Raw genomic sequence first — 56,838 nt, 5'->3', positions numbered from 1 at the left:
GTCTGGGGATGCTCGCCATTGAGGTATTTGGCGAGCATGTTGTTGTCGACCATCCCGATCTTTTCCCAGGTCGTCGAACCTGCGGGACCGCGGATGTAATTCATGATGTCGACAACGCGGTCTGCCGGGAGGAAGCTCCTCAGCATACGTTCGGTCGAATCGGCCGAGCCAATGACGGAGCCGCCTTGACTGAACTGCGACGTAAACCGCGTGATCAGCTCTTCGAGGACCTCGCCGGTGATCGAGCCGAGGGTCGCCATCGAACGGGTGATGATACGAACTTCTGAATCGTCCATCCGCTCGAGGAGCGGGCCTGCCTGCTCTTCACCCAAGGTGAGCAGCATGACCGCGACCTTTTCAGGACCCGTCAGGGCGTCGCATTCGTTACGGATCTTGACGGTGGGCATGGCTGAAAACCCCTAGAAGAACGACATGACGAGGCTCTCCGAAAGGAGGCGCCAGCCGTCGATAAGGACGAAGAAGATAATCTTCATGGAGAGCGATACGGTCTGCGGCGGCAGCATCATCATGCCCATGGACATAAGGATCGCGGCGACGGCGAGGTCGATCACCAGGAAGGGCATCATGAGCAGGAACCCGATCTCGAAAGCGCGGGTCAGCTCGGAAATCATGAAGGCCGGGATGAGTGTCGTCATCGGCGGCAGGTCCGGATCGGCGACGCGGTCCGGGTAGAGAAGCTGTTCGATCTCCGCTTCCGACATCATGGTCGCGGGGAGATCATCTTCCGGAATATCGGCCTGCTGACGTTCAGCGAGGCTGAGGAAGAATTCGAGATCATCGGGCTCGGTCTGGGCGGCCATGAAGCGCTGGAGCGGCAGGGTCGCCTGGCGGATGCCGCTGCCGGTGTCGATCTGGTCCTCGATCATCGGTGCGATGCCATTGTTCCAGCTTTCCTGGAACGTCGGTGCCATGATGAATCCGGTGAGGAACAGCGCCAGCGAGATCAGCACCACGTTCGGCGGTGCCTGCTGGAGACCCATAGCGGAGCGAAGGAGCGAGAAGACGACGACGATCCTGATGAAGGAGGTCGTCATGACGAGGATGCCCGGCGCGAGCGTGAGCACCGTCACCGCCAGGAAGAGCTGAATCAGCCTTCCGGTGTAGGATGCCCCGTCATCGCCGATATCGAGGGTGACCGCCTGGGCGTTCGCCTCGGGCGCGATCATCAGCGCCAGGAATAGACCGACAATGATGGCCGCGTTTATCGCCAGCCTCGTCATGCTCTCTCTTTATAATGACCGAGCCTGCCCTGGCCCGGCGCGCCCTTAGTGAAGGTTGGACGCGTTGGTGATGATTTCCGTCAGGGTGACGCCAAGACGGTCATCGTCGACAATGACGATCTCGCCGCGGGCGACCGGACGGTGGTTGATGTGAATCTCCACCTGCTCACCCACGCGGCGGTCGATTTCGACCACGGCGCCGCGGCCAAGCTTGAGGATGTTGCCGATCGGAAGCTTCGCACGGCCGAGAACGACCTGCACTTCGACCGGGACCTGTCCGAGGGCGGACATGTTCGTATAGGCGCCAATGCCTGCCGATGGGGATGGGCCGCCTTCATCTGCGCCCGCGCCGCCGATCATGGCGTCGAGGGTTGCGGCGATTTCCGCTTCGCTTGCCCCTTGCGCGCCGGCTTCAAAGCCGTCGTCACCGGGCAGGTCGTCAGCCTGCGGCATGCCATCGTCTGCGGGCAGGCCGAATTCTTCGGGATTGTCCTCTGGCGTGTCGCTCATTGTGCTTCTCCTTCGCGCGGCAGCTCTGCGGTGCCGCCCATCAAATGCTCAAGGGTTTCAGTGAACACTTCGTCGATCGCGCCCGTAAAAGCGTAAGGATCGAAGGTTACTTTTCCGGTTAGCCATGCAACTTCGAGTGGAGTTTCCGCGCCTTCCTCAGCCGTCTCGAAGACGACCCGGTGGGCAGCGGCCTCTTCATCCGTTGGCAGACGAAGAACAGCCCTCAAAGGCTCTAGGAATGCCTCATCCGCACGGATCGTGACCCGGTGCTTGCCTCTGACAGCCTCGACAGCGCGCACGGTGACGTTCTCGGCGAGCCGTTTTGCCTCAGCTTCTGACAACCTGCGCGCGAGCTGGTGGACAAGGGCGAGCATCAGCCGCGCGGTGCGGGTTTCGAGATCGGCGAAGAGCTCGTCCTCGCGCCCGTGGATCGCGGAAAGCTCCGCCCTCAGCGCATCGACCTTCTCTTCGAGCTGGGCAGCGACGGAGGTGCGTTCCTGTTCCTGGCCCTCAGCGATACCTTCTTCATAGCCCTGGCGCTTGCCGTCCGCGCGCGCACTTTTAATCAGCGCAGCGACTTCGTCGGGGCTCAGGCGGTCGTCTTCCTCGATCTCTTCTTCGAAGGGATCGGGAAGTTCGGGTTCGGAGAAGTCCCGGAAGGGAGCAAAGGCCCTGACCGTCATGCTGCGTTACTCGTGCTCGACGGCGCCTTGCCTTCCTGCTCGTAGATCCAGGTACGGAGGATCGCGACGACTTCTTCAGGATACTGCTCAGCGATACGGCCAAGCTTGCGGATCGAGGACGCGCGGACCTTGCCATCGACATCGCGCAGCTCGAGCATCTGGTCGAGGTTCTCGGCCATGGATTGCTTGGGCGCGGAGATGGCAGCCGTGCCGCCTGCGCCGATGAGGCCGCCAGGGATCGGGTTGCCGTCCTCGTCTTCGCCAGCAAAGCCAAGATCGTCGAGGCTGAGCTCGCCCATTGCGATGGGCTCTGCATCCTTGCCGAAGCCGCCGGTCGGGATGACCCGGCTCATCACCGGACGGATGATGCCGAAGATGATGGCGACGCCAATAAGGAGAAGCGCGACAGCCTGGGTTATCGCATCGAAGTTGCGGTAGACGACTTCGGTGATGGTCGACGGCGCAAAGCGCGGCATCGTGTCCTCGAGGTCGACGAAGGGCATGTTCTCGACGGTGATCGAGTCGCCGCGGCCCTCATTGAAGCCGACAGCCGAACGGACGAGGCTCGCTAGCTTGGCAAGCTCTTCTTCCGTGCGCGGTTCGTAGGTAATCTGACCTTCAGGACCCGTCACGCGCTTATTGTCGACGATGACCGAGACCGAGAGGCGCTCAATATCGCCGGGCTCGATGACCATTTCGGAGCGCTCGGAACTGATCTCGTAGTTCACGACGCTTTCAGAGCGTTCGATTTCGGAGAGGTTCTGGCCATCACCGACATTGCCAACCTGGGACTCAGGCAGGTTTTGCTCAACGGTGACAGGCTGCTCGGTGGCGTTTTCACGGGCAGCTTCGGTTTCGTCGATAATCTGGCGCGAGCGGAGGGCCGTGTCCTTGGGATCAAACTTCTCCGTGCGGCGCACTTCTCTCTCTGTGCGGAGGTCGGCATTCACCTGAACGGCGACGCGGCCTGCGCCCAGGGTCGGGACGAGGACGCTTTCAGCTGCGCGCGCAAGGCGGGTCTCGATCTCCGTCTGCAGACCATTGACCGACGCCGCACCGGCCATCGGGCCGTTCTCTTCTGCGAAGACGGCGCCCATGCGGGCATCAAGGACGGACACGCGGGACGGGCTGAGCTGCGGGACGGCCGAAGCGACGAGGTGACGGATGGCGGCTGCCTGGTCACCGTCGAGGCTGCGCGCACCGCGCATACGGACGACCACGGAAGCGGTAGGCTCTGCTTTTTCGCGAGAGAAGGGATCACGGCGGGCCATAACAAGGTGGACGCGGCTCGATTCGACCGAATCAAGGGTCTGGATCGTGCGGCTCAGCTCGCCTTCGAGGGCGCGCAGACGGGTCATGTCCTGCATAAAGGACGTGAGGCCCAGCGACGATTTGTCATCGAACAATTCGTACCCGACAGCACCGCCCGCAGGGATCCCCTGCTCTGCAAGAAGCATCCGAAGCCGGGGCACACGACCGGAAGGGGCGTAAATCGTGCGTCCGTCGCCGGAGACTTTCACAGGGACGTCCATGCTTTCGAGCTCGGTCACCACCGCGCCGGCGTCGGCATCGGTGAGGCCCGAGAAAAGGACCGTCATCTGAGGTTTCGAGAAGGCAAAGATGATCGCGACAAGGGCTGCGATCACCAATGCACCAAGGGCGCCGGCGATCATTAGCCGGTTCGCACCCAGATCTTTGAATCTTTGAAGTATGCTTTCCACGCTCACTGACATTCTGCCTAGCCGCAGGGATTTGCGTAGGTTCAGCGTTTTAAACTGACGTCAAAGAGGTCCCTGTACCTCAGATGACGTGGCCCGAAGGCCGACCCTTCCGAGGAGAAGGATTCGTGGAAGAAACTGAAGAGAACCTGAACAAGACGCCGGGATTGCCCGCAAAAAGTAAGAAACGAGTCACTTCGTTGGGGCCCGTGGCATTCGGGTTACTCGCATTTCTATGCGCGATCGGCGGCTTTGTCGGCGGCGGGTATCTCTCGCTCGGACAAGAGGGAATCGTTGAACTCCTTGAAAGTCAGGAGAAAAACGACCTCGACGCATCGATCAAACCGACCCATGAATGGATCGAGATCGAAAAAGCCATCTACCAGCTCGACCGCCAGGAAGGCGCGAAATACGTGATGGCAAAATTTACCGTCAAAACGCCGATCAACCGTGCCTCCGAGGTCAGGAAGCGCCTCCCGGAGCTCGAATTCGCACTCCAGACGTACATTCGTGAACTTTCTTCACGAGAATTGCAGGGAGCGATGGGGCTTTATAATTTACGTAACGCTTGCCTATTTAGAGCTAGACGTATTCTCGGCCGGGATGCCGTTGACGACATCCTCATCGGCGAACTTCTGGTCGAGTGATGACAAAGCTTTTCGCATCCGGATGGACCGATGACGAGGGTCGAATGACAAAAGGCTCAGGGAGCCCCAGGCTGGTGATGGAGCGCCTCGCGAATAGCGGGGTGACTCACGAACGCCTACCAATGCTGGACATCGTCTTTGACCGGACTGTCCAGATGCTGACGGAGAGTTTCCTCCATCTGACGTCGCAGGAAGTGGCGGTTCAGCTGGAAGACATCTCCTACAACCGCTTTCAGGACTTCATGAAGGAGCCCCCCGAAGCCCCGGTGATCGCCATCGTGCGCGCCGTGGCCTGGGACCAGAGCTTCCTCCTGATGATCGACGGAAGCCTCGTGTTCACTCTGGTGGAGATCCTGCTCGGCGGTCAGCCGAACCCGGAGACCCGTCAGCGTGCAGCGCAAAGACGGCCGACCTCGATCGAGCTGCAGCTGACGACACGGATCTTCAAGCTGATCGCGGAACGCCTTGCCGAGGCTTTCGAGCAGATCGCTGAGGTCGAATTCCGTGTCGAGCGCCTCGAGATGAACCCGCAATTCGCGGCCATCACACGCACCACGTCGGCTTGTGTTCGCTCGACCTTCCGCCTCGACATCGCCCGCGCCCGCGGCGAGCTTCAGGTTCTCTTCCCCTACTCCTCGCTGGAGCCGGTGAAGGAGCATCTGAGCCAGATGTTCGTGGGCGACCAGTTCGGCGGCGACCGCAGCTGGAACCGCCACTTCGAGGACGCGCTCAACAAGACCGAGCTTTCCTTCGACGCAGTGCTGCACAGCCAGCTGGCGACGCTTCAGGAAATTCTCGCCTGGAAACCGGGCCAGACCCTGACCTTCGAGACGCCTGCCGAAACAGAAGTCCGCTTCATGATGGAGGACCTTGAGTTCTTCCGTGGGCCGATGGGACGTAAGGGCGGGAAGATCGCTGCGCAGATTGAAGAGATCAATCTCGACACCGAGGAAGAAGAGGACCGCTTCGGTCTGGGGGGTCTATGATCCGTATTCTTCTCATGGCCGGCGTTTCGACAGCGTCGCTCGCGGTCCCAGCACTTATTATTGCAGCGCCGATGGCGGATGATGACGAAATCTCCGCCCGCGAAGCGAACAAGTCCGAAGAGGTTCGCGAATTCGGCAGCCACGACCGCCCTTGGGCGGACAATGTTCTCTCCCCCGAATACCGTTCGGGTCAGGACGAAACCCCTGTCATCCGCCGTGGCCTCGCCCAGTCCCAGGAAAAGATCCAGGACATGCTGGCCCAGGACGAGCTTCCGTTGCCCGCAGCGCGTGTCTCTTCCATGGCAGCGGTGACGGAAGTTCTCGCCACCATCAGCGCTGAGCGCGAAAAGCTCTCCGTCGAATGGGACAGGCTTGAGAATCAGAAGGCCGAGATCGCCCTCGCCAACCGCCGGGCCCTTGAAGAAATCGAACGCCTCGAAGATTTGCGCGCGGAAGTCGCAGCGCTGATCGACGAGTTGGAAGTCGAGCAGGACGAAAACCTCGAGCAGGTCGTCGCCGTCGTCGGCAACATGACAGCGAAGAACGCAGCCCGCCTCCTCCAGCAGAACGAGCCGAAGTTCGTGGTCGAAGTCCTAGACCAGGTCGGCGAGCGCAACGCTGCCGATATTCTGAGCCGCATGCAGACCAACAAGGCCAATGAGATCATGGAGCTGATGGCCGAGCGCGGCAGGCCGGACGAGCAGCTGGCCTTCTGATCAGCGAAAGCCTCACCTGAAGCTTTCGCCTCTTTGACATTGCGCGTGCGCAATTTTTTCCAAGATCAAGAGCAAAAAGCAGATGAACTGCGCCGCGACGCTCCTTATCTTCGCGTCATGCATGCGGCACGGGATGGTCTCGTGTCTCGGCATTTCGGGCAGACACTGATCAGGAGACACCCCTATGGCGATGAAAACTGTTGCCGCCCTTTCCGCTGTTGCGATGGTCGCGACGGCTTCGGCTCAAGCTCAAACTTCGACCCGCGCCGAACCGAACCCTTGGCTCGACTGCGGCATTGGCGCCATGATCTTCCCCGACGCCAACCTGGAAGTCGCAGCAGCCATCTCGAACATCATCTGGGACCTCGGCACCACCGCCGTGACCTCGGCCGCTTCGTCGCCTGAGACCTGCAACGGCCTCGACAACGTCACGGGCGCTGCTTTCATCAAGCGCACCTACCCGACGCTCGAGACCGAGCTTGCCAAGGGCCAGGGTGAAAACCTCACCGCTCTTGCTGCGATCTTCGAAGCTGAAGACGAAGCCGTCTTCGTCGCCACGCTGCGTGCGCGTATGGCTGAAGAAGTCGCCAAGCCGGAATTTGCCGCGCTGAGCGCCGACGAAAAAGCCCAGAAGCTGTACTTCGCAGCTGAGGCGATTTCCGCCTAAGGCTCTCCATCTTCGAATGGATCGAAGGGGCGCTCCGGCGCCCCTTTTTTCTTGATCGCCAGCGGGCAGCCCGTCAGTTTCGATGGCATGGGTAGGGTTCTTCTTGTCATCGCGATGCTCTTCGCATCGTCCCCGGCCGCCTGGGCGAGCACGGAGCTGTGGCAGCATCAGCAATGGCTGAAGCTCGGACGCTGGGAGAAGAAGCGCCTCCCCGCGCGCTACGTCAGCAACATCATCACCGAGGACTTCTTCCTCGCCGAGGATGGCCGCCGCGCCCCCGAGGCCGAGCTCGATGCAACGCTCGCCGGGCTTGTCGGGCCGTTGGGGCCTGAACCAGATGGGCACGCTCTCTGCCGCTATCCGGGCCGCGCGCTCTTTCTCGACCGAGAGATGCAGCTCGGCCTGCCCGATCCCTTTGCTGTCTGTCCGGAGCTTCGCGCATGGTCCGGGAACGGATCGCTTGATGGGGTCAGCGTCCTCTTCGTGGCTGGCTATTTCGCGAACCCAGGGTCAGCCTTCGGCCATCTCCTCCTCCGGCTTCATACCGGCGAGGGGAATGTCGACGTGCAGGACGTCCTCGACAACGCCATCAATTACGGCGCCCGTCAGTCCGAAGAAGACGGGATGATCCCCTACATCTATCGGGGGCTCACGGGGCGATACCAGTCGACCTACTCGACCCTCGATTTCTATCACCACAATGAGCGTTTCCGGGAAGAGCAGCTCAGGGATATCTGGCAGTACCGGCTCGACCTCTCTGACGGCGAAGTCCGGCTCCTCTCCGCCCATATTTGGGAGCTTCTGCGGACCGAGAACCGCTACTATTTCCTGCTTCAGAACTGCGGCTACCGGATTGCTGAGCTCCTTGAGCTGGTCATCGACCGCGACTTGGTCCCCCACAACAAGTTCTGGGCTGCGCCGGTTGATGTATTCCACGCTCTGGGCGCGGAGGATCCTGATGCTGGCCCGGCGATCAGCGCAGCGGGGCGGCTTCCGTCTCGTGAGACAGCCTACCGCGACGGCTACAGGCTCCTTGGCCGGCGAGACCGAAGGCTGGTGGACGCCGCGACCAGCGCGCCTGATAAACCGCTGCGCGATGTCGCGGAAGAACAGGGTGCGGAGCTTTCCGCAGCACCTCTCAATGTCCTCGTGGACTATTACGCCTTTCAGGAGGCCGCCCCTACCGTGGAGGCGCGCAAGGCCGAAGTTCTCGCGGCGCGTTTCCAATTGCCGCCCGATGCTGGCGATGACATCCCACAGCCCGTGCCGCCCCATGAGGGCCAGCCCCCCTCGATGCTGTCAGTGACTGTGCTCTCCAACGACGAACTCGGAGAGGGGATCGAGCTACGGGCAAGGCCTGCCTATTTCGACTTCCTCTCGGCGACCGAAGGGACCGCGGCCTATGCGGAGCTCAGCATGGCTGACCTCCGCCTCGTCCTGCGCGAAGATAATCTGCACCTCCGCCAGCTTGAGATCGTACGTGTCGCCTCACTGGGTCTCGCAGGTGATGGCGCACCGAACAGGCCGGGGCTTGCGTTCCGTACCCAGATTGGCGTCGAGACGCTGGATCTGACGTGCGACAGCTGCCTTCTTGGCTATGCTGAAGCGAGCTTCGGGGAAGCGGTCGAGCTGATGCCGGGGCTCGCGGTCTATGGGCTTGCCGGTGGGAGGCTCGAAGGGGGCGATCAGATCACCGATAGCTTCAGCGCGACGGCCGCCCTAGGGACCGTGTTCCGCGGCAAGCATGGCGGGATCTGGCTGGAAGCAGGCTTCCAACAGGGCATCATCGATACCGATGCCAACGAGCCCTATGTTGAGGGAGAGATCCGTCTGCGGAAAGGTGTGCAATCGGACTTCGGCCTGACGGTGCGCCACGAAGGCGCGACGGAGATCGGCCTCGCCTTCAGGCGCTACTGGTAGGGATCAACCCGTCTGGCGGCGGCCACCGGTTTCCTGAATCAGCAGGCGGTTCACGAGGACATCCGAGACGCCCTCAAGATCGAAGGTCGCTTCGAGGTCTTCCTTGATCGCCTTCTTGATGACCTCAGGCTTCACGGTGCCAGGCTTGATATCACCCCGGCGTTCCAGCTCGAAGAGGGTCTCAAGAACCGTCGCGCGGACGTGGGGGCGGTTGTTCGAGAGGAGGGAGACCTCGTCATAGGTTTCCACTCCGATATTGATCTCTGCAAGGAGGAAGAACGGCACCTTGCCGCCTTCGAAAAGAGGCACCACGAACTGGCCTGCCGCGAAGACGACGTTCTGCGCTTCCTCCGTGGTCCCCTTGTCACGCTGTGATGCAGACATCTTGCTGATTTCGCCAAGGGCGAAACCGCCGCCTGCGCAGACGAAGAGGGTGATCAGGAGAAGGAGAGGCTTGGGCATGATGCGCTCTTCAGGTTCTTAGAACGGGACGACGAATTCGTAGAGGCGCTGGCCGTAGGGAGGCTGCTGCACCGTGGAGATCGTGCCGCGGCCGCCATAGGCGATGCGCGCTTCTGCGATCTTGAAGTAGGGAATGGCGTTGTCCGCGGTGATATCCTCGGGACGGATGACACCTGCGATCCTCAGCTCACGAAGTTCCTTGTTGACCTGGACTTCCTGACGGCCCGCGATCACGAAGTTGCCGTTGGGAAGCCGGTCGGTGACCACGGCTGCGATCCTGAGCGAGATCTCCTCGTTCCGGTTGATCTCGCCAGTGCCGCGGGTGTCCGTCGAGCCTTCGAGGTTCGCGTTCGGCTCCCAGCGGTCAGGCAGATTGTCCTGGAGATAGTCGACGATGCCGAAGAGCTGGCCGACCTGAAGCTCGTTCGCGGTGTCGCGGCCACGGCTTGTCGTATTGCGGAGGCGGGCCTCGTCACGGATGTCGATCAGTACCGTGAGTATATCGCCGACATTATTGGCGCGCTGGTCACGGAAGAAGCTGCGCTTGTTGGCTTCCCAAAGTGAATTGGGCGAGCTCATCGGGGTGTGGTCGATGGGCATCGGCATCCTGACGACGCGGGCTTCCTGCTGCTGGGCAGGGTTAGCGACATCGGACAGGTGCGGGCCGGTCAGCGGGTTGTTCACGCTGGCACAGGCGGAAAGCACAAGGGCGCCGAGAAGGCTGAGAGTGATGGGATTCTTCCGCATGGGTCTCTCCTAGGTTTAACGCACGACAACGCGCCCGGGGGCGACGATCTCGGCACTGACGGTACGGCCCTGACCTTCGGTCACGACCCTGATGAAATCACCGCGCGCGCCCTCGTCGAGGGAGCGGCCGCGGGCAGAAAGAACCATGCCTGCAGTCTCGTAGGTGATTTCGATGACTTCGTTCTTCCGAATGATGAGCGGCTGGCCGAGGTCCTCCTGGCGGACCGGACGGCCCGCGGCGAGGGACCTGCGAACGGCCATGCCGAAAGCTTCCTGCGGCTCGTTGTAGGCGGTCGATGGGACCTGCTGGATCGGCACGTGCCGGACCTCGAGGTCACCTGCGGCGAGCGTATGATCGCGGCCAAGGTTTCTCGCGGCCACAACCACCGGAAGGGTGACAGCGGCGCGGCCTGAAATCTGTGCCTTGCGCGGACCATTGGCGATGACGGCTTCGAAGCGGCCAGAGCGGCGGTCGAAATTGGTGATCTCCACCTGCTCCACGGCGCCGCGGACGGGGGTCATGGAGAGAAGCCGGACGTCGGCTGCGTCGGGGAGAAGCGCGGCCGAGCGGATGGCATCGCCCACACGCTCCGTCAGCGGAGCTTGTGCGAAGGCCGACCCGAAGGCGGCGAAGATGACAAGGAAGAGCCTGATCATCAGTCTACCGCATGTTCGCGACGCGCTGCGACATCTGGTCGGCGGTCTCGATCACCTTGGCGTTCATCTCATAGGCGCGCTGGGCGCTGATGAGGTCGGTCACTTCCTCGACGACGTTGACGTTCGAGTTCTCGACATAGCCCTGACGGAGGGAGCCGACGCCCTCTTCATCAGGCAGGCCGATGAACGGCTGGCCCGATGCCAGCGTCTCGGTGAACATGTTGTCGCCGCGTGCCTCGAGGCCCGCTTCGTTGATGAAGGTCGCGAGGTTGAGGCGGCCGGAGAGGACAGGTTCCTCATTGTCCGGAGTAAAGGCAAAGACTTCGCCCGAGCGGTTGATCTCGATGTCCGAGACGTTCTCAGGAAGCGTCACGCCCGGATCAAGCTCAAAGCCTTCCGGCGTCACGATGGCGCCGTCCGGTGACAGCTGGAACGTGCCCGTGCGGGTGTAGCCATTGGTACCGTCGGGCATGCGGACGACGAAGAAGCCGCGGCCTTGGATGGCGACGTCGAGCTTGTTGCCGGTCTGCTGGAGCGAACCCTGCTCGGTGATCCGCGCAACGGCTGCCGGCTTCACGCCGAGGCCAACCTGCACGCCGACCGGGACAATCGTTCCGGCGTCGGAGGAGAAAGTGCCCTGACGCTGCTGGCTTTGATAGATGAGGTCCGAGAACTCGGCGCGGCCACGTTTGAAGGCGGTCGTGTTGATGTTCGCGATGTTGTTCGAGATGACTTCGACATTCGTCTGCTGGGCCATCATGCCGGTGGCGGCGATTTCGAGAATGCGCATGGGTTACTCCTCAGTGTGCAGTCGTTACTGGTTCTTCGACAGACGAGCGATGGAATCTTTTTTGGTCTTGTGGATGTCGTTGGACGACTCCGCGACCGATGAATAAGCCCGCGACAATTCCATCAGTTTAATGATTTCCTTGATCGGGTTGATGTTCGAGCCTTCAAGGGAGAACTGCTGCAGGCCAGCCTCTTCGGAGACGAAGACATTGGCATCTTCACCTGTGAAGCGGCCTGATTCCTCGCGGATCAGCTGTTCGGGGTTCTCGAAGTCGAAGATGCCAATGCGCGCGATCTCGATAGGGAGCGGCTCACCGGCAAGGCTGACCGAGACGGTGCCGGACTTGGAGATGGTCACATCGCGCGCCTGCTCCGGAACGCGGATCTGCCCGCCGCCGCTGTCCAGGACGGGCGCGCCGTCGACATTGGTCAGGATCTGGTCGGCATTGATGACCATCCGGCCGTCGCGGGTATACTTCGTGCCCTGATCGGTTTCGACCGAGAGCCAGCCCTCGCCGACTACAGCCACGTCGAGCTGGTTGCCCGTTCGGTTGATCGAGCCTGACTGAAAGTCCGTATAAGAAGCACGGTCGATGACGAAGGAGATGTTCTCCTTGCCCCGGCCGCCGGTGTTCACGTCATCGAACATGACGCGTTCTGCCTTGAAGGCTGTCGTGTTTACGTTCGCAATGTTGTTCGCGATAAGCTCAAGCCGACGGGTCAGCGAGCTCTGATACGACAGATTCACGTAGAGTGAGGTATCCAAGGGTCTTTATCCTCTTGATTGCCTCGCCCCCTCACGCCCCTCGCAAGCGAAGGAAAACGGCGGGTTCGGCCTGAAACGCAGGTTTAAACTAGCCGGGCCAGTTTAAATCAGGATTTCGAGGAACCCTGATGCTCAAGCTGACGAGAATTCCGGCTTTCGCCATCGCGATGCTGATCGGCATGATGCCGCTTGGCGCGCACGCCCAAAGAAGTGCCTACGGCGTCAACTGGCAGTGCGGCTATGAAGAGGGCGATCTCTTCATCAAACGGATCAAGCGCGCCGGCCAGGATGACCTGTCCTGTCTCGCAGGCGCCGGGTTCTTTGAAGAGGCCCTCCCCCGGATCGGTGGGCGCATGGACGAAGATCGCCAGCGCCTCCGCATGCTCCTTGAGCTGATGGTCGAGAACTCGCCTGAAGCCAACGCGTTCTTCGAAGACGAGATCGCGAAGGGCATGGATGAAGCCGTCATGTGGATGCTGATCTCTCGCGGCGAGACGGGCCTTGAGGCTTCCGACAGGCGTTCCCGCGCCGCTGCGGTGACCATTTTCGTGGCTCTGCCCAACTGGGCCCGCTCAGCCTATGGCGCGAAGCTCGCCGATGCCTTGCTTGCCGAAGGCGACAGCCGCGCTGCCCTGACCCTCGCGACGGCACTCCGCACGATCGCCGAAGGCGACCATGAAATCGCAGAAGCCGCCATGATCCAGGCCCGGGTCATTGAACGCTTCGGCTCCACCGACGAAGCCGTCGCTCTTTATGAAGAAGCCAGCGAGCTTGGCGCTGACCGGCTCTCCGCTGAAGCCGAGCTGCGCAAGATCGCGCTGATGTGGCGGACGGGCTATATTCAGACCGATGAAGCCGTGGCCGTGCTCCGCGAGCTCGTGACCATCTGGCGCGGAGAAAATCTTGGCGCAGGCATCACCCTGGCCCTCGCCCGCGCTTACTATTTTGACCAGCAGCTTCCCCAATCGCTTCGGCTTCTGGCCAGCGTTGCCGGCTCGAACGCCCCCGAAGAGATTCGTCTTGAGGCGGAGCGTCGCATCCGCGCGATCTCCGAAGACCTCTTTGTCCGCAGGCTGGACCCCGCGACGATCGGCGACCTGATGGACGTCTACGAGCTGGTGCGCCCCATGGTCGCCAAGCCGACGGAGTTCTGGATGGGCGATCTCAAGCTCTCCGAGATCCTCGTACAGGCCGGCCTCATGGCCCGCGCCGCAACGCTGATGGAGGGCGCTAGCCCTACGGAGATCCGCGAAGCTGGCGGCACCGAAGCCCTTCTTCTTGGCGCGCAGCTGATGATCGATTTCGAGGAGCGGCCAGCAGCGCGCAGCTTCCTCGCTGAAATTCCAAGGCAATCCCTGATCGGCAATGATGTCGAGACTTTCGCGAAGCTCGAAGCCAAGGCGGCCGAGGTCGAGGACCTCAAGAGCCTCCTCGGCCCCGGCATCCGCCGCGAAGTGCTGGCTATTATCCTTGATAGGTCGTGGAAGGCTGAAGCCTATGGTCTTTATGAGGCTGCCCGCGCTTACTCCGATACCGCGCCGACATGGAAAGATCCGACTGCGTCCTACCTTGCCCGGGGCGAGCGTCTGGACCGCGATATCAATGATGGCGTGACCGATCCTCGATTGAAGGCATTGTCGTCAGCACCGAAACCTTCCGTTTACTACGCAAATGATCTGCGTCCTCTTCTCGACCCTAGCGCAGAAGTTGCAGGCTTACGAGCCACTTTAACCCAAATAGGGCAAGACCTGTCTGAAGAGGCTCCGGAGACATCCGTTGAAGGCGCCGAAACGAACGATGAGAGCTCACGATGAAGTTTGGCGTTGGACTGATTATCATCACCATCTCGGTGATCGGCGGGTACCTTGGCGTGGGCGGCAAGCTCGGCGTCCTGTGGCAGCCCTATGAAATCGTTATCATTGTGGGCTCGGCTATCGGTGCCTTCGTGATCTCGAACCCCAAGCACATCATTTTCTCGACCGGTTCGACGCTTGCCAGCTCGATCAAGGGCGAAGGTCTGAAGGACGAGGACTATATCGAGCTTCTCTCCCTCCTCTTCACGATCTTCCGTGAGGGGAAGGCCAAAGGCGTGATGAGCCTCGAGAACGATATTGAGCACCCCTATGAGAGTGCGCTCTTCCAGAAGTACCCACGCGCCCTTCAGCGCAAGCGTTCGGTGGCCTTCATCTGCGACTATCTTCGCCTCATCTCTCTTGGTGCTGAGGACCCGAAGGAACTCGAAGGCCTGATGGACGAAGAGATCCATACGATCACCAAGGACCTCTCGCGCCCGGTGCAGGCCCTCAACGCAGTGGGTGAAGCGCTTCCTGCCTTCGGTATCGTCGCGGCCGTTCTCGGTATCATCAAGGCGATGGCTTACGTGAACCAGGCAACCGAGATCCTCGGGAAGATGATCGGCGGCGCGCTTTGCGGCACGTTCCTTGGCGTTCTTCTCTCCTACTCCCTCGTTATGCCGCTGGCTTCGCTGATGGCGACCCGCCGCGACGAAATGGTCAACTATTACAGCTGCATCAAGTCGGGTCTCGTGGCCTTCCTGCATGGCTATCCGCCGCAGATCGCCATCGAATACTCGCGCAAGGTGCTGTTCGACGAGGTCCAGCCTTCCTTCGACGCTGTCGAGAAAGCGACCTCCGAGGCCATCCGTTCGGCTGCCGCTGACGCGGTCTAAGACAAGAGACCAGGAGGCGAGCCATGGCAAAAGCTGCGAACGACGACGGCGCCAATTCCGGCATTTGGAAAATGGTCTACGCGGACTTTACGACCGCGATGATGGCCTTCTTCCTGATCCTCTGGCTTGCCAACACCGCTTCGGATGCGGAGCGCGATCTCCTGGCTGACTATTTCAACCCGATCTCGATCAGCCGTGACAAGTCGGGGACCGACGGCGTCCTCTCTGGCAAGGCCAATGACGAGAGCGGTGTACAGACGAACGATAAGGCTGAGAGCCAGGAGCAGCTCCCCATGGGCGCCGCTCTCGAGACGATGACCGAAACGGGTCCCTCGACCCTCGAGGATACCTCGGTCGGCTCTGGCGATTCTGGTGCCGAGGACGGCCTTGCTGCCCTCGAGCAGAAGCTGAAAGTCGCGCTCGAACAACGGGTTGACCCCCTGGGCCTCAACGACGTCGTCTATATCGAGCGGCGCGATGATGCGATCTACATCCAGATCCATGACGACCGTGCCTTCGCCATGTTCAATGTCGGCCAGTCGAACCTGACGCCTCAGGCTGAGCAGCTCTTCAAGGCCCTTGGGGAAACCCTGCGCGCCGTGCCGAACGTGGTTCGCATTGCTGGGCATACGGATGCTTCGGGCTTCAACCAGTCCCAACGCGGCAACTGGGAGCTCTCTTCCGAGCGCGCCAATGCTGCCCGCCGGACGATGGAAGGCGCAGGCCTCCAGGGTGACCGCATCGAGGCTGTCGAAGGCCGCGGCTCGCGCGAACTCTTCGTCCCTGCTCGTCCTGAAGACCCGCGCAACCGCCGGATCACCGTCAGTGTGCACGCTAACGTTGCGCAGTCGGGCGACCTCCTCTTCGGTCAGTAAAAAGCTGCTGTCCCAGATCGGCACAATTCTCGATTTTATCCCGGTTTAAACGGGCTGTCCTAGGTCAGAACTGATGGGAGCATAAAGCTCCGGCAAGTTTACCGAGGACGGATCAATGTCGATTGGCAGTGCGCTTCAAACCGGCGTCAATGGCCTGAGGGCCCAAGCAACGAAACTCGCGACGATTTCAGATAACATCGCGAACTCGTCGACGGTCGGCTACAAGCGCTCGACGGCTCAGTTTTCGACCCTCGTCATCAATACGGGCTCTGACAGTTCGTACACGGCGGGCGGTGTGACCACCCAGATCCGTACGGAAGTGTCGAAAGCCGGCACCATCCTCGCTTCGGACTCCGTCACCGACCTCGCCATCGCAGGCCGCGGCTTCTTCGCTGTCGCCAACCAGGTCGACGGCTCCGGCGCCGCCCTCACCCGGGCGGGCAGCTTCCGTCCTGACCAGTTCGGCAACCTCCAGAACTCAGGCGGCTTCTTCCTTCAGGGCTTCCCTCTGAACCCCGATGGCACTTACACCAACGGCGCACCGAGCCTGACCACCTTCGACTCGATGGAAACCGTCAACATCAACGCGATCCAGGGTGCAGCTCGTCCGACGACGCAGGTCCTCTACAATGGCAACGTGCCGGCTGGCAGCGCAGGCCCCTTCCAGGCCGGTGTTCAGTACTTTGACGAATTTGGCGCAACCCAGACCCTGACCTTCAACTGGGTCCCGAATGGCGGCGCAGGCTCGAACGTCTGGGACGTCGAGATCTATGACGGCCCAGTCGGCGGCACCCTCGTCACGACCCTCGCAGGCATCGACTTCACCGGCGGTGGCGCCGGCGCAGTTGCGGGAACCCCGGACTATCCGGCAGCCGCTCCTGTTGCAGCAGCAGCTGGCTACACGGTCCAGAACTATAGCGAAGCTGACGGCACCTTCGAGATCGTCCTCCCCGGCGCAGCTGGCCAGACCATCGAGCTTGGCTTCGGTGCGGAGAACCAGCTCAACGGCGTCACCCAGTTCGGCGGCGACTTCACCCCGCAGACCAACGTTGACGGCTCGGCTCTTGGTGAGCTGCAGCAGATCGACATTCAGGAAGACGGCACGCTCGTTGCGATCTTCGACAATGGCGAGATCCGCCCTGTCTACCAGATCCCGCTGGTTGACGTGATCAACCCTGAAGGCCTCGACCCGGTCGACGGCAACGCCTTCACCCTCTCGGCTGACTCAGGCGACCTTCGCGTGGCCACCGCCGGGACCAACAACACCGGCACCATCTCCTCGGGCGCGCTTGAAGGCGCCAACGTTGATGTGGCCGAAGAACTCACCACGCTGATCGAAACCCAGCGGGCCTACTCTTCGAACGCAACCATCGTTCAGACTGCTGACGAGATGCTCGAAGAAGTCACCCGTCTCGGCCGATAAACGCACCTTGGGGCTTGGATAAACCATGTCACTGACCACAGCACTCTTCAACGCCAAGTCCGGCCTCGCCTCGACCCAGAGGCAGGTCGCGGGCGCTTCGGACAACATCGCCAATGCGCGGACGCCTGGCTATGTTGCGAAGGAAGCACGCATCTCGGCCAACAACACCGCCGGTATCGGTACCGGCGTGTCGGCCGATGTGGTCAGGAGCCCTGTCGACTCGATCCTCCTCCGGGATGTTCGTCTCGAAGCTGCAAAGCTCGGCACCTTCGATGTCCGCGCAGCTGCCCTCAGCCCGCTGGCAACCGCCTCGGGCAACCCAGAAGACGAGCGCTCTGTCGCTTTCGCAGTGACGAAGCTGGAGACGGCGTTCCAGGAGCTTTACGATGCTCCGGAGCGTACGGATCTTCAGCGTCAGGTCTTTTTCGCAGCGCGCGAGCTGACCGAACGTCTTGGTACGGCGCAAGGCGCTGTTCAAACCGGCCGTGAGGCTGCTGACCGCCGCATCGAAGAAGGCGTCAACTCCGTCAACACGGCCCTTGAAGGCATAGCTGACCTCAACCGCAAGGTTGCCGAGGGCATGGCTGATCCTTCGATCGACATTTCCGGTATTCTCGACGAGCGCGATCGCCTCATCGACGTTGTCGCGGAACAGATCGGTATCCGGACCTTCACCCGCGACCAGGGCGAAGTTGTCATCACCACGACCGAAGGCGTGACCCTCCTTGATGGTGAACCGCGCGAGCTGACCTTCACCCGCACCACGGTCATCGATGCCTCGACGCGGATCGACAGCATTCCGTCGGGCCTTTCCGGCCTTCAGGTCGACGGCTTCAACATTGAGCCAGGCCCCCTTGGCGGGCCGCAGGCTCTTCGCTCGGGCGCCATCGCAGGCAACTTCCTCGCCCGTGACGTCGACCTTATTCAGTACCAGTCGCAAATCGATGCCCTCGCCAAAGAGACGATCGTTCTCTTCCAGCAGGCCGACGCGCAGGTCGCGGCCCTCCGCTACGGCGCCTTCACGGGCGGACCAGAAGCAGTGGTCGACGTGCCAGGCCTCTTCACCGACCTTGGCGCAGGTGTTGATCCGGCGGCGACCGATGTCGACATTATCGGCCTTGCAGGGCGGATCGCGGTCAATGACCTCGTCGATCCCGAAGCAGGCGGCGACCTGTCGCGGATCAGGACCGGCGTCGTGGCTACCTTCCGCGATGACGCGGCAGAGGTCGATTTCTCCGGCGGCGCAGGCGTTGCCACGGCGACGGCAGCCTACACCAACCCCGCCTCGGCCCAGCTTGCAGGCTTCAAGGATCAGCTTGCTGACTTCCTCGATGGCCTGAGCTCGACCCGTCCCCTCGTCCCGAATGGCGGCCTGACGTCCAACGTCACGCTCCAGAACTTCGCAGCGGACCTCGCCTCCGGCATCCAGACGGACCGCGCGAACCTTGAGAACCTAGCAGACCGGACACGGACGATCTTCGATACGCTCGAGAACCGCCGCTACAACGAGAACGGCGTGAACATCGACGAAGAGAGCGAGAAGCTCCTTGAACTTGAACAGGCCTACGCTGCGAACGCGCAGGTCATCAACATCATTGCCCGGATGTTCGACGAACTCCTGGCACGGATTGCATAAGGCGGACCCTGATGATGAAACCGATCTCCACCTTCGGCCAGACCGCGCTCCGTAATGCGCAACTCCGCCGTCTCGAGGGCGAAATCGCCACCGCGACCAACGAACTTGCGACCGGAAAGAAGGAAGACGTGGCCAAGACCATCGGCTCCGAACTCATCAACCTGCAGGGCGTGCGCAATCAGTTCACTGAGAACAACGCCTACCTGCGCTCGATCAGCATCTTCAAGCAGCGCTCCGACCTGATGGACGGCGCCCTTGCCGAGGCCGAAGCAGCGGTTGAAGACCTGACGAAGGTCGCGGCCCTCAACGCAGCAGAACCGCTGGACTCGGCAGGTTCGGTAAAGCTTGTCGCCGAGAGCCTTCTCGACCGGATCGTCACAGCACTGAACGTGCAGGTCGGCGGCCGCTATCTCTTCGGCGGTGCCCGCGTTGACCAGCAGGCCCTCCAGCCGATCGAAAAGAATGGCGCCGGCGGTGTGACCCCGCTTGATATCGCGAACAACATCACCACCGGCACGACCGGCGTTGCAGGCTTCGCCGCGACCGACCTCACGACCGTGACCACAGTTGCTGAAGCAGATGAGCTTCTCCAGCGGTTCGAAGATGTCTTCTACGGCACCAACGCTGCGAGTGCTGACCCGGCGGCCCAAGCCTACAGCTTCGAGAACACCATCTATAATGGTGAGATCGACGGCAGCCTCCTGGAAATCCGTCTGCCGAACAACACGATCGAGACCCAGCTGAATGACGAGCTGATCAATGGTCTACGCGATGTGTTCCAGGGCGCCTATATCCTCGCTTCGGTGGACCTTGAGTCAATCGACGATGACGATGCCTACCGCCAGCTGATGACTGGCGACGATTTCGGCCGCCAAGGTGCGCTGGACCGTATCACCTCGGGCCTCGCCGCCATCCAGCGCAGCCGTGCTGACCTCGGCCTCAGGTTCAACGTCGTGGACGCTGCCGAAGAAGCCGTCCGTGCCCAGAACGCCCTTCTCAACAACCAGATCGTCGCCCTCGAAGGCGTCGACCGTGCCGAGGTGACAACCCGTCTCCTCGACATCGAAAACCAACTGGAAGCGAGTTACGCCGTGACCGGAAGAGTTCTGCAGCTCAGGCTCTTCAACTACGTCCGGTAGATATCCGCGAGTATCGCGCGAGAGACCACCCCCACCACCACCCCCAAACTTGCGCATGCGGATCCCGCCCTGGCTGAAGAAGCCGGGGCGGGTTTTTGTTATGGGCAGGGGGCGGAGCCTCGTTCTGTGGGTTTCTTCTAGGCCAGTGCTCTGGCGCTTCGCACCGAACCCCTCACCCTCGGTCCCTCTCCCGGGGGGAGAGGGAGGCGGTACTTGCGAGCTCCGGCGTCACCTCTCCCTCGGGGAGAGGTCGAAGACTTTCGCCAGAAAGGCTTCGGGTGAGGGCATGGCCGAGGCGAAAGAGACCCCCTCTCCATTATCGTCATCCTGAACTCGATTCAGGATCCATCGAGAAACGAAGCGCGCAGCACCGAATCAAAAAACCCGCCGTCAGGGCGACGGCGGGTTTGATAAGACTACGCTACAAAAGCTTGGTGAGCTGAGCTTGAGCGGCTTCCCGCCAGTAGCTCTTAAGCTGCGGAGCTTTTCTTCTCCGGCTTCGGCAGGGCTTTGCGGCCACCTCCGCCGAGGCGTTGGACGACGGTGTTCTCCGGCTTGTCCATCTTGTAGCCGCGGCAGTAGACCGTCTCGATGAACTGCTGACCTTCGGTCGCGTCCGAGAGCTTCTTGCGCAGCTTGCAGATGTAAACGTCGATCACCTTGTCGAAAGGCTCGCAGTCCATCGATCCGTAAACGGCCGAGTAGACGCTTTCCTTCGAGACAACCCGGCCAACATTTTTGGCGAGGTAGGTGAAGATCGCATGCTCCCGGTGGGAGAGCTTGATACGCTGGCCAGCGACTTCGGGGTCACGGCCATCATAGAAAATGGTGAGCTTGCCGAGCTTGAAGGCGGTCGACGCCTTGCCCAGCGTCCGGCGGCCACGCGCCAGGATCCGGGCTTTCAGCTCTTCGGCATTGAAAGGTTTGACGACGAAGTCGTCGGCACCCGCGCTGAACGCTCTGATCGCGAGCTGCGGGTTCTTGACGTCCGAGAGAAGAATGATCGGCGTACCGCCTGCATCCTTGTGCAGCTCTTCGATCAGCTCGCAAGGGTCCTCGACCGAGCCGACAAGGATGCCGCCATAATGAGTAAGATCCTTCCCGGCCACGACTTCGAGCTCTTCAGCCGAAGACAGGACGTCCACATCGATCTTGGAAGACTTGCATCGCGAGACCAGTGCCTCGGCGATAATCGGGTTGGGTTCCAACAGGATAATCCGCATGCTCTCTCACCACTATGTTGTCCGCCCGTTTTGCCCTGGGGCGGCGATCCTCGCCCTTGGCTTCTGCCGGTACGGGATCGACGTTCACCATGACGGGAGAAAGTAGAAAAAGAGTCACCAAGGGATTCAGAAATTCTTTGGAAATGAAACGGTTAGGGAAGACTAACAGAGTCTGAAGATTTGGGATCCTTAAAGCCCGTTTTATCTCGCTGGGTATGATCGGCGGCATGATGACCTTGCATGTCAGTGCGGCGGAGACACTCCTCCGTCGGCGGAGAACCGCCCTCAGCCACGCGCTTGCCGCCGTGGCCATCTTCCTTTGCATCACGTCGCTCCTGGCCCAGCCGGCCGCAGCGTCGTCACGGCTCAAGGATATCACCAAGATTGAAGGGGTGCGCGAGAACCAGCTCATCGGTTATGGCCTCGTGGTCGGCCTTCCAGGTTCCGGTGACCGTGCCCAGAACGCTCTTTTTACAGAGCAGTCGGTTCGCTCGATGTTGGAGCGCTTCGGCGTGGCCCTCGATGCCGACCAGATCCTCCAGACACGGAACGTTGCCGCTGTCATGGTGACCGCAGCCCTCCCCGGCTTCTCTCGCGCGGGCGACAAGATTGACGTTACCGTCTCCGCCCTTGGCGATGCCCGCAGCCTTCAAGGCGGCACGCTTCTCGTGACCCCGCTGACGGCAGCCGACGGCAATGTTTATGCGGTCGCGCAAGGCCAGCTCATCATTGGCGGCTTCCAGGCACAGGGCGCAGCAGGCTCGATCAGCCGCGGCGTCCCAACCCAGGGCCGCGTCCCTGAGGGCGCCACGGTCGAACGTGAATTGGCGTTCCCGATCAATGACCTCGACACCGTCCGCCTGATCCTCAAGAACCCCGACTTCACGACAGCCAACCGCATCGCCAGCGCCATCGACAACCGCCTGTCAGGCCGTTTCGCCCGCGCGATTGATCTGGCTACGGTCGAAGTTCAGGTGCCTTCGGACTATCGCGGCGAAGTGACGACCATGCTCGCAGATCTCGAAAGCGTTGATATTGAGACGGACGAAGTCGCCCGTGTCGTTGTCGACGAAAGCTCGGGCACGATCGTCATCGGCAACAATGTCCGTGTCTCGCCGGTCGCGATTGCCCACGGCAATATCACGATCCGCATCTCCGAGCGTCCAATCCCGTCCCAGCCCTCGCCCTTCAGCCGGGTCGGTGAGACGGTGGTCGTTCCGCGGACGGATATTCAAGTGGAAGAAGACCTTGGCAATGGCTTCCGCGTCATCGAACCGAACGTCACCCTGCAAGAACTCGTCGATGGCCTCAACGCCATGGGCGTGACGCCCCGGGACATGATCTCGATCCTCCAGACGATCAAATCGTCAGGTGCTCTTCAGGCGGAGCTTGTCGTCCAGTGATCTCTGAAATCTCCGCGCTCCCCGCTGGTGCAGACATCAAGCCTGAGCTCGATATCGCCGGCGCAGCGCGTAAGCTAGCAGCGGCGAAACCCGACGAGGCCCGCAAGGCCGCCGAAGGGTTCGAAGCTGTTTTTCTCAACCAGTTCGTCTCCTCCATGTTCAGCGGCATGAAGACCGATGGTCTTTTTGGCGGTGGCCAGGGAGAGAAGATGTGGCAGGGCTTTCTCGTCCAGCACATCGCTGATTCGTTTGCCCAGCGCGGCGGCATCGGCATCGCCGATATGGTGATGGCCGAAATCAACAAGACTTCCGAGGTCCCAGAATGAGCAAGATGATGACGCGTCTTGATGAAGAGGCCCGCGACAGCCTCTTCCCCGAATTCCGCCGCGACGAGGATGCGCCGCAGACTGACGAGCAGCAGGCCGAAGCCCCTGCCCGTCCGAAGAAAGAGCCGGTCATCCTCACCGTGATGTCCAAGCTCGCCCACGTCCTTGCCGAGGAAACGCGTCTCATCCGTGAGGGCGATTTCGAAGGCTTCGCAGCGATCCAGCGCGAAAAGGGCCAGCTCATCCGCCAGGCCGAGCGCCTTGAGAACTCCCAGCGCAACCTCCAGGCCGTCGAGGGTCTCGATCCCGAATCGCTGCAGGCAAAGCTCGAAAGCTTCAACGGCACGGTTGAGGCCAACATGCGCTCCATCGGCGCTGTAAAAGATGCCGTTACGCACGTTCGAACCGCTGCGATTCGGAAGCTCGAGGAAGAAAAAGGCGACGGGGTCTACTCCAAAGACGGAGAAAAGAAGTCCCTTCATCACCTCCCGCTCTCGGGGAACAAGGTCAAACTCTAGATCCGGGACAGTCCCGATACGGAACAGTGCGCCGCGCCAAGCCAAGCTTGGCGCGGTTTCTTTATTCTCAGCCTGAAGATCATGGTGAAGAGAGTATGAACACTGATCAAGACTCCAGACACCAGTCTTTACAGAGCGTTGATACTAATACGTACCAAGAATTCAGGGATCAGGTTTCACCCACGCTTAATCTCATTTCCCTAGCTTGGCTCCAGCACTCGGTTCGTGAGGGACCGCTTCGCCCGGCGTCAGAAGGCGCTCCTGAAAACTTGAGAACCCAAGGAGCCCATAATCATGGCATCTCTGCTTACTAACGCGTCTGCGCAAACCGCGCTTCGTACTCTCCGCAACGTTCAGTCGAACCTGCAGGAGACTCAGGACCGTATTTCGACCGGTCTTAAAGTCCGTAGCCCGAAAGAAAACCCGGCGTTCTTCCTGGTCTCGCAGACCGTCAAGGGCGACGTTGCTGTTCTCGACGGCCTGAAGGACAACCTGACGGTTGGCGTCAACACCGCCAAGACCGCAACGGCTGGTCTCAACGGCATCACCGAAGACATCAACCAGATCCAGTCGGCTCTGACCACGGCTCAAACCGGTACCGCGCTGAAGGAAGTTCAGTTCGCCATCGGCCAGGTCGTTGAGCAGATCGAAGGTCAGATCGACGCTACGTCGTTCAACGGTGTGAACCTGCTGGCTGGCAACGACACCACCACGATCACCACGACCATCACCCGCGACAACGGTTCGTTCGAGCTCTCGACCTTCACCCTGCAAGGCCAGAACCTCGACAGCCTCGAGCTCGCTGGTGTCGAAACCGCTGTCTACACCCAGGTTCAGGCTGAAGCTCAGTTCGACGCTCTCTACCGTGCGTTCAACTCCGGCTTTGCTGACCGTCTCGACGCCAATGGCGACGGCTCGGTGAACCTCGACAGCGCCACTGCTGGCACCGACTCGATCCTGACGGTCGAAGGCGGCGCAGGTGCAGAAGCTGCTGGTGAATTCACCTTCTACGGCACCGACGATGACATCGCGTTCCTCGCTTCGGTTGGCGTGACGGCAACGAACCTCGGCAAAATCGGCGACGACGTCAGCCGTGACGTGATCCAGATCGCTGACATCGCTGCTGCTCCGACGACCAACATCCAGCCTGGCGCAACCGATGCTGCGTCCGACTATGTTGCTTCGAAAGCAGCTGGTGCTGACACGGCCTTCGCTTCGGTGCAGGACGTCCTCGAACGCGCTGTGTTCTCCGACGAGAACCTCCGCGCTTTCGCCAACGACTCGGGCTTCCGCGCCGTTGCACGTCAGATCGAAGTCGCTGACCCGACCTCGGGCAACGTCCAGGCTGGCTTCGTTGTTGCTGACTCGCTCATCTCGCGCGTCAACATCTCGCAGACCGTCATCGGTGTCTTCGAGTCGACCCTCAGCTCGCGTCAGGACTTCCTGAGCGACCTGACCGACTCGCTCGAGCTCGGCGTTGCTGCCCTGATCGAAGCCGACCTCACGGAAGAGTCGAGCCGCCTCCAGTCCTTCCAGGTCCAGGAGCAGCTCGCTACCCAGGCTCTCTCGATTGCGAACCAGCGTCCGCAGTCGCTCCTGAGCCTCTTCCGTTAATCGGAATACAGACTACCGGGACCCGGAGCAAAAGCTCCGGGTCCCACCCTTCTTAGGTATCAAACCAAGAATAGTAAGGACGAGAATTGTCTATGTACGGCAGGGCACGGGCGCGAGAAGCCTACAGGAAAACGATCACCGAGACGGAGGAGCCTCGCGAGATCGAACGCAAAGTTTTCCTTCAGATCACGGGCGAACTCGAACGCGCTTCGAAAGAAGATACGAGACCTCTTTCAGGTCCGGCGCTCGACGCACTCAACCGCAATCAGAAGCTCTGGGGTGAGCTGATGTTCGATTGCGCTTTCAAGGATAACCCCCTCCCCGACCAACTGAAAGCCGGCATCATCTCGCTCGCGCTATTCGTTGATCGGCATACGCCAGAAGTCATTTCAGGCGACAAGACGATCGAGCCGCTGCTCGAAATCAACCGCAACATCATCAAGGGTCTCACCGGCCAAGGCGCGGACGCCAGCGTCCTTCAGGAAGCAGGCTGACCATGGGACTTCGATTGAGACTGCGCCCCAATGAGCGCATCATCGTCAATGGTTGTGTGCTGACCAATGGCGACCGTAGGAACACGATCACCGTGTCCAGCTTCGGTCAGGTCCTGCGCGGCAAATATGTCCTGCAGCCAGAAGATGCGAAGACGCCGATCCGCCGGCTCTACTTCACCATCCAGATGCTGCTGATCTCCGGCTGCGACGACAAAATGCTCCGCCACGCCTCCAAGCTTGGCGCCTTTGTCTTCACGCACATGGAGGATGACGACGAACGCGCTGACCTCCTCCAGGCGATGGACATGGTCCACCTTCGCGACTTCTACAAAGCCCTGGTGAAGCTTCACCCGCTTCTCGAGCTTGGTCAGGAGGCTGAGGAAGCAACCGAAGTTCCTTCCGAACTCGAAGCCGAGAACCAGGCGTTCCACGCGGCCGTGCAGGAGCGCATGACAAGCAAATCCATGGAGCGCGCCCACGGCTAGTCCGTAGGCACATCTTCCGCCGGAGCAAGAGCGATGACCTCGACCTATCTTGGATATCTGACCTTCGAGAGAAACTACGGACGCCCACTCGGCCCCGTGGACTTCACCGAGGCCGAGGGCCGTCGCGACCTCACGGAGGAAGCGGTCTACTTCAAGAAGAACATCGGCAAGGTTTCGACCGGCGCCGAGCTCGTCAAGGATGAGCGCCTCCTGAACTACGCGCTCACCGCCTTTGGTCTTTCTGACCAGGTGGAGAGCACCGAGCAGATCATCGCTGTCCTCGATGGCGGTATCTTCGATCCGTTTGCGGATGAAGCCAAGCTGGCTGGCGGTCCGAAGAACGACATCGACACCCTTGCCAACGCTTTCTGGTTCTCCGACAGCCTCGTCTTCGACTTCGAAAAAGACGCAGCCATCCAGAACGTGGTCGGCAAGTTCGCGCTCAACACCCAGCTCGGCATCACCGAAGCCCAGGCCGAGCTCGACTATTTCCGCGACAACATCAAGCTGGTGAATTCCGGCGAAGACCTCGTCCGGAACGAGCGCCTTCTTGGCTTTGTCCTGACCGCCTTCAAGCTCGACGGCGAAGAGGGCAATTCGGAGCTGATCGGCAAGGCGCTCGATGCGGGCTTCTACAATCCTTCCGCAGGCATCCGCGCCGTCGACTCGCCAGCCAACACGCTGGTCGATAGCCGCTGGGGCAGCTTCGCCCGCGCCTTTGCCTTTGCAGAAATCGGTGACGGCAACGTCCGTAACCCGAGCTTCCTCGACAGTGTCGTTGAGCGCTACAACCGCGAGACCCTCTCCGCCGAGGCCAAAGCCAGCCGAGAGACCGGTCGTCAGGTGCCCCTCCAGAGGTTCAATGAGCGCGAGATTCAGTACTTCCGCGAGAACATCTCAAAAGTGGCGACTGCTGAAGATCTCCTTGCGGACGAACGCCTCTATCGTTTCGCACTCACGGCATTCGACCTCGAAAGCCAGGTCGACAGCCGCGCCCTCGTCAAGAAGGTGCTCGATGAAGGCGTCGATGACGAGAACGGCCTCGCGAACAAGCTGGTCGACAAGAAATTCCGCGACTTCGCAGCAGCCTTCAGGCTCGCCGAAGATGGCGACCTCAAGACCCGAAATCCCAACTTCGTCGATGACGTTATCGAGAAGTTCAAACGGGTAAAGGTCGAAGATGGTGCGGGTGAGGACAATATTGGCGTCCGCCTCGCCGCCTATTTCGATCGCAAGGCGAACAATCTCAACAGCTGGTTCCAGATCCTGGGTGACCGGGCCCTGCGCGAGGTCGTCTTCACGGCCCTCGACCTGCCCGATGAGATGCAGAAGACGAACCCGGACAAGCTGGCCGAGATCTTCGAGAAGCGCCTCAAGCTTGAGGACCTCAACAATCCTCAAGAGCGCCAGAAGTTCATCCAGCGGTTCACCCTGCTCTACGATATCAAGAACGGCGCCCCGGGCTTCGCCTCCAACACGCTCAGCCTCTACGGGATCTTCCCTGACGCAGGCGGCGGCGGAAACGGCGTGGTCTCGATCGACCCAGGCACCCTCGGCGCGACGTTCTTCTAAGCGGCCGGAAATTTGCCGTGACCAGATCACTTCGGGGCAAGTTCTTGAAGTCTATAACGTTTTCGTGGCAGCGCAGCACAGTCTTCGGCTAGGGCCGGAAGCTGAACGCTTGCCGCGTTCGTTTCGGCTGCGCAAACAACCACCGCACGAAAAGATTGCTCCTCTGTCAGGATGACCCATCGTTTCCTCAACCATAAAAATGGAGGAAACAGCGTTGAAACTTCAAAAGAAAACCCTTCGCGGGCTGCTCATGGCAGGAGCGGCGACGGGCCTACTGGGCACGGCGTCCGCCCAGCAGGTCTATAGCTTTGGCGATAGCCTGTCCGATACAGGCAATGCCAACGACTTCTCTCTCGGCCTCGTGGCAGGCGGCGACTATTTCGATGGCCGCTTCTCGAACGGCTATCTGTGGACTGACTATATATCCTATTCCTCTACGGGTGAGCTACAGCGCAAGAACCCCGGGCTCATCGGTCCTTACTTCACCCGCACTTCCCGGCCCTACAACTTCGCCCATGGCGGCGCGGTGTCCGGCAAGCTCAGCTCGAGCGTCAATACAGGGCTTCTGTCAGGGCTCGGTTTCCTGTCGAACATCGCAGCTTTCCGCGTGGTCGATCAGGCCAAGCACTTCCGTGACCAGAGCTTCTTTGGACGGACATTCCGGTCAAGCTCCCTCGATTATGCGACGATCTCAGCGGGCGGGAACGACTATTTCGCTGGCGAGACCGACGTCGTCCGTGTTGTGAACAACATCTTTCAGGCGATCGACTATATCGACGATGGCGGGATCAGGAGCTTCTTCCTCCTCGACGTTCCCAATGTCGGCGACACGCCTGCGAACTTCGGGACCAGCGGCCAGGCGCAGCTCAACGCCCTGTCCCAGAGCCACAATGTCCTCCTTCGCGACCGGGCGCTTCTATACGAAGCCGCTAACCCCGGATCGATCCTTGCCGTCGTACCCGCGGCAAGGTTGTTCGAGCTCGTCCGGGAGGATGCGCTCCTCAATGGCGGCGCCGTCTACGGCTTCACCAACGTCCAGCCGGGGGCGGGGACGACGGGCAACTGCCTCGGCGATGGCCTCGTCCTTTCGGCCTGTCCGAGGGGGTATCTCTTCTACGACGATATCCACCCCACGGCGCCAGCTCACTACATCGTGGCGGACCTCGCCATCGCGACCTTCCAGGCCAAGCTCTACGGGTTCGCTGAGCCCCTGGCCCGGACGTCGACCTCGAAGCAGACGACATCGACATCGTCCCGTGTTGTCGCCAACCGTGTACAGGCGCTCAAGCTGGGCCTGACGGGCTCGGCCATACTTACCGATCCCTTCAGTACGCCGAACTTTTCCGGCATCGCGGAGGGCAATCTCGGCATGCAGACCATCCCCGGCCAGGTCCTCGGCGAGCAACGCTTCTCGGTCTACAGCTTTGCCGAAGGCTCGTGGAGCGAGCTGGCTGCCGCAGGCCGCGACCTCGCTCCGCAGACGGAGTTCTTGTCGGGAACGCTGGGCCTGACGCCGGGTGAGACGACCTTCACCATGGGTGCGGACTATCTCCTGCCAAGCGATGTGGCCATCGGAGCAAACATGACGAGGGGCAGCTTCGACCGCCAGAACTTCGGTGCGCTCAGCTACGACGAGACCCGCGCGGTCACCGTCTATGGCGCCATGTTCCGTGGGCCGATGACCTACACGCTCAAGGCTTCGTCGACGATCAATGAGCAGCAGACGAGGCGTCAGACCTTCTTCCGCTACCAGCCCTTCGTGAACTCGGATAGCCGCTCGGCGCTCCGCGAGGTCACAGCAGAAGCTGACTACGGAAAGGAGCTCGGCGCATGGCGGCTAGGCGCGGTGGCAAGGGCAGCGGCAGCCGTTCTTGATCTCGATGCCTTCGAAGAAGAGGGAAGCCGGGGCCTTCTTGACAGGTCCGTCCGTGATCAGAGCATCACCGGGTATAGTGCCTATCTTGGCCTCAAGGCCTCACGCGCCCTGCCCCGGGCGTTCGGCTATGGTCAGCTTACCTTCCAGACTGGCCCGGTTGCCGGTAGCGACCGCACCCTCGGCTATGCCGGTGTCGTCGGTGACGCGCTGCTCTTCGGTTCCATGCCCGACGCGATCTCCCGCCAGGACCCGATGCGCGGTGTGGGGCAGGAGGGCCTTTTCGGCTCCGCCAGCCTTCAGTTCTCGAAGTCAGACCGGATGAGCTTCGCGGCCCGCGCGGCAGGGGTACAAACCCTTCAGGGTGCGGACCACGTTGTGGAGCTGAACGCAGCCTTCCGGTTCTAAGAAGCCAATGCCTGCTCGCCTGGGCTCACCATGGCGGGCAGGTTTTCAGGTTCCGTGGCGACGCTCTCCTGCGCCGCATCGCCAGCCTGAGGAGCTTCTTCGATATCGAGGTGGCTCTTCAGGAACTTCATGCCCTCGGACGCGCGCATGCTTTCATTGCGGTCCTGGTGGCAGAAGGTCTCGAGACCGGGGACCTTCGCAATCGCCTTGTCGGCCTCGGGGTCGGAACCTTTTTTGTAGAGACCAATCGAGATGATGTCGCGCTTTTCTTCGTAGACGGAGAGAAGCCGCCGTGCTTCAGCGGCTGCGAGAGCATCGTTCTCACCGACATAACAGTCTGGCGCGAGGCGCGACACCGAACCCGGCACGTCAATCGCCGGAAAACGCCCGCGGGTTGCGATGTTGCGTGACAGGACCAAGTGACCGTCGAGAATACCGCGCGTTGCGTCAGCGATCGGGTCTTCATGGTCGTCGCCGTCGACAAGCACCGTCGCGCAGAGGGTGATGTCCCCCTGCTCATCCATTCCGGGCCCGGAGCGTTCCAGCAGATGTGCCAGCTCTCCGAACACCGAAGGCGGGAAACCCCGCGCCGAGGGGGGCTCGCCTACGGCAAGGCCGATTTCGCGCAGGGCGTGAGCAAAGCGCGTCACCGAATCCATCATGCAGAAGACATGGCGTCCACGTTTGCGCTGGTCCTCAGCCACGGCCATGGTGAGGTAAGCCGCCTGCCGCCGCGCCAGCGGGCTTTCGTCCGAAGTCGCCACGACGACGATGGTGCGCTTCAGGCCCTCCTCACCAAGGTCGCGCTGCAGGAACTCCTGCACCTCGCGCCCCCGCTCGCCGATCAGGCCGATGACGTTGACGTCCGCTGCGCTCGACCGCGCCAGCATCGAAAGAAGCGTCGACTTACCAACGCCCGAGCCTGCGAAGATGCCCATCCTCTGCCCACGGCAGATCGGCGTGAAAGCATCAATGGCCCGGACGCCCGTATCGAGCATCGCGCCAACCCTGCGCCTTGCAAAAGCTGGCGGCGGGGTGCCCTTCAAAGGCGTCGCAAACGGACCTTCAGGCAGCGGACCTTTGCCATCGATGGGCTGGGCCATCGGACCGATCACCCGGCCGAGCCAGCCATCGGACACGCGGATACGGAAACGTTTTTCAGGGAAAGTGACGCGAGCACCCGAGGCGACCCCTTCGGTATCCTCGAAGCTCATGAGGAGCGACTGGTCCTGCTCGACCCCCACCACCTGGCACTGGATCGGCTTCATGTCCCGCCGCTCGACAGTGCAGAGGTCGCCTGCGGAGAGAACCCCCGACAGCCCCCGAACCTTCAGGATCATTCCGAGGGCCGATGCAATCTCACCCTCCCACACAGGACCCGGTAGTCCGCGCAGGCGCGATGCGGCCTCATCAAGGGCACGGGAAGCGGCGTTTCTCTCGCTCATCAGGCTCTCCTTCTCGAAAGCAGAGCCTTTCTGACCCCCTAATCTTTTATGCAGGTTTAAGCTCGTGCTGGTCATCTGAGGGACGAACCCCGTGAGGAGAACTCCCACCATGATCGACGGCATCAGCCTGTTCACGACCATGACGAACAAGATGGACTACCTGACGACACGGCATACGCTGCTGGCGCAGAACGTCGCGAACGCCGATACGCCCGGCTACAAGGCGCAGGACCTCAAGAATTTCACCGAAGCCCTCCGCACCGTGAAGCCCGCAGGGATGCTGGCCACCCACGGTCGGCACATGATTGCAGAGCTGGGCAACACGACCTTCCGCGAGGACAATGCGGTCGGCGGTTGGGAGACGGCTCCTTCGGGCAACCAGGTCACCCTCGAAGAGCAGATGATCAACGCAGCGGACAACGCGCGGGACTATCAGCTCTCTACCCAACTCATGAAAAAGCACGTCGGCATGATGAAAGCCGTCCTCAACACGCGCACCTAAGGGAAGCACTGACCAATGGACGCCATTTCAGCAGCCATGAAGATCGCAGGCTCCGGCCTCGAAGCGCAGTCGCTTCGTGTCCGGATGGTCTCCGAGAACATCGCCAACGCCAACTCGCTCGGCTCGGCCCCTGGCGCAGATCCCTACCGCCGCAAGACTATCGTCTTCCAACCTGAGTTCGACCGCGCCCTCGGCGCTGACACGGTCACGGTCAAGAAGATCGGCGTCGATCCCGGCGAGTTCACCCTCTCCTACGATCCAAGCCATCCGGCTGCGGACCAGAAGGGCTACGTCAAGGTTCCGAACGTCAACACGCTGATCGAAATGACCGACATGCGCGAGGCGACCCGCTCCTATGACGCCAACCTCAACGTCATCGAACAGGCGCGCGGCATGGCTATGGCCACCCTCGCCCTCCTCGACAATTAAGGACTAACCCCATGATCGAAGCGATTGCAGCCATCAGCGGGACCCAGATGGGCGGCGCCTCCGCCGTTCAGAGTTCACAGTCTGTTAAGAACGTTCCGGCGATGAGTTTCACCGAAGCGCTGAAATCGACCGCCGTGCAGCAGATCGAGACCGTGCAGGCTTCCGAGGCGATGACCATGAACGCCATGCACGGAAAAGCCTCGCTGCAGGATGTCGTTCAGTCGACCGTGCAGGCTGAGCTGGCCGTCGAGACATCCCTGGCGATCAGGAACAAGATGATCGAGGCCTATCAGGAAATCATGCGGATGCCGATCTAAGGCGTCCGCGCCAAGGGGCAGACCATGACCGAGGCCGACGTCATTCAAATCATCCGTGAGGGCTTCCTCACCGCCATGATCATCTGCGGCCCGCCGCTGATCGCAGGCACGATCACAGGCCTCGGCGTCGCCCTCTTCCAGGCCCTGACCCAGGTGCAGGAGATGACCCTGACCTTCGTTCCGAAGTTCGCGGCGATCTTCATCACCATCGTCTTCTGCCTGCCGCTGACCTTCCAGCGCATCTCGATGTACGCCGCCCTGATTGGCGACAAGATCATCAGGAGCCAGGCAGGCGGCTGATCGGATCAGCCTTAACCTAAGTAAAAACTGCTGTTTTTCAGGCCTGTGTGTCGCAGGCCACTCGCCTCCATGCCTTGCCGATCTAGTTTCCCTTTGGAACCTCATGGGGAGCACCGATGGCAGACGGTGAAATGACAGTCGAAGAGCTGTCGGTTGAGAATTGCGACAAGGAACCGATCCACATCCCAGGAACGGTCCAGCCCTTCGCGGCCCTGATCGCAGGACCACTTTCCCTCGATACCGTCGACTTCGCCAGTGAGAACCTGGCCGAGTTCCTTGGCATCGAGGCCAAGTCAGTGCTCGGCAACGAATGGTCGTCAGTTCTTCCCGACGATGTCCTCCACGACATTCGCAACGTCCTCTCCTTCTCCACATCCGCCGCCCAGCGCGAGCGGGTCGGTCAGTATGAGCTCCGCGGCAACAAGATCGAGGTCTACGCCCATCGGTCCCCCGGCGAACGCGCCATTGTTGAGTTCGAGCGCGGCGAAGCTCAACCGCTTCACACCAACCGGTCCGCCCTCGAACAGGCCCGCCTGTTCATCGCGCGTGCCGGCGCCGAGCAGACCGTCGACCGCATGCTCAAAGCCGCCGTTGTCGGACTGCGGTCCCTCTCGGGCTACGATCGGGTGAAGGCCTATCGCTATGATGATGATGGCAGTGGCGAGGTCGTCGCTGAAGCGCGCGCGCCTGATGTCCCGAGCTATCTCGGACTGCGCTATCCCGCATGGGATGTTCCTGCGCAGGCAAGGGCACTTCAGGTCAAGAACCCCGTCCGGATCACCAGCGACGTCTATCAGGAGCCCGTCACCGTGCTGGCCCGGACCGCCGATCTCGATCCGCTCGACATGTCGCTTGCACACACAAGGGGCGTCTCACCCATCCACGTTCAGTACCTCAAGAACATGGGTGTCGGCGGTACGCTGACGATTGGCCTTGTTGTCGACGGCAAGCTCTGGGGCATGTTCGCCTGCCACCATATGAGCCCGCGGGTCATCACCTCGGATGTCAGGATTGCATGCGAGCTCTTCGGACAGATCATGTCGCTTCTCGTGAAGGAGAAGACAGAAAGCGAGCAAGTCGCGGCGCGCGCAAGAGCCGCCGCCGCCCGCCAGCAGATCATCGCCGAGACCGATGCGACGACGGACCTTCTGAAGGCCTTTCCGAGCATTTCAAAAGTCTTCCGTAAGCTTATTAATTGTGATGGTATGGCCATCTTGCGTGACGACAAGCTGCAGACAGATGCTTCTGTACCGAGTTCAGAAGCCATCCGCGCAGTCGGTGGTTTTAACCCCCATGACGAAGATTTGCTCAAGGGGACAGACTCTCTGCAGGCTGATGGCTGGCACAACGGTCACGACCTCGGCGACACTGCCGGATGTCTGATCGTGCGGGCAACGGCCGCCTATCCACTCCAGCTCATGTTCTTCCGTGATGAGAAAATCAAGAAAGTCCTATGGGGCGGAAAGCCCGAGAAAAAGGTCGAGGACAGCCCCTTCGGCCCGCGAATCTCGCCCCGTGGTTCCTTTGATGCGTATCAGGACGAGCAGTGCGGTCGGTCCGAACCGTGGCAGCTCTTCGATCTGACGAGTGCCCGCGAAATCCAGATCATGCTCACGCAGATCACGGCGAAGGGCGAACGCCAGCAGCTCTCGCGTCACAAGGACCTTGTGACTCATCAGCGTCAGCAGGACCTGATGATCGCCGAGCTCAACCACCGTGTAAAGAACATCCTTGCACTGATCCGGTCGCTTTCGCGGCAAGCCAAGGAGAGCTCGGCGTCGCTGGAAAGCTATGCTCTTGCGCTCGAGCAACGCATCGCAGCCCTCGCCGCTGCGCACGACCTCGCGGTCTCCGGATCGAAGCAAGGCGTCGGCCTCAAGGGCATTCTCGATACGGAACTTGTTCCCTACACCAAGCCGGACCTTTCCCAGGTCCTGATGTCGGGACCCGTCGTCGGTCTTCGCCCGGACGTCGCACCGATGATCGCCCTCGTCTTCCACGAGATTGTCACCAATGCTGCGAAGTATGGCGCCCTCTCCAACGGCGACGGCATCATTCAGGTCCGCTGGGAGCTCGAGGAAAGAGGCATCAACTTCCGCTGGCGCGAAGTCGGCGGGCCTCCGGTTGAGCCGCCAAAGCGTCACGGCTTCGGGCGCACACTGATTGAACGCGCCATCCCTTACGAGTTTGACGGCACCGTTGATCTTGAATACAAACCCCAGGGCCTCGAGTTCCGATTTACTCTCCCCACGGACTGCCTTGTTGACCTCGAGGAAGACACCAAGGTCGAGCTCACGGGCAAGGTCGGTGAGATCAAGCGCGTTGCGTCGGACCAGACCGCGCTTCTCGTGGAGGACAATCTGGTCCTCGCCATGGATATGGTCGACAGCATCTCCCGCCTTGGCGCAGAGCATATCGAGACGGCCGCGACCGTGGAGACGGCTCTCCGTGAGCTGAAGATGCACAAGTTCGACTTCGCCGTGCTCGACATGAACCTGCGCGGCACGGTCTCCTTCGAAATCGCCGAGCGACTGATCGAGCTGCAGATCCCCTTCATCTTCGTCACCGGCTACGGCTCACGCATCGATGTGCCTCCGGAGCTGCGGGACATCCCGATCCTGACCAAGCCTGTGGATGATGGAAGCCTGAGTCACGCCTTGGGAACGATTCTCAAGGGCTGACCCTCGCGCCCAGCCACTGGACCCAGCGCCTTTGCTGCCGCACGCTCCTCCCCAAGGAACGGGAATGAGGAGAGCGTCGCCGTGAAATCACTCGCCATTTTGGGGTTCGCCGCAAGCGCAGCGCTGACCAGCGCCTTCGCAGACGACCATGCCGCTGAGAGCGAGGTCGCCGCGCTGCCTGTGGCGCCTCCTGTGTCATTCACCAGTGAACACCGAGGCCGGTTCGGAGGCGAAACTGTCTCCTACATTGCCAAGGCTGGCGAGACCCACCTGAAAAACGAAGCTGGCGATGCCGTCGCGAGCTTCTTCTCCTTCTCCTACGTCAAGAAAGACGCAGGCCCCGACCGCCCCGTGACCTTCGTCTTCAACGGCGGCCCCGGGTCAGCATCGGTCTGGCTGCACATGGGCATGCTCGGACCCCAGCGGGTGGTCGTGGCCTCGGATGCGGACGAAGATGATGGCGCCGCGCCCTACGAGATGGTGGCGAACCCCGAGAGCCCCCTCGACCTCACGGACCTCGTCTTCATCGACCCCATCGGCACCGGCTGGAGCCGCACCGTCGGCGAGGGCGACCCCAAGGACTATTGGAGCCAGTCAGGCGACACCGAATCCATTTCTGAGTTCATGCGCCAGTGGATCAGGGAGCAAGGTCGCTGGAACGCACCCAAATACATCGTCGGCGAGAGCTTCGGCACCATGCGCGCGGTGCAGATCGCCCATCACCTGACCACATCGAGCCAGCACAACATGGCCCTCAACGGTCTCGCGCTCATCTCGAACGCCCTCGACTATGAGGGCTCGACCTCCGTGCACGACAATTTCTATTCCTACGTCACCTACCTGCCGACCATGGCCGCCACCTCGCATTATCACGGCGTGGTCGGCGAGGGCGAAAGCCTTGAGGACTGGATGGACGAAGCGCGGGCGTTCGCTGGCGGAGCCTACGCGACAGCACTCCTTCGCGGGCAGATGCTCTCCGCCTCCGAACGCCGCGAAGTGGCCGAGACCTTCAGCGATCTGACGGGCCTCTCCACCGACTACATCCTCCGCTCGGACCTCCGGGTGCTGAAGGACCGCTACCGCAAGGAAATCCTGCGCGACAAAGGCGTTGCGATCGGCAGCCTCGACAGCCGCTACATGGTCGATGAAGCCGATGACGTGGCCGAGCGCCCCTCCGTGGACCCCGCATCGGCCTCCATTGGCGCAGCCTACGCCTCAAGCTTCATGGCCCACATCACCGGCGAGCTCGACGTCGAGATGGAGCGCCCCTACAATTTCTCGAGCTCCGACGCGTCGCGGAACTGGATCTATCGCCCGAACGCCGAAGGCAGCTGGTGGGAGCCGAGCTACGTCAATGTCGCCCGCAAGCTCTCGGACGCCATGCGGGTCAACAAGGACCTCGACGTCTGGGTCGCCAACGGCATCTACGACCTCGTCACGCCCTTTTTCGACGCCGAAATGACCTTTGCGAGGCACGGCATTCCGGCCAAGCGGGTCAGCATGACCTACTACGAGGCCGGCCACATGATGTATGTCCACGAACCCGCCCGCGAGGCCCTGATGAAGGACATGCGCGCCTTCCTCGAGGGAGAGCTTCCCAAGTGGGAGGCGGTGCAGGACTAAGCGGCACAACACCACATTCGACGAGGGGCAGGGCGGGTATTGCTCGTCAAGCGCCCCAAGAACGTGTATGGGATTTTCATGGTTAACGTTAGCCAGTATCTGCGGGACCCCTCAGGTCCCCTCCGCGCGCTCTGCGCAGGAGCGGTGCTGGCCTTCATTTTGGCGTTCTTTGTTGCCGCCGAGCACGACCATGACGCCGACAACCACGCGGTCCATCTCGGCGCCTGCCTTCTCTGCTCGGCAAGCTCCGATGATCCGCTCGATGTCCCGCCTGAGAGCGGGGCCACGAAGCCAGCCACCTCCCTTCTCCCCGCCGAGCTCGCCTGGTCCGTCCAGCCGTGCACGGAAGCGAGCCTGCCTGACGGGCTGACCTGCCGGGGCCCGCCTGCCTGATCGACTGCTCTCCATCATTTTTCGGAAGACATTCGATCAGGGAACATCATCATGTCACTCACCGCCATCGCGGACAGTCCGCGCGCTCTTCCCGAGCGTGCCAAGCTTACCCGCAACGACCGAATGGTCCTCGACAGCCTCAGGGGCTTCGGGCGCCCCATGAAGGCCTTCGACCTCCTCGAAAGCCTGCGCCATGAAGGCATCAACGCACCGATGACCGTCTACCGAGCCCTCTCCCGCCTCGCGGAGAAGGGGAAGGTCAGGAAGATAGAGTCCCTCAACGCCTTTTACGCCATACCGCCAGAAGCCGAAGACGCCAGCGGCGCCTTCCTCCTCTGCCAGACCTGCGGCTCGGTCGAGTTCCAGAAGGTGGACGCAGGCTGGGTCGAAAGCCTCCTGCCAGACCGCCCCATCCTCGACGCATCCATCGAGCTGAAAGTGGTCTGCTCACCGGGCTGCCGGAAGCACTAGGACGCTCCTCGGCGGCCCGCGAAGAGGCGCGCCGCCGACCCACGCCGGGGCTCTAGAGGCTGCTCTTTCCGAGCCAGCCGTCGGTGCCCATGATGCCGGTCCGGTCGACCCCCTGCTGGCCAAAGTCATAGCGATGATAGGCCATTCGCCCGCGGTCCAGCTTGAAGAAGTAAGCCTTGCCGTTGGGATGCATGAGCGCCGCGTTCAGGTCTGACGGAACGCCCTTCCAGCCGATATCGGAGATCGTCCGCGTGGCATCGACCCGGCGGTCATCCCAATCATATCGATAGTACTGATTGCCCTTGAAGAAGTACGTCTTCCCGTTGGTTGGGTGGTGGATCGCTGCATCGATATTGTTCGGCACACCTCTGAACAGGGTGGAGATATTGCCGATCTGATCCACCTGATCACGGTCCAAGCTATAGCGATAATAGCGCGAGCCGCGGAGGAAGTAGACCTGGGTTTCTCCGTTAGCGGCACGCGCGAAAGCGCCATCTGCATGCTGTGCGTATGCGGACCAGTTCTTCCCGTCTTCCCCTGCGCGTCGCTTCCGGTCGAACCGGTCACGCGCATAGTCGAACCTGAAGTAATCCTCTTGCTGGAAGAAATAGCCCTTCTTCGTTGACGGTAGCGTTGCTGCGGCCGTGAAGATGTCGCGTTCGGCGAAGTACCGGCGTGCACCGTTCGCTGCGGGGTCAGTCACGCGAAAGGCGAAGTCTGCGGGTTCGCCGTTCTCCCACACGGGCGTGAAGCTTCCGTCCGCCTCCTCAAAGAGGAGCCTGTCGACCCTGTTCCCAAGATCCGCAGCGCGCGAGACCCTTGATAGAGCGAGGATATTCGGGCTCAGGAGACGAATCCGGTCAATCTTGCCGTCCGCCCTTTGCGTGACCCGCCAGACCGCGAGCCCGCTCTGGAACAGCCCTGCTTCAAAGGGATCGTTCGACCGGCGGAACTCCGTATAGAAATATTCCTTCTGCGATCGGCGAGAGTCGTAGATCAGGTAGTGGACATTGCGGCCAAGCGCTTCGTTGATCGACCTGCGGCTGAGCTTTGCAATGTCGATGACTGAAGTCCTCGTCCATCCGAGGGCGAATTTGTGAGGACCGTCCAGATCGCTCAGCATCTGGTGGTTCCTGACATGCATCAGCGAGACGCTGCGGCAATCGCAATCCATCCGGTCGGTATAAAGATCATAGGTGCCCAGGAGATGCGCCAGCTCATGGTGCAAGGTCGGGATGGACACCGTCGTTTTGCTGCTCGAGACCTTTCCCGCGAACCTCAGCCCCCTGACCGTGACATCGACCTCCCGCACTTCCCCTGAGGTCGGAGTGTGGGGGTTGGCGGACGTGCTGGGCGGGCAGTTATAGACGATATGGATCGCAAGTTCGCGGTGGCTGACGATGCCGTTTCCGTTCGTATCGAACTGCCGCATGTTCATGTTGGGGTCGGACATCAGGAAGCGGACGGCTTCATGCCGGAGGATCGTCCGTCCCGCGCTGAAGGTCGCTCCATTCGCGCGCCTGAGACAGTGCCCGTTCTGGGACTGGTAGGGTCCGTAGACGCCGTTCTGCGCCCTCGTCCACTGGAACCTCCCTGCCGAGGCATGGTTGTAATAAGCGTTCGCGTTGTTCGCTCCCGGCCCCCAAATCATAGCCGGGATCGAGGTGAAGACCCTGGTCTGGGCGGTAACACGCGGAGCCTGGGCCTCGATGGTGTTGATGAACACGACAACGGTGGGGCGGGACGCCGTCAATGGCGAGTTCCACATCGTTCCGTATCCGAAAGACTTGAGCTCCTGCCCCAGCGCTGACCCCGCTGTCAGCAACAGGACGGCCAGAGCCGCAGTGATGATGTTGCGCATTTCATTCTCCCCTTCGTTCCACCCTCAAGAGAAGAGTTGGGGAGCGAATTCGTCAAACAAGCAACGCAGTGCCCACATTATCAGAAGCAGCTTCTCGGCTTGGCACCAGTCGAGCCATTCACCCCTTCTAAACCATAACGCCCCCACAACCGGCCCTGAGGGAATCCCTCTCCGCGCGGCAGAACCGTCCGCGGAGCGACAGAGAGCTGGACGAGAACGTGGACGCAGCGCTTCGCCTGATCGGCAATGACAATAACCGTGACGTGGTCTTCGCGCTCGGGGTGATCGGCATCCTGGTGGTGCTCTTCGCGCCGTTGCCAGCCTGGGCCCTCGATATGGGGCTCACCTTCTCCCTCGCCTTCTCGATCCTGATCCTGATGGTCGCCCTGTGGATCGAGAAGCCGCTTGATTTCAGCTCCTTTCCGACGGTCCTGCTGATCGCGACGATCTTGAGGCTGGCCCTCAACATCGCCTCGACGCGGCTCATTCTCTCCAACGGGCACCAGGGCACCGATGCGGCCGGCGGCGTCATCTACGGCTTCAGCCAGCTGATGATCGGCGGCAATTACGTCATCGGCCTGATCGTCTTCGCGATCCTCGTGATCATCAACTTCGTCGTCATCACCAAGGGTGCGACAAGGATCGCAGAGGTCGGCGCGCGCTTCACCCTCGATGCGATCCCCGGCAAGCAGATGGCCATCGACGCCGACCTTTCCGCAGGCCTCATCGACGATGTCGAGGCGCGCAACCGGCGCAAGGAACTCGAAGACGAAAGCGCCTTCTTCGGCGCCATGGACGGTGCTTCGAAGTTCGTCCGCGGTGACGCCATTGCGGGCATGATCATCGTCTTCATCAACATCATCGGCGGCATCATCGTGGGCACGGCCCAGATGGGCATCACGATGGGCGATGCGGCGAGTTCCTACACCACACTGACGATCGGCGACGGCCTCGCCTCGCAGATCCCGGCCCTCGTCATCTCTCTCGCCGCCGGCCTCCTCGTCACCAAGGGCCGGAACGTCGGCTCCACCGACAAGGCGGTGATGGCGCAGCTGGGCGAGTATCCCAAGGCGCTCCTGATGGTCTCCGGCATGATGGCCGTCATGGGCCTCGTCCCGGGCCTGCCTTTCCTTCCGTTCTTCGGGATAGCCGCCTTCATCGCGATAGCCGGGGTGGTCTTGCCCAACCGGAAGAAAGAGGCCGCAGCCCTCGTCGCGGCCCAGCAGGAAACCACCGTCGCGCCGAAGGAGATCCCGGCGGAGGAGAGCCTCAAGATCGAGGACCTGCAGCTCGAAGTTGGCAGCCGCCTCCTCACCATGATCTCGAACCCCGAGCGCGGATTGCCCAACAAGGTCAAGAGCCTGCGCCGCCGCTTTGCCTCAGAGTTCGGCTTCCTGCTACCCCCGGTCAGGATCAAGGACAATCTCTACGTCCCGCCTGACGAGTACAGAATTTCCGTACAGGACGTGGAAGTCTCGAAAGGCATCGTGCGCCCCGGCTGTGTCATGGCCATCGACCCCGCGGGCGGCGATGTGGACATGCCCGGCGAGCCGACCCGCGACCCGAGCTTCGACATGCCCGCCCGCTGGGTTGGCGAGGCTTCTGCCGAAGAAGCTGAAGGCAAGGGCTACACGGTGGTCTCTGCTGACAGTGTGCTGATCACCCACCTCTCGGAGACGATCAAGGACCACCTGCCGAGCCTTCTCACCTATTCGGCGATGCAGAAGCTCATCGAAACACTGGACCCGGAATATCGCAAGCTCCTCTCGGACATCGTCCCGGCGCAGCTGAGCCAGATCGCACTCCAGCGGGTCCTCCAGACCCTCCTCGCCGAGCGTGTCTCGATCAGGAACCTGCCAGCGATCCTCGAAGCCGTGGCCGAAGCCACCGGCTGGACCCGCAACCCGGCGACCATCGGCGAGGCCGTGCGCCAGCGCCTCGCCAAGCAGATCTCGACGAGCGTTCAGGGCGACGATGGCTTCGTCGCCGTCATCGCCCTTTCGGGCCGCTGGGAACGCGCCTTCATCGAAAGCCTCCAGCAGGGCGAGGGCGGCGAGCGCATCTTCGCCATGCAGCCTGCGCAGGTTCAGGAGTTCATCACGGCCGCCCGGACGCTTCTTGCGAAGTACAAGGACGCCGAGGCCATGCCCGTCATCCTCACCTCCGCCGATGCAAGACCGTTCGTCCGTTCACTGCTCGAGCGCGCAGCACCGCACGTGCCGATCATTTCGCACAATGAGCTTCACAGCTCCGTCGCCATCAAAACCGTGGACCAGATTGGATGAGCTTCGAACGCAGGCTGATCTTCCTCTGCGGCGAAGCCGAGGGAGAGGCCTTCCGAGGACATGTCGCAAGGCTCGATCCGAACCTCGAAACCGTCTGGTGCTCGACGGTGGCGGCGCTCGACTTCGTCACGCGCTCAGGCGGGCACAGGACCCGGGTCATCAGCTTCCTCACCGACCAGATCGTTCCCAAAACGATCCTGGAGAGGCTTCGCCCGCGCCCCATTAATGTCCATCCCGGACCGCCGGAGTTCCCGGGCGCTCACGGCCTCAGCTTCGCCATATTCAACGAGGCGAAGGAGTTCGGCGTCACGGTCCATGAGATGACCGCCAAGGTCGATGACGGCCCGATCATCATGGTCGACCGCTTCGCCCTGCCCAGCGACGCGGAAATCGTCTCTTACGGAAACGAGGTCTACGCACGATCAGTCGCCTTGGTCGATCACGTCATCCACCATTGCGTGAAGACCGACGGACCCATGCCGCACGCTATGCGGGAGCAGTGGACGGACAACCACTGCACGAAGAGGCGCCTTAAGAATTTGATGACCGCGGTTGATTATCTCACTCCCCAGGACAGGGCGCGGCTGATCAGGGCATGCGGCCCCCTCCTCGATTTGGAGAAGAGAGCGACCAGCAGCCATGGTTGAGATCCCGCTCGGCGGTGCGGCAGACCAATTGACAGTGCTCCTGCTCACCTTCGCGCGGGTCGGGACGATCTGTATGCTGATGCCTGGCGTTGGCGAGAGCTACGTGCCGATGAACGTCCGCCTCGGCATCGCCTTCGGCTTCTCCCTCATCGTTTCCGTTGCCGTCCGCTGGCGCCTGCCCGAGATGGCCGGGTTCGATGACGTCATCATGGCCATGACCTCCGAGATCGCCTCAGGCCTCATCTTCGGCACGGCCATGCGCCTCTTCCTCGCAGCGCCCCAGATCGCAGGCCAGCTGACTTCCCAGCTCACCTCCCTCTCGAACATCTTCGCATCAGGCGCGCAACTCATGGAAGCCAGCTCGATCCTCGGCGCGTGGTTCGTGGTCGGAGCGATCCTCTTCACCTTCGTCAGTGGGCTCCACTATCTGATGATCGACGCGATGGCGTTCAGCTACAATGTCATCCCGCTCGGCGGCTTCCCGAACATGGCGGACGCGGCCGATGCGCTGGTCAAGGTCTTCGCGGGCGTCTTCGCCCTCGGGATCCAGATGGCGGCGCCTTTCATCCTCCTGTCCGTCATCTTCAACTTAGGCGTCGGTCTCACCAACCGCATGCTCCAGTCGCTGCCGCTTTACTTTGTCGCCATGCCGATCTCGATCTTAGGGGGCATGTATGTCCTCGCCTTCGCGATCGGCCCGATCCTCGCCGCTTTCAGGGCCGCTTTTTCAAGCTGGCTCCTGGCGCCGTTCTCATAAGGGGGCGCCATGAGCGAGCAGCCGGACGAAAGTCAGAAGACAGAAGAACCCTCCCCAAAGAAACTGGCCGACGCCCGAAAGAAAGGCGACGTTCCCGTATCGAAAGAAGTCGCTGTCCTTGGGTCGATGGTCGCCTCGATCCTCTTGATCGCCTTTGCGGGCCCGCCGCTGGTCAGGCAAATTTCCTCCGCCTCCAGACCATTCGTGACGTCCGTTCACGACATTCGCGTGCAGGACAACACCTATGACGTGACGGCTGCGCTCGGCGATCTCTTCTTCAAGATCTTCGCGGCCATGTCGCCGCTGTTCCTCGCCTTTGCGGGAGCCGCGCTCCTCGCAGCCTTCGGCCAGAACGCTCTCGTCTTCGCTACCGACCGCATCAAGCCCAAGGCCGAGCGCCTCAACCCAATGAAGGGCCTCAAGCGGATCTTCAGCCAGGACAGCCTCGTCGAGCTTGGCAAGAACCTCGCGAAAGTGGCCGTCGTCACCGGCGTCGTCGCGCTCTTCACCGTGAACGAGCTTGAGAACTTCACCGCGATGGCGACCTACGACCTCAACGAGATCCCCCGCCGCATGCAGGGCATGGTCATCAAGCTTCTCTCCGCCGTCCTGATCGTCATGGTGCTGATCGCTGCCATCGACGTCATCTGGAAGAACATGGAGTACAAGAAGAAGCAACGCATGACCAAGCAGGAGGTCAAGGACGAGTTCAAGCAGACCGAAGGCGACCCGCAGGTCAAGCAGCGCATGAGCGAGATCCGCCGCAACAAGGCGCGCCAGGACTCCATGAACCAGGTCCCGAACGCCACGGTCCTCGTCATGAACCCGACCCACTACGCGGTCGCCCTGCGCTATGTGCCTGAGGAGAGCGACGCCCCGATCTGTATCGCCAAGGGCCGCAACCTCATCGCCCTCAAGATGCGCGACAAGGCCCGGGAGCATAATGTCCCCGTGGTCGAGAACCCGCCCCTCGCCCGCGCCCTCCATGCAGGCATCGAAGAAGGCCAGCCGATCCCGCCGCAGTTCTTCAAGGCCGTCGCCGAGGTCATCAATTACGTCTACTCCACCGGCAAACGCAGCCTGACCCTCTAGGCCGTTAACCCTGCACCCCTTGCCCGCGCACCCGCTGCGTGGGACCATAGAGGCGGGTATGGGAGAACTGGCGATGAGGAAGGAAATCCTTCTTGGCCTGACCGCGAGCGCATTGGTGCTCAGCGCATGCAGTGACGTAACGTGGCACATTGGCCCCTCGGCCGAGCCGGTGCCTGAGCACCTCAAGCGCGACGGAACGAAAAAGCCCAAAAAAGACAAGACTGAAGAGGCCGAGGACGTAGGCGACCTCTCCGACCTCGAGGATGCCGTCGAGGACCTCGAAGAGCCTGAGGCCAAGCCTGTCCAGACGGCCCTCACCGATCCTACCCCAGCCGTCACCGAGGCCGATCTCGCCATTACGGGCGGGCGCATCCTGACGATGGCAGGCAGCATTATCGAGGGCGGCACCATCCTCATCGACGACGGCAAGATCGTCGCCGTGGGCCGGGACATCGAAATCCCGAAGGGCGCAGAGCGCCTGAAGGCCAAGGGCCTGACCGTCATGCCCGGTCTCGCCGACATGCACGTCCACCACTATTCCGAGAATGAAGGCCCCCTCTTCATCGCCAATGGTGTCACGACCGTCAGGAACCTCTGGGGCACCAACCAGACGATCAGCCTCGACCGCGGCGCAGAGGATGGCGACTATATCGGTCCACGGATCTTCTCACCTGGCCCCCTCACCGATGGGCCTGATCCCATCTGGGGCGAGGGCTCACTTTCGGTCCTCAACCCGGACGAGATGCGCGGTGCCGTCCGTGCCCAGAAGGCTTCCGGCTACGAAGCTGTGAAGCTCTACGAAACCCTCTCCGCCGAGAGCTACCGCGCAGGCGTCGCCGAAGCCAAAGCGCAGGAGATGCAGGTCTACACCCACGTCCCGGGCTCGCTGACCCTCGAGGACGTCGTCGCCCTTCAGGTCGACAGCATCGAGCATCTCGACGGGGTGAACGTCTCGCTCCTCCCTGATGGTTTCGACCTCGAAGCGAACAAGGGTCGCCTCTTCCGTTGGGGTGCGGCCGATGACGCGAAGATGGCACCGCTGGCGCAATCCTTTGCCGAGAACGGCGTGACGAGCTCAGCCACCCTCGCGGTGGTCCTCGGCCGCTACCGATATATGCTGGATGCGGACGGATATTTCGCTTCCGAGCAGGGCAAATACGTTCCCAAAGGCATCAAGAGCTGGTGGTCGGACTCGGCCAGCCGCGCGCTCCCGAGCCTTTCGCAAAGCCTCGTCTCCGAGGCGCGGCAGAAGCAGCTTCGCTTCATCAAGGCGCTCTATGACGCTGACGCAGGGCTCCTTATCGGCACCGACACGCCGAACCCCTTCGTCGTGCAAGGCTTCTCGATCCATGACGAGCTCCAGGCCTTCGCCGATGCAGGCATTCCGCGTGCGGAGGTCCTGAAGATCGCCACCGCGGGCGCTGCCGATTTCCTCGGCAAGGACGACACCTTCGGCCGGGTCAAGCCGGGCACGAGGGCCGACCTGATCATCGTCAAGGGCGACCCCACCAAGGACCTCTCGATCCTGAAGGAGCCCGACTACGTCATCGCAGGCGGAATGGTCTACGGTCGCAAGGACATCGAACGCATGCTGAAGGAAGCACGCGACCGGGTCGCCGCCTCCTACTCGGAAAGCTCAGGCGGCTGATCGGGCTTCGGCTCGTCAGCCTTCGCCCCGCCGAACCCTTCGGGCACATCGCGCAGATGCACGTCCTGTTGCGGGAAGGGGATTTCGATCCCCTCCTCGCGGAATGCCTTGTGGATCGCGAGCCTCAAGGCCGTCCGCACCCGGAGACTGCTGCCAACGTCGCGGATGTAGGTCCTGAGCGAGAAGTCGAGGCTCGATGCGCCAAAGTCCTCGAACACCACGATGGGCGCAGGGGTCGAGAGCGTGTCAGGGTTTTCCCGCGCCACCCGCTCGAGGATCCTGATCACGGTCGGCGCATCACTGTCATAGGCGGCACCGATGCGGATCAGCATACGGCCCATCTTGTCCTTATGGGTCCAGTTCGTCACCGCCGACGAAATGAGCTCCGAGTTCGGAACGATCACGGACGACCGGTCGAACGTCTCGATCTCCGTCGAGCGGACCGAGATCTTCTTCACGATCCCCTCGCCTGAATTGGTAATGATCCAGTCGCCGACCTTGATCGGCCTTTCGAAGAGGAGGATCAGCCCGCTGACGAAATTGTTGACGATGGACTGCAGGCCAAAGCCAATGCCGACCGACAGCGCACCTGCAATGATCGCAAGGTTGGAAAGGTCAAACCCGAGGGTCCCCACCGACACGACAAACGCAATGATCAGGCCGATATAGCCCATCAGGGTGCGCAGCGAGTTCTGCACCCCCGGATCCATACGTGACCGCGGGAAGAACTGCGTATCGGCGGTCTTCTGCACGAGCCTCGTCACCCAGAGGAGGACGAGGAACATCGCGATCGCGCTCAGGATCTTGGCAAAACTGATCCGTACCGAGCCGATCTGGAATCCGACAAAGGCGTCGACAATCCATCCGCGCACATCCACCCACTCGGCGCCCAGTACGAGCAGCGCAGGCGGGACGAAGAGGACCAGCGCGATAATGTCGATCGCGATCCCGATCCACGAATAGAGCACCCGGTCGCTCTCATCATGCTCCTCGCCTTCGGGCGGTCGGCTGCCGAACTTCTGGTCGAGGAGGCGCACGCCCTCACGGAGGAGCGCCCTGATCGCCGCGACCAGACCCGTTAGTGCCAGGAGCGAAAAGCTCCGTGTCGTCGCATAATATCCAAGGTTCACCCAACCCAGGATCACCGCGAGGATCGCCGCGATCCCCACAAGCCGCCCGATAAAGCGCGCCCTCGGCCACATCTTCCGCGTCGCTGCCGGGCTGAGCGGTGTTGCCGCAGCAACGGTTGGCCGCTCCGGTGCACCGGGCGGTGCTTCGCCCTTCCCAAGGGTCGGCTCGACTTCAGGCTCGTCTTCACGTTCAGGCCCCGCCCAGAGACGTTCCTGCGCGAGGGTGAAGAGGAGCGCGCCAAGCGCTATGGCCGTGATCGCCTCGCGGACGAAATCGAGCGCAGCGGACGTCCCGAACTCCTCCGCTCCCGTCATCAGCACACGGTCCGCCACGATCACAGCCGCTGCCGAGAAGGCAAGCGCCCGGACGATCAGCACCGAGTCATCGCGCAACGGCGCCACGCGCCATGCTGGGCTTTTCGGAGCGAAGACGCCAGTGACTGCACCATCGGTCATCAAAAGGATGAGGAAACCGACCCAGATCGAGGTGGCCAGCGCCTGCGCTTCGCCGGGGAGGGCGGAGCCGACAGACAGGGCCTCAAGGACGAGGAACCCGCCAATGACCCCGGGCAGGATCCGCGCGAGCGCCCTCAGCGCGGCAAGGATCACCCGCCGCGAATGAAGCGGCTCGAGATCCTCGATCCGGCGAAAGATCATGTGCTGGAGGAAGCGCCGTGCCGGGATCATCAGAAGGAGCGCGAGCACCAGCGCGCCGACAATCGCGCCATAGGCAATGTTGAGGCGACCCTTCTCCCGCAGCTCACTGCGCCAGCGCTCGGCCACGTCGCGCGCTTCCCCTGCGCCCTCGAGAGAGGTGGAGACGGCTTCGCGCCAGACGCTTGGGTCAAAGAGGAACGCGCCCCGGGCGAGGATCTGCCCTGTGAAGGCTTCCCGCCTGCGGTCAGCAATGTCCTCGGCAAGCCGCAGGGAGCGCGCGAGGTTCAGCTCAATCTCCGCCCGTGAGGCCTGAAGCCGGACCAGCCGCTCAGTGAGGTCCGCCCGCCGCGCTGCGAGATCTTCGGCTTCAGGGGGTTGCCCTTCTCCCGGTGCAGGGCCGAGGCGGGAGAGGTCGTTCTCGACAATCTCGATCTGCCTGCCCAACGGCTCCTCGGCACCTGCTGCATCAAGCCGCAGCTCACGGACCTCTTCGCGAAGCTCGAGAAGCCGATCGTTCGCGAGGTTCTCATCCTCAAGCGCACTCTGAATGTCTGCGATCTGCGCAGCCCGTGCTTCGATCGCTGCCCTGAACTCCGGGGTCCCGGGTTCCAAGTAAGTCTGAGCCCAGGCCAGACCGAGAAGCAGCGGAAGCAGAAGGATGAGACGCATCATGGCTGCGCTGTCTCAAAAATTGCCCGGACCATCAAGAAAATGGAGCGGCCGGCGCTGTGTCAGGGGGGAGAGGGAGCGCCGGCCGCAATCCGAGAGCCTGGCAGGAAGGCTGAGGGGCAGCCGACCGAAGCCGAAGAGGGGAGAGGGCCCTCGGATCAGAACCGATCGGGAACGCTCGAGGGGAGAGGGAGCGTGGTGTTCCCGAAGGGGTTATTGGCGCTAGCCTCCGCAGCCGCGCTGAGAAAGCCCGGCCAGCGGAAAGCTGCTTTGCGTCAATTGTATGAATGCGTGAAAGGACCGCTTAAGCGGCGCGGGGAAGCCCAACCCGGCGGACATCGTCGGCCGAAATCTGCATGCCCTGCTGGAGAATAAGGCGCGTCTCGCCATTCTCGAAGCGCACTTCCTCAACGAGGCCACCAGAGAGAATACGGCCCGCCAGGCGCTCCTGCTCACCGCCTTTGGCGACGACCTGAGCACGGTAGAGACCCGGCGCAGCCTGGCCGCCATCAAGCGTCCTGCCGTCCCAGCCAGCTTCGTAGCGGCCGACATCACCCTCGACATCGAACTTGGCCACGAGATTGCCGGCGGTATCGAAGATGCGCATCTCGGCATCATCCGTAGGCGCATTGATCTCGAAGGCGAAGCGAGCCGGCGTATCGCCAAGGGCGATCTGCTCATTCTCTGCTTCCACGACCGTGCCAAGGAGGTTGAGGTCCGTCTGGCGGTCGTCGGAATCAAGGCTCGCCGCGATCTTCTCAAGGGTCGCAGACTGCTCGACACCCTGCTCAAGCTCGGAGAACTGCGTCAGCTGGTCGACGAACTGGTTCGTGTCCATCGGCTGCAGCGGGTCCTGGTTCTGGAGCTGCTTGGTCAGCAGCGTCAGGAACGTGTCGAGATTGTCCGTCAGCGCAGAGCGGGCGACCGAAGCGCGGCTCGGCGTCTCATCGGCAACGCTTGTCGGGGTCTGGGCAATCGGCGTGATGGTCGACATCGTATGGTCTCAGTCTACTGAATGATTAAAGAAAGAGGAGGCGGTCTTGAGGGGTGGAAGCAGCGCGCACATGGATCTCGCGGCGCGGAGCTTCCTCGCCATCGCCTTCCCGGCGCGCATCCTCACGACGCTCGCGGCGCTCGTCGGCAAAGGCTTCGCGCTGCTCCTCACGGCCATCGCGGCTCATGAAGTTCAGCTCGTCAGGATCAAAGCCTGACTGGGCGAGGTTCTGCTGGAGGGCCGTTGAGCCGCGGGCCAGGGCTTCGAAAGCCTGCGCGGTCTCAGTGACAATCGTCACTCGGGTCACAGCGCCTGATTTCTGGAGCTGGATCTGCACCCGGCCAAGCTCTTCAGGGAAGAGGTCGAAGCGCACCCGCTCCATGTCACCACGGGCCATATACTGAAGGTTCGCTGCAACCTGCCGGACCACAGGGTTCGAGGTCTCAGGCGTCGCTTGCTGCTGGATGACGGCATCAACGCGCGGCGCAGCGGCAATCTGGGTCTCAAGCTTCGGCGGCGGCGCAAGGCGCTGATCGGCGAGCTTCGCCTCTTCCACCGCGATCATCGCAGGGTCGAGGGGCGTCACAGGTCCGTTTTGGGCAAGAGGCTGCTGCAGGACGGCTTCACGGCGGACCGCACCGTCTGGGAGCTGACCAATCGGACGAAGCTCTCCGGGGCGGAGCTGCTGGCCTGGCACCTGAGAAGCCTGAACCGGCTGCGCCTGTCCCTGGGGCAGGGTCAGGTCCCGGCCGAGACCACGGGTCTCAAAGCCAAGAGCGTTGCCCTGCGGAGCATTTTGAAGAACGGGTTGCTGCGGCAGCACTTCACCGGTGATCGCCTGGCCTGCGAGGGCCGCGATCTCCTCCACCTGCACCAGAAGCGCAGTGAAGCCAGCCGCAGCTTCTTCGCCGCCCTGACCGGGTTGTCTCTGTCCTTGCCCGAGGCCCTTCATAGGCGTCACGGCATTGTTGTTTGGTACTATGATCGCTGCACTAGCCATCAACGGTCCTCCGTCGAGCTTCGAGAAGACCAGATCCACCTTTGGGTGAGTTTAAAGGGAGGGAGCCATCGCCCCCTCCCCTCTTACCAGTGCGGGTTCAGCCAGCGTTCGGCCGAGTTGCAGTCAGGCATGACAAGCGCCGCGCCCGCCGCCTCGTCGATCACCCGTTGCCGCTCACTGGCCTTCAGCGGCTTGTTCGCGACACCGTTGATCTCGCCGATCGCCCAGAGGTCCGGCGCCATGCGCTCGAACTCCACGCAGGCTTTGAGCCCCTGTTCGTCCTCATAGACATAGAGGAACGACGTCCCCGTACGGATGTCGTGGACGTAGGTCCTGACGCAATTGTCGAAGGCGAGTGCCACCTCCTTCAGCTGCTCCCAGTTCCTGATCGGCTTCAGCCTCTCGGTGCCCTGCCATGGCGGATCCGGAAAGAAGGCAGGTTGCGTCTGCCGCCTCACCCAGACCTCGACGGAGACCTTCGGCCCTGCATTCTCGAGGCTGCGGAGGATCTCCTGCATCGAGAGGTCTGGCCGCATCCGCTCGACAACCGTCAGGGCAAAGACGAGCGCCTTGGCATCACTCCGGTTCCTCAGCCGTTCGTAGACGAACGGTTGCTGGAGCGCCTCTGGCAGGCTCGCGAAGGCCATCAGCTTCCGCCGCTCGATCCGGCGCATCTTGCGAAGCGCCATCAGGAGCGGTGTCTTCCGGCAGCACTCCGCGAGGAACCGGTAGGATTGCGGCCGCCACAGCCCGCCTGACAGCTTGGCCGTCAGCGCAATGACCGTAATCGGAACATCAGGCGCGACTTTCTCCAGAACCTTCCTCTTCTTGAGGACGAAGAGATCAGGCTCGATCGCCGCCCGCGCGACATCGCTCTCGCAAAGGGCAAAGACCAGCCCTGCAAAGTGAAGCTCCGCCCGGCTTGCGCCGAGCCAGTCGAAGATCCGCTCCGGACGCTCTTCGAGCGCGCTCGCGATGACAGGCGTCATCCAGCCGAAGGGGTGTGTACGGATAGGCCGCGCCTCGCCGGCACGCCCGCGCGTGATGGTCGTGATCATGATAGCCACCGTGGGATTGTCTTTCCCTGACGGCAGCGCCGGTCAGGGAGCTATTTGATTGTCTGGCGCGCGTGGGCGCTCTCGTTCTTGCTCGTTAGCATACTGACCTTTCCTCGGACGGTGTGTCGTCCGCGAGGCGCGGCAGATGCCGACCTGCCCGCCCCAAGTCAACCGTGAAACAGTCACAGGGCAGAGGAAATGGAGAGATGCTGGAAAAAAAGACACAGCGACGCGGAACCGCTCGCGCACTTGTGTTGTTCTTCGCTCAGCTTCCCCTCTCCTTCCCCAAGGTCCGGGGCAGCGCCATTGCGTGTGAGGGAGAGAGACCATGCGGCAACTGGGTATCCTGGCCGTCGGACTGTGCGGCCGGGCCGCGTCGACGGCAGCAGCAACCATTGAGCTTCTTCGCAGGAACAGGTCCGACCGCTCCGCCCTCCCGATCGGCAGTCACGATCACCTCGCGAACTACCGGGGCATCCAGTTCGCAGGCTGGGACCTCGATCCCTCCACCTGCTTCAGCGCAGCCCAGCGCCAGGGCGCCGTGGCCGAACGCGATCTCGGCCCCATCGAAGCAGCGATGGACGCCATCAAAGCGCTCCCCGCATTGGGGCACGACGGGTTCTGCGGCGCGAACCGCGGCAGCAACCGCCGTGAGGAGCTGACCCTGCGCGAGAAGATCGAGTGCCTGCAGGACGACATGGATGCCCTTACCGCGAGAACCGGGGGCCGGGCCGTGGTCCTGAACCTCGCCTCGCCGGAGAACGCGCCAGCCGTTCGGCCAGCCGTCCTCAATCGGCGCAGTGCGCTCGAAGACGCACTCGACGACCAGTCGGAGGAGATCAGCCCCGCTGTTCTCTACGCCTACGCTGCCATCGACGCTGGGCTTCCCTACGCCCAATTCTCCCCGAGCCATGTGAGCGAAGCGCCCGCCATTTTCGACCTCGCCAGAGAACGCGGCGTTCCGATCTGTGGCCGTGGCCATGACAGTCATGCCAACCTCAGGGACTCAAGCGACGCAGCCCCTCTGATCATCGAGCTCAGCCGTTGCCTGGACCTCGCCCTCCGTCAGGGAGAAGCAGGCCCCGTCTCGAGCTTCAATGCAGCCTTTGATGCTAGCGAAGGGGCCCTTCCCTGGGACGATCTTGGCGCCCGCGACCCCATCGCGCCGCTCAGGCTGTGGCTTGCAAACCAGGAAGCCATGCCCCGCGAGCGGACGCGCGGACGCGCCCACCAGCCAGAGCTCGGCATGGCGATGCCCCAGACGGCGGTCTGAACGGTTGGCGCTTTAAGAAGCGCCTTCCCGTGCCATCGCCTTCTGGACGAACTTCATCGTCTGGCCTGAACCATCCTCGAGCAGCTGCTCACCGGTCTCATCGAGGATCTTGTCCATCTGCGCGAGGATTTCCTCTGGCAGCTGATGATCCGTCTCCAGTGAGATGCCATCGGTCTCGGTGATCCGTGTCGCCGCATAACCGCCCGCGCCCGCGGCGAGGATGAGCCGCGATGGCGCCTCGTCACACGCAAGGTAAAGTAGCGCCGCCGTCACCGACTCAGGGGTCATCAGTGCAAGGATGTTCTCGGGGATCAGCCCCTCAGTCATCCGCGTGGCCGCCGTCGGCGCCAGCGTGTTGACGTGCACACCCTTCTTCGCGCCCTCGATGTGCAGGACATTCATCAGCCCAACGAGGCCCATCTTCGCTGCGCCATAATTGGACTGCCCGAAATTCCCGTAGAGCCCTGACGACGACGAGGTCATCACCACCCGGCCATACTCACGCTCGCGCATATGGTCCCACACGGCCTTGGTGCAGATCACCGACCCCATCAGGTGCACATCGAGCACAAACCGGAAGTCATCGAGGGTCATCTTGGAGAAGCTCTTGTCACGGAGCACCCCGGCATTGTTCACCAAGATATCCACCTGGCCGAAGGCCGACATGGCCTCCTCGACCATCGCGCCGACAGCGTCAGGGTCCGTGACCGACGCGCCATTGGCAATCGCCTCGCCGCCAGCCGCCTTGATCTCCTCGACCACTTTGAGGGCCGCGTCCGACGAGGCGCCCTTCCCATCAACGGAGCCGCCAAGGTCATTCACCACGACCTTCACCCCACGCTTCGCCAGCGCCAGCGCATGGCTCCGCCCAAGGCCAGCCCCGGCCCCCGTAACGATGGCAACACGGTCATTGAAACTGATGGACATGGCTTCCTCCTATTGAGGCCCGCGCCATCGGGCAGCGGGCCTTCATCTCATTGTTTGGGAGGGAGGAAGCGGCGAACCCGGGGCAAGGTCAACACGTTTGTTGCCGCGCCCCTGAAGGGAGGCCCGCGAGCGGCACCACCCTTCTCCAAGTCGAAGCCGCAAGGACGAGGCAGCAACCCACCGCTCACTTCCACGGAAGGCCCAGCCTCCCCATCCGCCCGATCGGCTCCCACCAGCGCCCCCGCTCGGGCGCCTCCCGCGTCCGCGTCGCGAACCGCTCAGGGTCTTTGCTCGTCAGAGCGCCCAAAACGCTCAGTCCGCGCGGCTTGGCACTCGGCATGGTGGCGGGATGCCCGGCAAGGCGTTTCGGCTCGGCAAGTCTGCTCAGCATGGTCTGTCTCCTCTCGACAAAGCTTCGGAGACAGCTCTATGGAACCTCAACCTTAGTTGAGGTCAAGCTATGAATTCAGGCCCCCTCCCCCGCGAGCTTACCCCCGGCCAGGCCGCCACCCGCTCAGGCTTCTCGGTCTCCGCCCTCCATTATTACGAGCGCGAGGGCCTCATTCGCTCAGCCCGCACAGCCGGAAACCAGCGCCGCTACGACCGCGCGACCCTTCGCCGCCTCGGCGTCATCCGAGCGGCCCAGAGCCTCGGCATTCCCCTTTCGGAGATCAAACGACGCTTGGATAGCCTCCCCCACGACAAAGCCGCATCCAAGGCCGACTGGGCGAACGTCGCAGCAGACTGGCGCGAGGACCTGACCAGCCGGATCGAGCGCCTCACGCGCCTGAGGGACTATCTCGAAGGCTGCATCGGCTGCGGCTGCCTCTCCACGGACCGTTGCCCGCTCTACAATCCGGACGATGTCCAGGGCTCCGCCGGATCAGGCCCGCGACTCATCGATGAGAAAAGCTAAACCCACCCCCACCATCCTGAAACTCTTTCGCAAGAGGCCCCGAACCTCTATGTGCGCCGCAATAGAGAATGTGAGAGACCGCCCGTGAGCCAGACTGCCGCTGCCGAAAAACCCAACGTGAACCCCAAGCTCGCCACCGTCGAGAAGGTGCTTTCGGTCCATCACTATACCGACCGGCTGTTCAAGTTCCGCTGCACCCGTCCGCAGAGCTTCCGCTTCCGCTCGGGCGAGTTCGTGATGATCGGCCTCCTCCAGGACGACGGCAAACCGCTCCTCCGCGCCTATTCGGTCGCCTCCCCCAGCTGGGACGAGGAGCTTGAGTTCTTCTCGATCAAGGTCCCCGACGGCCCGCTGACCTCCAAGCTCCAGAAGATCCAGCCCGGCGACGACATCCTCCTCGGCAAGAAGCCGACCGGCACCTTGGTCCATGACGCCCTCACCCCGGGCAAGCGCCTCTACATGTTCTCCACAGGCACGGGCTTCGCGCCCTTCGCCAGCGTGATCCGCGATCCTGAGACCTATGAGAAGTTCGACGAGGTCATCGTCACCCACACCTGCCGCCAGGTGAACGAGCTCGCCTATTCGGTGGAGATGGTGGAGGGACTGATTAATGACCCCCTCATCGGCGAGATGGTCGAAGGCAAGCTCCGCCACTACACGACCTGCACCCGTGAGGAGCACCCGACCAAGGGCCGGATCACCGACCTCATCGAGAGCGGCAAGATGTTCGAGGACCTCGGCGTTCCGCCCCTCGATCCCGCCACGGACCGCGCCATGATTTGCGGCTCGATGGAGATGATCAAGGACACCGCCGCACTCCTCGACAAGGCAGGCCTTACCGAAGGCTCCAACGCCAAGCCCGCCGAATACGTCATCGAGAAAGCCTTCGCAGGCTAGCCCGATGTCAGGGAGAGGACAGCATCTCGTCTGGCTCCTCTCCCATCCCGAGGTGTGGCTCGCCATCGCCGTCTACCTGGCCCTCATCATGGGCGCAGTTCTCTGCGCCGTAAGAGCCGTCAGGAGAGAGGGCCGCGCAAGGCTTCTCTACGGCGCAGGTTTCATCCTGCTCGGAAGCCTCATCGCGTTGAGGCTCGCCACCATCATGCCGATGTTCAGATACTACGTAAGCGGAGGTTCCGCATGAAACGACTTACCCTTATTGCCGCAGTGCTCCTGTCCCTCGCCGCCTGCGCGACAACCCTCAAGGATACCACCATGCTCGACCTCAAGACCGTCACCAAGTCCGGCAAGCCGAACCAGTATCTCGTCGCCCCCGAAGGCTACCTCGTCACCGAGACCGCCGACGCTACGGCACCAGTCTTCAATCAGGGAACGGACGACCTCTTCACCGCCCTCCTCGCCGTCCTCGACGAGACCAGCGGCACCGAGAACGTGAGGGCCTCAAAAGAAAGCGGCCACATCGCCTACGTCGCGAAAGTCTTCATCTTCAAGGACGATGTCGACGTGTCTGTCCTTCCGCACCCGGAAGGCTCCACCCTCGCCATCTTCTCAAGAAGCCGCGTCGGCTACTCCGACATGGGCGTCAACAAAAAGCGCGTGGAGCAACTTCTCGCGG

General features: G+C 61.9%; 56 protein-coding genes (2 of these 56 only partly in view). 37 read left to right on the top strand and 19 right to left on the bottom strand.

The genetic code is table 11. From position 1 onward, the window contains the following. The 5 genes in view from HK107_RS13975 to fliF are tightly spaced (at most 45 nt apart) and all read right to left on the bottom strand, a layout consistent with a single transcriptional unit that may run on beyond the window. Positions 1-407, bottom strand: the start of a protein-coding gene (locus tag HK107_RS13975; protein ID WP_173200863.1) for a flagellar motor switch protein FliG. The gene continues 616 nt to the left of window position 1, outside the view; 407 of the gene's 1,023 nt are visible here — the first part of the coding sequence; the start codon lies at positions 405-407; the stop codon falls past the left edge of the window. A 12-nt stretch (positions 408-419) separates the two neighbouring features. Next, complete coding sequence (locus HK107_RS13970; RefSeq protein WP_173200861.1) at positions 420-1,241, bottom strand: flagellar type III secretion system pore protein FliP; 822 nt, start codon at positions 1,239-1,241, stop codon at positions 420-422. Between the two features lie 45 nt (positions 1,242-1,286). Next, positions 1,287-1,751, bottom strand: a complete 465-nt coding sequence (gene fliN, locus HK107_RS13965) for a flagellar motor switch protein FliN (protein ID WP_198912416.1) — start codon at positions 1,749-1,751, stop codon at positions 1,287-1,289. Then, positions 1,748-2,434, bottom strand: coding sequence for a FliH/SctL family protein (locus HK107_RS13960; RefSeq protein WP_173200859.1), 687 nt, complete (start codon positions 2,432-2,434; stop codon positions 1,748-1,750). The genes fliN and HK107_RS13960 overlap by 4 nt, the downstream gene beginning before the upstream one ends. Then, positions 2,431-4,167 carry a flagellar basal-body MS-ring/collar protein FliF gene (gene fliF / locus HK107_RS13955; RefSeq protein ID WP_173200857.1) on the bottom strand — a complete coding sequence of 579 codons (1,737 nt, stop codon included), beginning with the start codon at positions 4,165-4,167 and terminating at the stop codon, positions 2,431-2,433. The genes HK107_RS13960 and fliF overlap by 4 nt, the downstream gene beginning before the upstream one ends. A 113-nt stretch (positions 4,168-4,280) precedes the next feature. Between fliF and HK107_RS15895 the strand changes: the two genes are divergently transcribed. The 5 genes from HK107_RS15895 to HK107_RS13930 all read left to right on the top strand — a co-directional run bounded on the left by HK107_RS15895 (position 4,281) and on the right by HK107_RS13930 (position 9,088). Further along, positions 4,281-4,799 (top strand): flagellar basal body-associated FliL family protein, encoded by a 519-nt coding sequence (locus HK107_RS15895; RefSeq protein ID WP_173200855.1) that lies wholly within the window; start codon positions 4,281-4,283, stop codon positions 4,797-4,799. Continuing rightward, positions 4,799-5,785, top strand: coding sequence for a FliM/FliN family flagellar motor switch protein (locus HK107_RS13945; RefSeq protein WP_332871546.1), 987 nt, complete (start codon positions 4,799-4,801; stop codon positions 5,783-5,785). Before HK107_RS15895 ends, HK107_RS13945 begins: the two co-directional genes overlap by 1 nt. Next, positions 5,782-6,501 carry a MotE family protein gene (locus HK107_RS13940; RefSeq protein WP_173200851.1) on the top strand — a complete coding sequence of 240 codons (720 nt, stop codon included), beginning with the start codon at positions 5,782-5,784 and terminating at the stop codon, positions 6,499-6,501. Before HK107_RS13945 ends, HK107_RS13940 begins: the two co-directional genes overlap by 4 nt. Before the next feature lie 184 nt (positions 6,502-6,685). Next, complete coding sequence (locus tag HK107_RS13935) at positions 6,686-7,168, top strand: DUF3015 family protein (protein ID WP_198912415.1); 483 nt, start codon at positions 6,686-6,688, stop codon at positions 7,166-7,168. Positions 7,169-7,255: 87 nt separating this feature from the next. Then, entirely contained in the window at positions 7,256-9,088 is a 1,833-nt protein-coding gene (locus HK107_RS13930) for an Lnb N-terminal periplasmic domain-containing protein (protein ID WP_173200849.1), read from the top strand. 3 nt (positions 9,089-9,091) lie between these two features. On the opposite strand, the gene HK107_RS13925 is transcribed toward HK107_RS13930, so the two are convergent. The 5 genes from HK107_RS13925 to flgF are packed head-to-tail and all read right to left on the bottom strand — an operon-like array spanning position 9,092 to position 12,491. Then, entirely contained in the window at positions 9,092-9,550 is a 459-nt protein-coding gene (locus HK107_RS13925) for a hypothetical protein (RefSeq protein WP_173200847.1), read from the bottom strand. A gap of 18 nt (positions 9,551-9,568) precedes the next feature. Then, positions 9,569-10,297, bottom strand: a complete 729-nt coding sequence (gene flgH / locus HK107_RS13920) for a flagellar basal body L-ring protein FlgH (protein ID WP_173200845.1) — start codon at positions 10,295-10,297, stop codon at positions 9,569-9,571. A 15-nt stretch (positions 10,298-10,312) separates the two neighbouring features. After that, positions 10,313-10,954, bottom strand: coding sequence for a flagellar basal body P-ring formation chaperone FlgA (gene flgA, locus HK107_RS13915; protein WP_173200843.1), 642 nt, complete (start codon positions 10,952-10,954; stop codon positions 10,313-10,315). Between the two features lie 4 nt (positions 10,955-10,958). Then, on the bottom strand, positions 10,959-11,744 hold the full coding sequence (gene flgG / locus HK107_RS13910) for a flagellar basal-body rod protein FlgG (protein ID WP_173200841.1): 786 nt from the start codon (positions 11,742-11,744) through the stop codon (positions 10,959-10,961). A gap of 24 nt (positions 11,745-11,768) precedes the next feature. Further along, complete coding sequence (gene flgF / locus HK107_RS13905; RefSeq protein ID WP_173200838.1) at positions 11,769-12,491, bottom strand: flagellar basal-body rod protein FlgF; 723 nt, start codon at positions 12,489-12,491, stop codon at positions 11,769-11,771. Between the two features lie 146 nt (positions 12,492-12,637). Here flgF and HK107_RS13900 point away from each other — a divergent pair, with 146 nt between their 5' ends. From HK107_RS13900 to HK107_RS13875, 6 genes are all read left to right on the top strand, one after another. Then, on the top strand, positions 12,638-14,323 hold the full coding sequence (locus tag HK107_RS13900) for a hypothetical protein (protein WP_173200836.1): 1,686 nt from the start codon (positions 12,638-12,640) through the stop codon (positions 14,321-14,323). Continuing rightward, the gene (motA, locus tag HK107_RS13895) at positions 14,320-15,198 is read left to right on the top strand and encodes a flagellar motor stator protein MotA (RefSeq protein WP_173200834.1); all 879 of its coding nucleotides are present in this window, start codon (positions 14,320-14,322) and stop codon (positions 15,196-15,198) included. The genes HK107_RS13900 and motA overlap by 4 nt, the downstream gene beginning before the upstream one ends. Before the next feature lie 23 nt (positions 15,199-15,221). Further along, positions 15,222-16,073 (top strand): OmpA family protein, encoded by an 852-nt coding sequence (locus HK107_RS13890; RefSeq protein ID WP_173200832.1) that lies wholly within the window; start codon positions 15,222-15,224, stop codon positions 16,071-16,073. A 115-nt stretch (positions 16,074-16,188) separates the two neighbouring features. After that, positions 16,189-17,496, top strand: a complete 1,308-nt coding sequence (locus HK107_RS13885; protein ID WP_173200830.1) for a flagellar hook protein FlgE — start codon at positions 16,189-16,191, stop codon at positions 17,494-17,496. A 25-nt stretch (positions 17,497-17,521) separates the two neighbouring features. After that, entirely contained in the window at positions 17,522-19,132 is a 1,611-nt protein-coding gene (gene flgK, locus HK107_RS13880) for a flagellar hook-associated protein FlgK (protein WP_173200828.1), read from the top strand. Positions 19,133-19,143: 11 nt separating this feature from the next. Further along, the gene (locus HK107_RS13875) at positions 19,144-20,271 is read left to right on the top strand and encodes a flagellin (protein WP_173200826.1); all 1,128 of its coding nucleotides are present in this window, start codon (positions 19,144-19,146) and stop codon (positions 20,269-20,271) included. Positions 20,272-20,741: 470 nt separating this feature from the next. Here HK107_RS13875 and HK107_RS13870 read toward each other — a convergent pair whose 3' ends face one another. After that, a complete protein-coding gene (locus HK107_RS13870) occupies positions 20,742-21,494 on the bottom strand; it encodes a response regulator transcription factor (RefSeq protein WP_173200824.1) in 753 nt (250 codons plus the stop codon). A 215-nt stretch (positions 21,495-21,709) separates the two neighbouring features. Here HK107_RS13870 and HK107_RS13865 point away from each other — a divergent pair, with 215 nt between their 5' ends. The 8 genes from HK107_RS13865 to HK107_RS13830 all read left to right on the top strand — a co-directional run bounded on the left by HK107_RS13865 (position 21,710) and on the right by HK107_RS13830 (position 30,187). Further along, a complete protein-coding gene (locus HK107_RS13865) occupies positions 21,710-22,897 on the top strand; it encodes a flagellar basal body P-ring protein FlgI (protein WP_233061515.1) in 1,188 nt (395 codons plus the stop codon). Further along, the gene (locus tag HK107_RS16025; protein ID WP_173200821.1) at positions 22,894-23,223 is read left to right on the top strand and encodes a rod-binding protein; all 330 of its coding nucleotides are present in this window, start codon (positions 22,894-22,896) and stop codon (positions 23,221-23,223) included. The genes HK107_RS13865 and HK107_RS16025 overlap by 4 nt, the downstream gene beginning before the upstream one ends. Next, on the top strand, positions 23,220-23,741 hold the full coding sequence (locus HK107_RS13855; RefSeq protein ID WP_173200819.1) for a flagellar export chaperone FlgN: 522 nt from the start codon (positions 23,220-23,222) through the stop codon (positions 23,739-23,741). The genes HK107_RS16025 and HK107_RS13855 overlap by 4 nt, the downstream gene beginning before the upstream one ends. A 294-nt stretch (positions 23,742-24,035) precedes the next feature. Continuing rightward, positions 24,036-25,355, top strand: a complete 1,320-nt coding sequence (locus HK107_RS13850) for a flagellin (protein ID WP_173200817.1) — start codon at positions 24,036-24,038, stop codon at positions 25,353-25,355. A 92-nt stretch (positions 25,356-25,447) separates the two neighbouring features. Continuing rightward, positions 25,448-25,849 carry a flagellar biosynthesis regulator FlaF gene (flaF, locus tag HK107_RS13845; RefSeq protein ID WP_173200810.1) on the top strand — a complete coding sequence of 134 codons (402 nt, stop codon included), beginning with the start codon at positions 25,448-25,450 and terminating at the stop codon, positions 25,847-25,849. 2 nt (positions 25,850-25,851) lie between these two features. Beyond that, a complete protein-coding gene (locus HK107_RS13840; protein WP_173200808.1) occupies positions 25,852-26,334 on the top strand; it encodes a flagellar biosynthesis repressor FlbT in 483 nt (160 codons plus the stop codon). Between the two features lie 33 nt (positions 26,335-26,367). Continuing rightward, the gene (locus tag HK107_RS13835; protein ID WP_173200806.1) at positions 26,368-27,906 is read left to right on the top strand and encodes a DUF1217 domain-containing protein; all 1,539 of its coding nucleotides are present in this window, start codon (positions 26,368-26,370) and stop codon (positions 27,904-27,906) included. A 214-nt stretch (positions 27,907-28,120) separates the two neighbouring features. Then, positions 28,121-30,187: an SGNH/GDSL hydrolase family protein gene (locus tag HK107_RS13830; protein ID WP_173200804.1), complete on the top strand. Its 2,067-nt coding sequence runs from the start codon at positions 28,121-28,123 to the stop codon at positions 30,185-30,187. Here the strand turns inward: HK107_RS13830 and HK107_RS13825 are convergent. Next, positions 30,184-31,632, bottom strand: coding sequence for a FliI/YscN family ATPase (locus tag HK107_RS13825; protein ID WP_173200802.1), 1,449 nt, complete (start codon positions 31,630-31,632; stop codon positions 30,184-30,186). The genes HK107_RS13830 and HK107_RS13825 overlap by 4 nt on opposite strands. Before the next feature lie 109 nt (positions 31,633-31,741). Between HK107_RS13825 and flgB the strand changes: the two genes are divergently transcribed. The 8 genes from flgB (at position 31,742) to HK107_RS13785 (ending at position 38,348) form a co-directional block, all read left to right on the top strand. Beyond that, on the top strand, positions 31,742-32,134 hold the full coding sequence (gene flgB, locus HK107_RS13820; RefSeq protein WP_173200800.1) for a flagellar basal body rod protein FlgB: 393 nt from the start codon (positions 31,742-31,744) through the stop codon (positions 32,132-32,134). 15 nt (positions 32,135-32,149) lie between these two features. Continuing rightward, on the top strand, positions 32,150-32,563 hold the full coding sequence (gene flgC / locus HK107_RS13815; RefSeq protein WP_173200798.1) for a flagellar basal body rod protein FlgC: 414 nt from the start codon (positions 32,150-32,152) through the stop codon (positions 32,561-32,563). 11 nt (positions 32,564-32,574) lie between these two features. After that, complete coding sequence (locus HK107_RS13810) at positions 32,575-32,880, top strand: flagellar hook-basal body complex protein FliE (protein ID WP_173200795.1); 306 nt, start codon at positions 32,575-32,577, stop codon at positions 32,878-32,880. A gap of 24 nt (positions 32,881-32,904) precedes the next feature. Continuing rightward, the gene (locus HK107_RS13805; RefSeq protein WP_173200793.1) at positions 32,905-33,180 is read left to right on the top strand and encodes a flagellar biosynthetic protein FliQ; all 276 of its coding nucleotides are present in this window, start codon (positions 32,905-32,907) and stop codon (positions 33,178-33,180) included. Positions 33,181-33,296: 116 nt separating this feature from the next. Beyond that, positions 33,297-35,861 (top strand): HWE histidine kinase domain-containing protein, encoded by a 2,565-nt coding sequence (locus HK107_RS13800; protein ID WP_173200791.1) that lies wholly within the window; start codon positions 33,297-33,299, stop codon positions 35,859-35,861. An 81-nt stretch (positions 35,862-35,942) separates the two neighbouring features. After that, positions 35,943-37,484 (top strand): S10 family peptidase, encoded by a 1,542-nt coding sequence (locus HK107_RS13795; protein WP_173200789.1) that lies wholly within the window; start codon positions 35,943-35,945, stop codon positions 37,482-37,484. Between the two features lie 78 nt (positions 37,485-37,562). Continuing rightward, the gene (locus HK107_RS13790) at positions 37,563-37,877 is read left to right on the top strand and encodes a hypothetical protein (protein ID WP_173200787.1); all 315 of its coding nucleotides are present in this window, start codon (positions 37,563-37,565) and stop codon (positions 37,875-37,877) included. 51 nt (positions 37,878-37,928) lie between these two features. After that, positions 37,929-38,348: a Fur family transcriptional regulator gene (locus tag HK107_RS13785; protein WP_173200785.1), complete on the top strand. Its 420-nt coding sequence runs from the start codon at positions 37,929-37,931 to the stop codon at positions 38,346-38,348. A gap of 52 nt (positions 38,349-38,400) precedes the next feature. On the opposite strand, the gene HK107_RS13780 is transcribed toward HK107_RS13785, so the two are convergent. Next, positions 38,401-40,209 carry a hemopexin repeat-containing protein gene (locus HK107_RS13780; RefSeq protein WP_173200783.1) on the bottom strand — a complete coding sequence of 603 codons (1,809 nt, stop codon included), beginning with the start codon at positions 40,207-40,209 and terminating at the stop codon, positions 38,401-38,403. Between the two features lie 218 nt (positions 40,210-40,427). Between HK107_RS13780 and flhA the strand changes: the two genes are divergently transcribed. From flhA to HK107_RS13755, 5 genes are all read left to right on the top strand, one after another. Beyond that, a complete protein-coding gene (flhA, locus tag HK107_RS13775) occupies positions 40,428-42,494 on the top strand; it encodes a flagellar biosynthesis protein FlhA (RefSeq protein WP_198912414.1) in 2,067 nt (688 codons plus the stop codon). Then, a complete protein-coding gene (locus HK107_RS13770) occupies positions 42,491-43,141 on the top strand; it encodes a formyltransferase family protein (protein ID WP_173200781.1) in 651 nt (216 codons plus the stop codon). Before flhA ends, HK107_RS13770 begins: the two co-directional genes overlap by 4 nt. Next, positions 43,134-43,898 carry a flagellar biosynthetic protein FliR gene (locus HK107_RS13765; protein ID WP_173200779.1) on the top strand — a complete coding sequence of 255 codons (765 nt, stop codon included), beginning with the start codon at positions 43,134-43,136 and terminating at the stop codon, positions 43,896-43,898. Before HK107_RS13770 ends, HK107_RS13765 begins: the two co-directional genes overlap by 8 nt. A 9-nt stretch (positions 43,899-43,907) precedes the next feature. Next, positions 43,908-44,990, top strand: coding sequence for a flagellar biosynthesis protein FlhB (gene flhB / locus HK107_RS13760; protein WP_173200777.1), 1,083 nt, complete (start codon positions 43,908-43,910; stop codon positions 44,988-44,990). Positions 44,991-45,063: 73 nt separating this feature from the next. Next, positions 45,064-46,638, top strand: coding sequence for an amidohydrolase family protein (locus tag HK107_RS13755; protein ID WP_173200774.1), 1,575 nt, complete (start codon positions 45,064-45,066; stop codon positions 46,636-46,638). On the opposite strand, the gene HK107_RS13750 is transcribed toward HK107_RS13755, so the two are convergent. From HK107_RS13750 to HK107_RS13735, 4 genes are all read right to left on the bottom strand, one after another. Beyond that, positions 46,614-49,097: a DUF3772 domain-containing protein gene (locus HK107_RS13750; protein WP_173200772.1), complete on the bottom strand. Its 2,484-nt coding sequence runs from the start codon at positions 49,095-49,097 to the stop codon at positions 46,614-46,616. The two genes, HK107_RS13755 and HK107_RS13750, sit on opposite strands and share 25 nt — an antisense overlap. Before the next feature lie 301 nt (positions 49,098-49,398). After that, positions 49,399-50,088 carry a flagellar hook assembly protein FlgD gene (locus tag HK107_RS13745; RefSeq protein WP_173200770.1) on the bottom strand — a complete coding sequence of 230 codons (690 nt, stop codon included), beginning with the start codon at positions 50,086-50,088 and terminating at the stop codon, positions 49,399-49,401. A gap of 25 nt (positions 50,089-50,113) precedes the next feature. Continuing rightward, positions 50,114-51,088, bottom strand: a complete 975-nt coding sequence (locus tag HK107_RS13740) for a flagellar hook-length control protein FliK (protein ID WP_173200768.1) — start codon at positions 51,086-51,088, stop codon at positions 50,114-50,116. An 83-nt stretch (positions 51,089-51,171) separates the two neighbouring features. Further along, positions 51,172-52,146 (bottom strand): hypothetical protein, encoded by a 975-nt coding sequence (locus HK107_RS13735; protein ID WP_173200766.1) that lies wholly within the window; start codon positions 52,144-52,146, stop codon positions 51,172-51,174. A gap of 328 nt (positions 52,147-52,474) precedes the next feature. Between HK107_RS13735 and HK107_RS13730 the strand changes: the two genes are divergently transcribed. Then, positions 52,475-53,419, top strand: a complete 945-nt coding sequence (locus HK107_RS13730; protein ID WP_173200764.1) for an inositol-3-phosphate synthase — start codon at positions 52,475-52,477, stop codon at positions 53,417-53,419. A gap of 12 nt (positions 53,420-53,431) precedes the next feature. On the opposite strand, the gene HK107_RS13725 is transcribed toward HK107_RS13730, so the two are convergent. Together HK107_RS13725 and HK107_RS13720 are read right to left on the bottom strand one after the other, a co-directional pair. Next, positions 53,432-54,346, bottom strand: a complete 915-nt coding sequence (locus tag HK107_RS13725; RefSeq protein WP_173200762.1) for an SDR family NAD(P)-dependent oxidoreductase — start codon at positions 54,344-54,346, stop codon at positions 53,432-53,434. 184 nt (positions 54,347-54,530) lie between these two features. Continuing rightward, positions 54,531-54,737 carry a hypothetical protein gene (locus tag HK107_RS13720; RefSeq protein WP_173200760.1) on the bottom strand — a complete coding sequence of 69 codons (207 nt, stop codon included), beginning with the start codon at positions 54,735-54,737 and terminating at the stop codon, positions 54,531-54,533. Between the two features lie 69 nt (positions 54,738-54,806). On the opposite strand from HK107_RS13720, the gene soxR reads away from it, so the two are divergent. The 4 genes from soxR to HK107_RS13700 all read left to right on the top strand — a co-directional run. After that, entirely contained in the window at positions 54,807-55,262 is a 456-nt protein-coding gene (soxR, locus tag HK107_RS13715) for a redox-sensitive transcriptional activator SoxR (RefSeq protein WP_173200758.1), read from the top strand. A gap of 117 nt (positions 55,263-55,379) precedes the next feature. Beyond that, a complete protein-coding gene (locus tag HK107_RS16020) occupies positions 55,380-56,159 on the top strand; it encodes a ferredoxin--NADP reductase (RefSeq protein ID WP_332871551.1) in 780 nt (259 codons plus the stop codon). A gap of 4 nt (positions 56,160-56,163) precedes the next feature. Continuing rightward, entirely contained in the window at positions 56,164-56,406 is a 243-nt protein-coding gene (locus tag HK107_RS13705) for a hypothetical protein (protein ID WP_173200754.1), read from the top strand. Beyond that, a protein-coding gene (locus tag HK107_RS13700; protein WP_173200752.1) for a DUF1499 domain-containing protein crosses the window boundary here: on the top strand, positions 56,403-56,838 show its 5' portion. Its footprint extends 20 nt past the window's final position; only the first 436 of its 456 coding nucleotides appear in the window; the start codon lies at positions 56,403-56,405; its stop codon lies off the right edge, out of view. The genes HK107_RS13705 and HK107_RS13700 overlap by 4 nt, the downstream gene beginning before the upstream one ends.

It is taken from the genome of Parvularcula mediterranea, assembly GCF_013085255.1.
GTDB lineage: Bacteria > Pseudomonadota > Alphaproteobacteria > Caulobacterales > Parvularculaceae > Parvularcula > Parvularcula mediterranea.
This window is presented reverse-complemented; position numbering and strand designations above follow the sequence as displayed.

Coding starts and splice junctions, on each gene's coding strand:
- fliN (WP_198912416.1), bottom strand. CDS start 1,751: ATGAGCGACACGCCAGAGGACAATCCCGAAGAATTCGGCCTGCCCGCA.
- HK107_RS13725 (WP_173200762.1), bottom strand. CDS start 54,346: ATGTCCATCAGTTTCAATGACCGTGTTGCCATCGTTACGGGGGCCGGG.
- motA (WP_173200834.1), top strand. CDS start 14,320: ATGAAGTTTGGCGTTGGACTGATTATCATCACCATCTCGGTGATCGGC.
- HK107_RS13875 (WP_173200826.1), top strand. CDS start 19,144: ATGATGAAACCGATCTCCACCTTCGGCCAGACCGCGCTCCGTAATGCG.
- HK107_RS13770 (WP_173200781.1), top strand. CDS start 42,491: ATGAGCTTCGAACGCAGGCTGATCTTCCTCTGCGGCGAAGCCGAGGGA.
- HK107_RS13740 (WP_173200768.1), bottom strand. CDS start 51,088: ATGGCTAGTGCAGCGATCATAGTACCAAACAACAATGCCGTGACGCCT.
- HK107_RS13900 (WP_173200836.1), top strand. CDS start 12,638: ATGCTCAAGCTGACGAGAATTCCGGCTTTCGCCATCGCGATGCTGATC.
- HK107_RS13850 (WP_173200817.1), top strand. CDS start 24,036: ATGGCATCTCTGCTTACTAACGCGTCTGCGCAAACCGCGCTTCGTACT.
- HK107_RS13780 (WP_173200783.1), bottom strand. CDS start 40,209: ATGCGCAACATCATCACTGCGGCTCTGGCCGTCCTGTTGCTGACAGCG.
- HK107_RS13785 (WP_173200785.1), top strand. CDS start 37,929: ATGTCACTCACCGCCATCGCGGACAGTCCGCGCGCTCTTCCCGAGCGT.
- HK107_RS13885 (WP_173200830.1), top strand. CDS start 16,189: ATGTCGATTGGCAGTGCGCTTCAAACCGGCGTCAATGGCCTGAGGGCC.
- HK107_RS13705 (WP_173200754.1), top strand. CDS start 56,164: ATGTCAGGGAGAGGACAGCATCTCGTCTGGCTCCTCTCCCATCCCGAG.
- HK107_RS13890 (WP_173200832.1), top strand. CDS start 15,222: ATGGCAAAAGCTGCGAACGACGACGGCGCCAATTCCGGCATTTGGAAA.
- HK107_RS13945 (WP_332871546.1), top strand. CDS start 4,799: ATGACAAAGCTTTTCGCATCCGGATGGACCGATGACGAGGGTCGAATG.
- HK107_RS13840 (WP_173200808.1), top strand. CDS start 25,852: ATGGGACTTCGATTGAGACTGCGCCCCAATGAGCGCATCATCGTCAAT.
- flgH (WP_173200845.1), bottom strand. CDS start 10,297: ATGCGGAAGAATCCCATCACTCTCAGCCTTCTCGGCGCCCTTGTGCTT.
- soxR (WP_173200758.1), top strand. CDS start 54,807: ATGAATTCAGGCCCCCTCCCCCGCGAGCTTACCCCCGGCCAGGCCGCC.
- HK107_RS13835 (WP_173200806.1), top strand. CDS start 26,368: ATGACCTCGACCTATCTTGGATATCTGACCTTCGAGAGAAACTACGGA.
- HK107_RS13930 (WP_173200849.1), top strand. CDS start 7,256: ATGGGTAGGGTTCTTCTTGTCATCGCGATGCTCTTCGCATCGTCCCCG.
- HK107_RS13925 (WP_173200847.1), bottom strand. CDS start 9,550: ATGCCCAAGCCTCTCCTTCTCCTGATCACCCTCTTCGTCTGCGCAGGC.
- flgK (WP_173200828.1), top strand. CDS start 17,522: ATGTCACTGACCACAGCACTCTTCAACGCCAAGTCCGGCCTCGCCTCG.
- HK107_RS13720 (WP_173200760.1), bottom strand. CDS start 54,737: ATGCTGAGCAGACTTGCCGAGCCGAAACGCCTTGCCGGGCATCCCGCC.
- flgC (WP_173200798.1), top strand. CDS start 32,150: ATGGACGCCATTTCAGCAGCCATGAAGATCGCAGGCTCCGGCCTCGAA.
- HK107_RS13865 (WP_233061515.1), top strand. CDS start 21,710: ATGATCGGCGGCATGATGACCTTGCATGTCAGTGCGGCGGAGACACTC.
- HK107_RS13755 (WP_173200774.1), top strand. CDS start 45,064: ATGAGGAAGGAAATCCTTCTTGGCCTGACCGCGAGCGCATTGGTGCTC.
- HK107_RS13825 (WP_173200802.1), bottom strand. CDS start 31,632: ATGAGCGAGAGAAACGCCGCTTCCCGTGCCCTTGATGAGGCCGCATCG.
- flgA (WP_173200843.1), bottom strand. CDS start 10,954: ATGATCAGGCTCTTCCTTGTCATCTTCGCCGCCTTCGGGTCGGCCTTC.
- HK107_RS13935 (WP_198912415.1), top strand. CDS start 6,686: ATGGCGATGAAAACTGTTGCCGCCCTTTCCGCTGTTGCGATGGTCGCG.
- HK107_RS13810 (WP_173200795.1), top strand. CDS start 32,575: ATGATCGAAGCGATTGCAGCCATCAGCGGGACCCAGATGGGCGGCGCC.
- flaF (WP_173200810.1), top strand. CDS start 25,448: ATGTACGGCAGGGCACGGGCGCGAGAAGCCTACAGGAAAACGATCACC.
- HK107_RS13805 (WP_173200793.1), top strand. CDS start 32,905: ATGACCGAGGCCGACGTCATTCAAATCATCCGTGAGGGCTTCCTCACC.
- HK107_RS13870 (WP_173200824.1), bottom strand. CDS start 21,494: ATGCGGATTATCCTGTTGGAACCCAACCCGATTATCGCCGAGGCACTG.
- fliF (WP_173200857.1), bottom strand. CDS start 4,167: ATGTCAGTGAGCGTGGAAAGCATACTTCAAAGATTCAAAGATCTGGGT.
- HK107_RS13855 (WP_173200819.1), top strand. CDS start 23,220: ATGAGCAAGATGATGACGCGTCTTGATGAAGAGGCCCGCGACAGCCTC.
- flgB (WP_173200800.1), top strand. CDS start 31,742: ATGATCGACGGCATCAGCCTGTTCACGACCATGACGAACAAGATGGAC.
- flhB (WP_173200777.1), top strand. CDS start 43,908: ATGAGCGAGCAGCCGGACGAAAGTCAGAAGACAGAAGAACCCTCCCCA.
- flgG (WP_173200841.1), bottom strand. CDS start 11,744: ATGCGCATTCTCGAAATCGCCGCCACCGGCATGATGGCCCAGCAGACG.
- HK107_RS13960 (WP_173200859.1), bottom strand. CDS start 2,434: ATGACGGTCAGGGCCTTTGCTCCCTTCCGGGACTTCTCCGAACCCGAA.
- HK107_RS13790 (WP_173200787.1), top strand. CDS start 37,563: ATGGTTAACGTTAGCCAGTATCTGCGGGACCCCTCAGGTCCCCTCCGC.
- HK107_RS13940 (WP_173200851.1), top strand. CDS start 5,782: ATGATCCGTATTCTTCTCATGGCCGGCGTTTCGACAGCGTCGCTCGCG.
- HK107_RS13765 (WP_173200779.1), top strand. CDS start 43,134: ATGGTTGAGATCCCGCTCGGCGGTGCGGCAGACCAATTGACAGTGCTC.
- HK107_RS13800 (WP_173200791.1), top strand. CDS start 33,297: ATGGCAGACGGTGAAATGACAGTCGAAGAGCTGTCGGTTGAGAATTGC.
- HK107_RS13745 (WP_173200770.1), bottom strand. CDS start 50,088: ATGTCGACCATCACGCCGATTGCCCAGACCCCGACAAGCGTTGCCGAT.
- HK107_RS13750 (WP_173200772.1), bottom strand. CDS start 49,097: ATGATGCGTCTCATCCTTCTGCTTCCGCTGCTTCTCGGTCTGGCCTGG.
- HK107_RS13730 (WP_173200764.1), top strand. CDS start 52,475: ATGCGGCAACTGGGTATCCTGGCCGTCGGACTGTGCGGCCGGGCCGCG.
- HK107_RS13735 (WP_173200766.1), bottom strand. CDS start 52,146: ATGATCACGACCATCACGCGCGGGCGTGCCGGCGAGGCGCGGCCTATC.
- HK107_RS13970 (WP_173200861.1), bottom strand. CDS start 1,241: ATGACGAGGCTGGCGATAAACGCGGCCATCATTGTCGGTCTATTCCTG.